The organism is Streptomyces sp. NPDC007025 (assembly GCF_042869455.1).
In the GTDB taxonomy this organism is placed as follows: Bacteria; Actinomycetota; Actinomycetes; order Streptomycetales; family Streptomycetaceae; genus Streptomyces.
On sequence record NZ_JBIAFT010000020.1, the window covers coordinates 1 to 56186 of the forward strand.

55 protein-coding genes (1 of these 55 running past the window's edge) are annotated in these 56186 nt (G+C 72.1%); 39 read left to right on the plus strand and 16 right to left on the minus strand.

The window, feature by feature from the left end; genetic code table 11:
* Positions 1-115 precede the first annotated feature (115 nt).
* From ACFYMO_RS30195 to ACFYMO_RS30215, 5 genes are all read left to right on the plus strand, one after another.
* Positions 116-1294 (plus strand): acetoin utilization protein AcuC, encoded by a 1179-nt coding sequence (locus ACFYMO_RS30195; protein ID WP_388550389.1) that lies wholly within the window; start codon positions 116-118, stop codon positions 1292-1294.
* Positions 1295-2276: 982 nt separating this feature from the next.
* Positions 2277-2486 carry a helix-turn-helix domain-containing protein gene (locus tag ACFYMO_RS30200; RefSeq protein WP_158687519.1) on the plus strand — a complete coding sequence of 70 codons (210 nt, stop codon included), beginning with the start codon at positions 2277-2279 and terminating at the stop codon, positions 2484-2486.
* A 184-nt stretch (positions 2487-2670) separates the two neighbouring features.
* Entirely contained in the window at positions 2671-2769 is a 99-nt protein-coding gene (locus ACFYMO_RS30205; protein ID WP_003948845.1) for a 30S ribosomal protein bS22, read from the plus strand.
* Between the two features lie 132 nt (positions 2770-2901).
* The gene (locus tag ACFYMO_RS30210) at positions 2902-3999 is read left to right on the plus strand and encodes an NAD-dependent epimerase/dehydratase family protein (protein ID WP_360302357.1); all 1098 of its coding nucleotides are present in this window, start codon (positions 2902-2904) and stop codon (positions 3997-3999) included.
* On the plus strand, positions 3992-5227 hold the full coding sequence (locus ACFYMO_RS30215; RefSeq protein WP_366771663.1) for a lysophospholipid acyltransferase family protein: 1236 nt from the start codon (positions 3992-3994) through the stop codon (positions 5225-5227). Before ACFYMO_RS30210 ends, ACFYMO_RS30215 begins: the two co-directional genes overlap by 8 nt.
* A gap of 128 nt (positions 5228-5355) precedes the next feature.
* On the opposite strand, the gene ACFYMO_RS30220 is transcribed toward ACFYMO_RS30215, so the two are convergent.
* The 3 genes from ACFYMO_RS30220 to ACFYMO_RS30230 form a co-directional block, all read right to left on the minus strand.
* The gene (locus ACFYMO_RS30220) at positions 5356-6681 is read right to left on the minus strand and encodes a DUF5667 domain-containing protein (protein ID WP_366771664.1); all 1326 of its coding nucleotides are present in this window, start codon (positions 6679-6681) and stop codon (positions 5356-5358) included.
* A 331-nt stretch (positions 6682-7012) separates the two neighbouring features.
* Positions 7013-7915, minus strand: coding sequence for an ECF subfamily RNA polymerase sigma factor, BldN family (locus tag ACFYMO_RS30225; RefSeq protein WP_366771665.1), 903 nt, complete (start codon positions 7913-7915; stop codon positions 7013-7015).
* 380 nt (positions 7916-8295) lie between these two features.
* Positions 8296-9225 carry an HAD family hydrolase gene (locus tag ACFYMO_RS30230; RefSeq protein WP_388550395.1) on the minus strand — a complete coding sequence of 310 codons (930 nt, stop codon included), beginning with the start codon at positions 9223-9225 and terminating at the stop codon, positions 8296-8298.
* Positions 9226-9454: 229 nt separating this feature from the next.
* Here ACFYMO_RS30230 and ACFYMO_RS30235 point away from each other — a divergent pair, with 229 nt between their 5' ends.
* The 12 genes from ACFYMO_RS30235 to ACFYMO_RS30290 all read left to right on the plus strand — a co-directional run bounded on the left by ACFYMO_RS30235 (position 9455) and on the right by ACFYMO_RS30290 (position 20402).
* The gene (locus tag ACFYMO_RS30235) at positions 9455-9691 is read left to right on the plus strand and encodes a glutaredoxin family protein (RefSeq protein ID WP_366771667.1); all 237 of its coding nucleotides are present in this window, start codon (positions 9455-9457) and stop codon (positions 9689-9691) included.
* Positions 9692-10057: 366 nt separating this feature from the next.
* Positions 10058-10858 (plus strand): redox-sensing transcriptional repressor Rex, encoded by an 801-nt coding sequence (locus ACFYMO_RS30240; protein WP_276478433.1) that lies wholly within the window; start codon positions 10058-10060, stop codon positions 10856-10858.
* Positions 10855-12180: a glutamyl-tRNA reductase gene (locus tag ACFYMO_RS30245; RefSeq protein WP_366771669.1), complete on the plus strand. Its 1326-nt coding sequence runs from the start codon at positions 10855-10857 to the stop codon at positions 12178-12180. Before ACFYMO_RS30240 ends, ACFYMO_RS30245 begins: the two co-directional genes overlap by 4 nt.
* Positions 12177-13178 (plus strand): hydroxymethylbilane synthase, encoded by a 1002-nt coding sequence (hemC, locus tag ACFYMO_RS30250; RefSeq protein ID WP_366771670.1) that lies wholly within the window; start codon positions 12177-12179, stop codon positions 13176-13178. The genes ACFYMO_RS30245 and hemC overlap by 4 nt, the downstream gene beginning before the upstream one ends.
* Positions 13179-13264: 86 nt before the next feature.
* Positions 13265-14917: a uroporphyrinogen-III synthase gene (locus ACFYMO_RS30255; protein ID WP_366771671.1), complete on the plus strand. Its 1653-nt coding sequence runs from the start codon at positions 13265-13267 to the stop codon at positions 14915-14917.
* Entirely contained in the window at positions 14914-15933 is a 1020-nt protein-coding gene (hemB, locus tag ACFYMO_RS30260) for a porphobilinogen synthase (protein ID WP_366771673.1), read from the plus strand. The genes ACFYMO_RS30255 and hemB overlap by 4 nt, the downstream gene beginning before the upstream one ends.
* Before the next feature lie 314 nt (positions 15934-16247).
* A complete protein-coding gene (locus ACFYMO_RS30265) occupies positions 16248-16604 on the plus strand; it encodes a cupin domain-containing protein (protein WP_366771674.1) in 357 nt (118 codons plus the stop codon).
* Between the two features lie 192 nt (positions 16605-16796).
* Positions 16797-18407, plus strand: a complete 1611-nt coding sequence (locus tag ACFYMO_RS30270) for an ATP-binding protein (protein WP_366771676.1) — start codon at positions 16797-16799, stop codon at positions 18405-18407.
* Positions 18404-18823, plus strand: coding sequence for a roadblock/LC7 domain-containing protein (locus ACFYMO_RS30275; protein WP_366771677.1), 420 nt, complete (start codon positions 18404-18406; stop codon positions 18821-18823). Before ACFYMO_RS30270 ends, ACFYMO_RS30275 begins: the two co-directional genes overlap by 4 nt.
* Positions 18820-19257, plus strand: coding sequence for a DUF742 domain-containing protein (locus ACFYMO_RS30280; RefSeq protein ID WP_366771678.1), 438 nt, complete (start codon positions 18820-18822; stop codon positions 19255-19257). Before ACFYMO_RS30275 ends, ACFYMO_RS30280 begins: the two co-directional genes overlap by 4 nt.
* Complete coding sequence (locus tag ACFYMO_RS30285) at positions 19235-19846, plus strand: ATP/GTP-binding protein (protein WP_360290828.1); 612 nt, start codon at positions 19235-19237, stop codon at positions 19844-19846. The genes ACFYMO_RS30280 and ACFYMO_RS30285 overlap by 23 nt, the downstream gene beginning before the upstream one ends.
* Positions 19827-20402 (plus strand): GAF domain-containing protein, encoded by a 576-nt coding sequence (locus ACFYMO_RS30290; protein ID WP_366771679.1) that lies wholly within the window; start codon positions 19827-19829, stop codon positions 20400-20402. The genes ACFYMO_RS30285 and ACFYMO_RS30290 overlap by 20 nt, the downstream gene beginning before the upstream one ends.
* A 54-nt stretch (positions 20403-20456) precedes the next feature.
* Here the strand turns inward: ACFYMO_RS30290 and argS are convergent, their stop codons facing one another.
* Positions 20457-22226: an arginine--tRNA ligase gene (gene argS, locus ACFYMO_RS30295; protein ID WP_366771680.1), complete on the minus strand. Its 1770-nt coding sequence runs from the start codon at positions 22224-22226 to the stop codon at positions 20457-20459.
* A 137-nt stretch (positions 22227-22363) separates the two neighbouring features.
* Between argS and lysS the strand changes: the two genes are divergently transcribed.
* Entirely contained in the window at positions 22364-24121 is a 1758-nt protein-coding gene (gene lysS / locus ACFYMO_RS30300; protein ID WP_388550405.1) for a lysine--tRNA ligase, read from the plus strand.
* 41 nt (positions 24122-24162) lie between these two features.
* Here the strand turns inward: lysS and ACFYMO_RS30305 are convergent, their stop codons facing one another.
* The 3 genes from ACFYMO_RS30305 to ACFYMO_RS30315 all read right to left on the minus strand — a co-directional run bounded on the left by ACFYMO_RS30305 (position 24163) and on the right by ACFYMO_RS30315 (position 27709).
* On the minus strand, positions 24163-25611 hold the full coding sequence (locus ACFYMO_RS30305) for a DUF2637 domain-containing protein (RefSeq protein ID WP_388550478.1): 1449 nt from the start codon (positions 25609-25611) through the stop codon (positions 24163-24165).
* A gap of 268 nt (positions 25612-25879) precedes the next feature.
* Entirely contained in the window at positions 25880-26551 is a 672-nt protein-coding gene (locus ACFYMO_RS30310; protein WP_366771682.1) for a DUF3558 domain-containing protein, read from the minus strand.
* A gap of 240 nt (positions 26552-26791) precedes the next feature.
* Positions 26792-27709 (minus strand): hypothetical protein, encoded by a 918-nt coding sequence (locus tag ACFYMO_RS30315; protein WP_366771683.1) that lies wholly within the window; start codon positions 27707-27709, stop codon positions 26792-26794.
* 417 nt (positions 27710-28126) lie between these two features.
* Here ACFYMO_RS30315 and ACFYMO_RS30320 point away from each other — a divergent pair, with 417 nt between their 5' ends.
* Positions 28127-29962, plus strand: a complete 1836-nt coding sequence (locus ACFYMO_RS30320; RefSeq protein ID WP_366771684.1) for a BCCT family transporter — start codon at positions 28127-28129, stop codon at positions 29960-29962.
* A 157-nt stretch (positions 29963-30119) separates the two neighbouring features.
* On the opposite strand, the gene ACFYMO_RS30325 is transcribed toward ACFYMO_RS30320, so the two are convergent.
* The gene (locus ACFYMO_RS30325) at positions 30120-30845 is read right to left on the minus strand and encodes a hypothetical protein (RefSeq protein WP_366771685.1); all 726 of its coding nucleotides are present in this window, start codon (positions 30843-30845) and stop codon (positions 30120-30122) included.
* Positions 30846-30972: 127 nt separating this feature from the next.
* On the opposite strand from ACFYMO_RS30325, the gene hemL reads away from it, so the two are divergent.
* The 7 genes from hemL to ACFYMO_RS30360 all read left to right on the plus strand — a co-directional run bounded on the left by hemL (position 30973) and on the right by ACFYMO_RS30360 (position 38145).
* Entirely contained in the window at positions 30973-32328 is a 1356-nt protein-coding gene (gene hemL / locus ACFYMO_RS30330) for a glutamate-1-semialdehyde 2,1-aminomutase (RefSeq protein ID WP_366771686.1), read from the plus strand.
* Positions 32325-33059, plus strand: a complete 735-nt coding sequence (locus tag ACFYMO_RS30335) for a histidine phosphatase family protein (RefSeq protein ID WP_366771687.1) — start codon at positions 32325-32327, stop codon at positions 33057-33059. The genes hemL and ACFYMO_RS30335 overlap by 4 nt, the downstream gene beginning before the upstream one ends.
* A gap of 117 nt (positions 33060-33176) precedes the next feature.
* Complete coding sequence (locus ACFYMO_RS30340) at positions 33177-33779, plus strand: TlpA disulfide reductase family protein (protein ID WP_366771688.1); 603 nt, start codon at positions 33177-33179, stop codon at positions 33777-33779.
* 7 nt (positions 33780-33786) lie between these two features.
* The gene (locus tag ACFYMO_RS30345) at positions 33787-34557 is read left to right on the plus strand and encodes a cytochrome c biogenesis protein CcdA (protein WP_366771689.1); all 771 of its coding nucleotides are present in this window, start codon (positions 33787-33789) and stop codon (positions 34555-34557) included.
* 3 nt (positions 34558-34560) lie between these two features.
* The gene (locus ACFYMO_RS30350) at positions 34561-36429 is read left to right on the plus strand and encodes a cytochrome c biogenesis protein ResB (RefSeq protein WP_388550413.1); all 1869 of its coding nucleotides are present in this window, start codon (positions 34561-34563) and stop codon (positions 36427-36429) included.
* On the plus strand, positions 36426-37544 hold the full coding sequence (gene ccsB, locus ACFYMO_RS30355; protein ID WP_366771691.1) for a c-type cytochrome biogenesis protein CcsB: 1119 nt from the start codon (positions 36426-36428) through the stop codon (positions 37542-37544). Before ACFYMO_RS30350 ends, ccsB begins: the two co-directional genes overlap by 4 nt.
* A 37-nt stretch (positions 37545-37581) precedes the next feature.
* Complete coding sequence (locus ACFYMO_RS30360) at positions 37582-38145, plus strand: SRPBCC domain-containing protein (RefSeq protein ID WP_366771692.1); 564 nt, start codon at positions 37582-37584, stop codon at positions 38143-38145.
* A 107-nt stretch (positions 38146-38252) separates the two neighbouring features.
* Here ACFYMO_RS30360 and ACFYMO_RS30365 read toward each other — a convergent pair whose 3' ends face one another.
* Positions 38253-38666 carry a PLD nuclease N-terminal domain-containing protein gene (locus ACFYMO_RS30365; protein WP_366771693.1) on the minus strand — a complete coding sequence of 138 codons (414 nt, stop codon included), beginning with the start codon at positions 38664-38666 and terminating at the stop codon, positions 38253-38255.
* Between the two features lie 145 nt (positions 38667-38811).
* Here ACFYMO_RS30365 and ACFYMO_RS30370 point away from each other — a divergent pair, with 145 nt between their 5' ends.
* From ACFYMO_RS30370 to ACFYMO_RS30380, 3 genes are all read left to right on the plus strand, one after another.
* Positions 38812-40263: a menaquinone biosynthesis decarboxylase gene (locus ACFYMO_RS30370; RefSeq protein ID WP_366771694.1), complete on the plus strand. Its 1452-nt coding sequence runs from the start codon at positions 38812-38814 to the stop codon at positions 40261-40263.
* 109 nt (positions 40264-40372) lie between these two features.
* Positions 40373-41293, plus strand: coding sequence for a menaquinone biosynthesis prenyltransferase MqnP (gene mqnP / locus ACFYMO_RS30375; RefSeq protein WP_366771695.1), 921 nt, complete (start codon positions 40373-40375; stop codon positions 41291-41293).
* Positions 41294-41337: 44 nt separating this feature from the next.
* Entirely contained in the window at positions 41338-41916 is a 579-nt protein-coding gene (locus tag ACFYMO_RS30380) for a Uma2 family endonuclease (RefSeq protein WP_366771696.1), read from the plus strand.
* Positions 41917-41941: 25 nt separating this feature from the next.
* Here the strand turns inward: ACFYMO_RS30380 and ACFYMO_RS30385 are convergent, their stop codons facing one another.
* On the minus strand, positions 41942-42547 hold the full coding sequence (locus tag ACFYMO_RS30385; protein WP_388550420.1) for a rhomboid family intramembrane serine protease: 606 nt from the start codon (positions 42545-42547) through the stop codon (positions 41942-41944).
* A gap of 169 nt (positions 42548-42716) precedes the next feature.
* Entirely contained in the window at positions 42717-43880 is a 1164-nt protein-coding gene (locus ACFYMO_RS30390) for a hypothetical protein (RefSeq protein ID WP_366771698.1), read from the minus strand.
* A gap of 75 nt (positions 43881-43955) precedes the next feature.
* Here ACFYMO_RS30390 and ACFYMO_RS30395 point away from each other — a divergent pair, with 75 nt between their 5' ends.
* The 6 genes from ACFYMO_RS30395 to ACFYMO_RS30420 all read left to right on the plus strand — a co-directional run bounded on the left by ACFYMO_RS30395 (position 43956) and on the right by ACFYMO_RS30420 (position 49393).
* A complete protein-coding gene (locus ACFYMO_RS30395) occupies positions 43956-44663 on the plus strand; it encodes a UbiX family flavin prenyltransferase (protein WP_366771778.1) in 708 nt (235 codons plus the stop codon).
* 42 nt (positions 44664-44705) lie between these two features.
* A complete protein-coding gene (locus tag ACFYMO_RS30400; RefSeq protein ID WP_019354131.1) occupies positions 44706-45158 on the plus strand; it encodes an Lrp/AsnC family transcriptional regulator in 453 nt (150 codons plus the stop codon).
* An 80-nt stretch (positions 45159-45238) separates the two neighbouring features.
* Positions 45239-46258, plus strand: coding sequence for a hypothetical protein (locus tag ACFYMO_RS30405; protein ID WP_366771700.1), 1020 nt, complete (start codon positions 45239-45241; stop codon positions 46256-46258).
* 134 nt (positions 46259-46392) lie between these two features.
* The gene (locus ACFYMO_RS30410; RefSeq protein ID WP_366771701.1) at positions 46393-46737 is read left to right on the plus strand and encodes a DUF4229 domain-containing protein; all 345 of its coding nucleotides are present in this window, start codon (positions 46393-46395) and stop codon (positions 46735-46737) included.
* A gap of 380 nt (positions 46738-47117) precedes the next feature.
* Positions 47118-48512, plus strand: coding sequence for a dicarboxylate/amino acid:cation symporter (locus tag ACFYMO_RS30415; protein ID WP_388550425.1), 1395 nt, complete (start codon positions 47118-47120; stop codon positions 48510-48512).
* A gap of 173 nt (positions 48513-48685) precedes the next feature.
* Complete coding sequence (locus ACFYMO_RS30420; protein ID WP_366771702.1) at positions 48686-49393, plus strand: TetR/AcrR family transcriptional regulator; 708 nt, start codon at positions 48686-48688, stop codon at positions 49391-49393.
* Between the two features lie 129 nt (positions 49394-49522).
* Here the strand turns inward: ACFYMO_RS30420 and ACFYMO_RS30425 are convergent, their stop codons facing one another.
* The 5 genes from ACFYMO_RS30425 to ACFYMO_RS30445 form a co-directional block, all read right to left on the minus strand.
* Positions 49523-50665, minus strand: a complete 1143-nt coding sequence (locus ACFYMO_RS30425) for a methyltransferase domain-containing protein (RefSeq protein WP_366771703.1) — start codon at positions 50663-50665, stop codon at positions 49523-49525.
* Positions 50662-51546, minus strand: a complete 885-nt coding sequence (locus ACFYMO_RS30430) for a radical SAM protein (RefSeq protein ID WP_388550429.1) — start codon at positions 51544-51546, stop codon at positions 50662-50664. The genes ACFYMO_RS30425 and ACFYMO_RS30430 overlap by 4 nt, the downstream gene beginning before the upstream one ends.
* Positions 51547-51641: 95 nt before the next feature.
* Entirely contained in the window at positions 51642-51815 is a 174-nt protein-coding gene (locus ACFYMO_RS30435; protein ID WP_388550432.1) for a hypothetical protein, read from the minus strand.
* 23 nt (positions 51816-51838) lie between these two features.
* Positions 51839-52066: a hypothetical protein gene (locus ACFYMO_RS30440; protein ID WP_388550435.1), complete on the minus strand. Its 228-nt coding sequence runs from the start codon at positions 52064-52066 to the stop codon at positions 51839-51841.
* A complete protein-coding gene (locus tag ACFYMO_RS30445) occupies positions 52063-52287 on the minus strand; it encodes a hypothetical protein (protein WP_078534593.1) in 225 nt (74 codons plus the stop codon). The genes ACFYMO_RS30440 and ACFYMO_RS30445 overlap by 4 nt, the downstream gene beginning before the upstream one ends.
* A gap of 271 nt (positions 52288-52558) precedes the next feature.
* Here ACFYMO_RS30445 and ACFYMO_RS30450 point away from each other — a divergent pair, with 271 nt between their 5' ends.
* From ACFYMO_RS30450 to ACFYMO_RS30465, 4 genes are all read left to right on the plus strand, one after another.
* Entirely contained in the window at positions 52559-53446 is an 888-nt protein-coding gene (locus ACFYMO_RS30450) for a helix-turn-helix domain-containing protein (RefSeq protein ID WP_388550438.1), read from the plus strand.
* Entirely contained in the window at positions 53433-53636 is a 204-nt protein-coding gene (locus ACFYMO_RS30455; protein WP_388550441.1) for a DUF397 domain-containing protein, read from the plus strand. Before ACFYMO_RS30450 ends, ACFYMO_RS30455 begins: the two co-directional genes overlap by 14 nt.
* A gap of 324 nt (positions 53637-53960) precedes the next feature.
* Positions 53961-55844 carry an AMP-dependent synthetase/ligase gene (locus ACFYMO_RS30460; protein ID WP_388550444.1) on the plus strand — a complete coding sequence of 628 codons (1884 nt, stop codon included), beginning with the start codon at positions 53961-53963 and terminating at the stop codon, positions 55842-55844.
* Positions 55845-55957: 113 nt separating this feature from the next.
* Positions 55958-56186, plus strand: the 5' end (the start) of a protein-coding gene (locus ACFYMO_RS30465) for a hypothetical protein (protein ID WP_366771709.1). It continues 827 nt past the right edge of the window; the window shows 229 of its 1056 coding nt (coding positions 1-229); it begins with the start codon at positions 55958-55960; the stop codon falls past the right edge of the window.

The window sequence follows — 56186 nt, forward strand, 5'->3', positions numbered from 1 at the left end:
ATGCGGGAGCGTGTGGGAGAGTAGGACGCCGCCGAACTCATTGTGGGGAGAGCCCCGTCGGAGACATCCGACGGGGCTCTCTCACGTTCAGGGCCCGCCCGATACGGTGGCGGGCATGAGCGGCGGCGCACAGTTGATGTGGGACGAGGGTGTCACCGGCTACGACTTCGGCCGTGGTCATCCGATGGACCCGGTACGGCTTGCCCTGACGAAGCGTCTGATCGAGGCGCTGGGGGTGGAGCGCGGTCCGGAGCTCGGCGTCGCCGCGGCGAAGCCCCTCGGGGAGTCCACCCTGCGACTGGTGCACCGGCCCGACTACATCGACGCCGTCCGCCGGGCCTCGCTCGATCCCGGCTCCGCCGAGGAACGGTACGGCCTGGGGACCGTGGACGACCCCGCGTTCGCCGGGATGCACGAGGTCTCCGCGCTCATCGCCGGACAGTCGGTCGGCGGCGCCGAGGCCGTGTGGCAGGGCAGGTCGCTGCACGCGGTGAATTTCGCCGGCGGGCTGCACCACGCCATGCCGGACCGCGCGTCCGGCTTCTGTGTCTACAACGATCCCGCGCTCGCCATCGCCCGGCTGCTGGAGCTCGGGGCTGAGCGCGTCGCCTACGTCGATCTGGACGTGCACCACGGGGACGGCGTCCAGGCGGCGTTCTGGGACGATCCGCGAGTGCTGACGATCTCCCTGCACGAGCATCCGGGCACCCTCTTCCCCGGCACCGGCTGGCCGGAGGAGTGCGGTGGCCCCGGTGCCGAGGGCAGCGCGGTGAACGTGGCGCTGCCGCTCGGTACGGCGGACGCCGGCTGGCTGCGTGCCGTGCACGCGGTGGTTCCCGAGCTGCTGGAGGTGTTCCAACCGCAGGTGCTGGTCTCCCAGCACGGTGCGGACACCCACGTCGAGGACCCGCTGGCGCACCTGGCGGTCAGCGTGGACGCGCAGCGGCGCGCTGCCGAGGCCGCGCACTCCTGGGCGCACACCTACGCGCAGGGCCGGTGGCTGGCGACCGGGGGCGGTGGCTACGCGGTGGTGGACGTGGTGCCGCGCACCTGGACGCATCTGGTGGCGATCGCGGCCGGTGTTCCGGTGCCGGGGGAGACCGAAGTGCCCGAGGAGTGGCGGCAGGAGGTGTACGCGCTTACCGGCGAGGCCGGTGCCCCGCGGCGGATGACGGACGGGCTGGAGCCGAACTGGCGGGACTGGAGCGAGGGGTACGACCCGGCGGACCGGCTGGACCAGGCGGTGCGTGCCACCCGGCGGGCGGTGTTCCCCGCACACGGGCTGCTGCCCTGAGGGGCTGCGTGCGGGTGTCCTGAGGGGCGAGTGCGGGCGCACCGCGGACCGTGCACGACGGCCGACAACGGGCCGCGTACGGGTCCCGCACCCGCTCGCCCGTCGGCGCGCGGTGCGCGGTGCCGGGCGAGCCCTCTCGGCGCTGTGCCCGCAGTCGGCGGTCGTGGCCCCGCTCGTTCCTGCGGCCTCCGGTGGGGCGGAGCCGTGGGGGAGAGCGAACCGTTTCCGCGGTGGCCCCGGTTGGCGGTCGGGAGGTGCGGGGTATCCGCAGTCGCGGGACGGATTCCCGGGCGTTCGCCGTTGCCGGCTGTCCGAGCTGGCGGCGGGGGAGCTGGCGGGTGCCGGGTGCGCTCCGTGCCGTCTCCTGGCCGACTCTCGGTCAAGTACGTCACATTGGCCCCACGCCTGTCGGCGCCTGAGTGCTTCGGACTAGCACTCCCGGGGGGTGAGCGTGTCGACATAGCGATGCGATTCGGGGTACGTCAGTGCGGCTTCTCCTTCGTGAGAGGGGTCGTGCTGTTCTGCAGAACCGGCGCGTGCACCCGAGGGTGTGCGCGGGGCGCGCATGCGTGCGCTGCCTTCCCGTGCCGGGCGGAGCCGACCGGCGCGACGCAGCCGAAGGGGATGCGGCCAAGGTCCCTGGCGGGGCTGATGGTTCGACGTTCGGTGCAGGTCAGTGGGGTGGCGGGGCGCCCGGGCCGCCAGGTGCGCAGGGGGCGGCGCTCGGCGCGGAGCGGCGGGAGTCAGGGGTGGGACAGAGCGTTCCGTGCGTGCCGACGGATGACGCTGCGCAGTGCGACTACTACCGCGCGCTCACTCGCTATGTACTCAATCGGGCGTGTCTGTCACGGTAGGCGAGCGATCGCTACTCCTCTTCACCACTTGCATCACGCGCCCCTAATCTGGGGAGGAGCGCACATGCGAGCAGGAGGCACCGGAGGGGAAGCCGGCGCCCGACATGTGCGGAAGGTTCAGGTGTGACATGGCTGCTGACGAACGGCCGTTGAACGAGGTCGTGTTCCTGACCGTGGCGGAGGTCGCCGCGGTGATGCGAGTCTCCAAGATGACCGTGTACCGCTTGGTGCACAGCGGTCATCTGCCGGCGATCCGGGTGGGCAGGTCCTTCCGGGTGCCGGAGAAGGCCGTCCACGAGTACCTCGAGGATTCGTACGTGGGGGTGGAGAGCGCCTAGCCGAAGATCGGGTGCGCGCGCTGCACCGCTGCACCGGAGTCCCGGTGCCCCTCGATTCACGCCCATTCCCGGGTGGCGGGTAGGGTGGCCCCATGTAGGTCGTGTGGGCTCGGACGCCCCGCACCGAGTATCGAAATGAGTTCGCCCCGCGCCATGCGGGGATGATCCGTGAGCGAGGGTAGTCGTGGGCTCTGTCATCAAAAAGCGGCGTAAGCGGATGGCGAAGAAGAAGCACCGCAAGCTGCTGAAGCGGACGCGTGTGCAGCGTCGCAACAAGAAGTGAGCGAGCGCACCGCACGCCACTGACCGCCGCCTTTCTCTCCGTGCCGGAGAGAAAGGCGGCGGTTCTGCTTTGGTGGCGTGGTGCGGCGCGTACGGAGGCGCCGGCCGTATCGGGGGGTGTGAGGGAGGGATCGTGGGCAAGGTCGTGCTCGTCACCGGGGTCGCCAGACCGCTCGGTGGCCGTTTCGTACGCCGTATCCGGCACGAGCCAGAGGTGAGCCGGGTGATCGGCGTGGATGCCCGTCCGCCCGCGCACCCGTTGGACGGTGCGGAGTTCGTGCAGGCCGACATCCGGCAGCCCGCCATCGGCAAGGTGCTGGCCGAGCACGCTGTCGACACCGTCGTCCACATGGATGTGCACGGTGCCCCGCCGTCGCTGGGCGGCGCCGGGCGGGGCGCGGTCAAGGAGACCAATGTCATCGGCGCCATGCAGTTGCTGGGCGCGTGCCAGAAGGCGCCCAGCGTCAGTCGGCTGGTGATCAAGTCGACGACGAGCGTCTACGGTTCGGCGCCGCGCGATCCGGCGGTCTTCGACGAGGCGACACCTGTCAGGGACCTGCCCAGCGGAGGGTTCGCCAAGGACGCGGTCGAGGTCGAGGGATACGTACGCGGATTCGCGCGGCGCCGGCCGGACGTCGCGGTGACCGTGCTGCGGTTCGCCCACATCCTCGGCCCCGCCGCCGAGTCGCCGCTCGCCGCCTACTTCTCGCTGCCCGTCCTGCCCACCGTGCTGGGCTACGACCCCAGGCTGCAGTTCGTGCACGACGACGACGTGATCGAGGTGCTGCGGCTGGCGGCCGGCGAGCCGCGCCCGGGCGCGCTCACCGCCGGAACGTTCAACATCGCCGGGGACGGCGTGCTGCTGTTGTCGCAGTGTGCCCGGCGGCTGGGGCGGCCGACGGCGCCGATGCTGCTGCCGGCGATCCGCTGGAGCCGGAGCGTGCTGCGCTCGGTGGGCGCGACGGACTTCTCGCCCGAACAGATACGGCTGCTCACCCACGGGCGGGTGGTGCGGACCGCACACGCCCGTGATGTGCTCGGTTTCGCCCCGGGCCGGACGACAGCGGAGACGCTGGACGCCTTCCTTCGCGAGCAGGGCCCGGGGCTGCTGCCGCCGGAGGGCGTCGCCGGTGCGCTCGACCGGTTCGCGGCACTGCTGCCGGGCAGGTCCGGCCCGCAAGCGTGCACCGCCCCCGCGGCGGGGCAGGAGGAGGTGCGCCAGGATGGCTGACGCAAAGGTCATACCCTTCGACGACGACAGGGACCGCTCGCGGGGCCCGGGGTCCCCCGCCGGACGCGTCCCCGGGGACGGTGCCCGCGCGTCCCGTGCGGGACGCTCCGGAACGCCACCCTCCGGCGGCGGTGCCGGATCCGGCGGGGAAACCGGTCCGGGCGGCACTCGACGCGGCGGCACCGGGCGGCGCTCCCGTCTGACGGCGGTGTCCGGACAGCCCCCGGAGCCGGCGGAGGGCGCCGGGGAACCGTCCGGGCAGCCCGGTGCCGCGGCCGCGGGCGGCGGACCGGAGGAACCCGCTGGAGAGGGCTCCGCGGGGCGCTCCGGCCCCGCGGACCCCACGGCGGCGGAGGAACCGGCTGGGCTGCTGGAGCGGGTGCTCGGCACGGAGTGGGAGGCGCGGGCCGCCGAGGGCCTCGCGTTCCTGCGGCGCAGGCTCACCGGGGAGTACGAGGTCGACGACTTCGGCTTCGACGAGGAGCTGACCGACCAGGTGCTGATGACGCTGCTCCGCCCGCTCTTCGAGAAGTACTTCCGGGTGGAGGTGCGCGGGGTGGAGAACATACCCGCGGACGGTGCGGCGCTGGTGGTGGCCAACCACTCGGGCACCCTCCCGCTGGACGGGCTGATGCTCCAGGTCGCCGTGCACGACGAGCACCCGGCCGACCGGCATCTGCGGCTGCTGGGCGCGGACCTGGTGTTCGTGCTGCCGCTCGTCAACGAGCTCGCGCGCAAGGCGGGGCACACGCTGGCCTGCGCGGAGGACGCGCAGACGCTGCTGGAGCGCGGCGAGGTCGTCGGGGTGATGCCGGAGGGCTTCAAGGGGCTGGGCAAGCCGTTCGCCGACCGTTACAAGCTCCAGCGGTTCGGGCGGGGCGGCTTCGTCTCGACGGCGTTGCGTGCGGGGGCGCCGATCGTGCCGTGCTCCATCGTCGGTGCCGAGGAGATCTACCCGATGGTCGGCAACTCCCGCACCCTCGCCCGGCTGTTCGGCTTCCCGTACTTCCCGATCACGCCCACCTTCCCGTGGCTGGGTCCGCTGGGCGCGGTGCCGCTGCCGACGAAGTGGACGATCCAGTTCGGCGAGCCGGTGCCCACCGACGGCTATCCGCCGGAGGCAGCGGAGGATCCGATGCTGATGTTCAATCTCACCGACCAGGTGCGGGAGACCATTCAGCACACGCTCTACAAGCTGCTGGTGCGGCGGCGGTCGGTCTTCTTCTGAGTGCCCGGGGGCGTCGTGTGACCGTGTGCCGCCGCACCAGCGTGTGCTGCTCCTGATCCGCGGGCCGGGGACCGGCCGCGGCGACCGGCCGACGGCCGCCGCGACGTCCCGCTTGCCCGGCCCGGCGGCTATCCGCCGTCGCCGCCGAGGTCGAGGCGGGGCAGGACGTCCGGGACGAGCGGAGGCAGGGTGACCTTGGGCTCACTGCCCGGCGAGGAAGGGCTTCCGGAGCCGGGGTCGGAGTGGGACGGACTGCCGCCCTTCCGGTCGGAGTCCTCCGGCGGTTCGAGCAGATCGCCACCGAGCAGCCCTTTGCCGCGCTGCTGGGAGTCGGAGGGCGAGGGTTCCTCGCCGCCGCCGTCCCGCCGCCCGTCCATGCCGTCGGCCGACGGGGAGCTGGGCTCGGCGGAGGGCTGCTCCTCGCCTGTCCGGTCACCGGTGCCCGGTTCGCGGTCACGCGGGGCCTCGGCGCGCTCCTGGGGGAGGAGCGAGCGCAGCGGGCCCACTTCCTGGTCTATGGCGTCGAAGACCGAGCTGACCTCGTCGCTCACGTCGTGGAGCTGCACCGGCAGCCGGTCGCGCAGCTGCGTCCAGCCGGCCCGGTGGTTCTCCGCGAACGCGGACAGGGAACGGATCGGGGCCAGGTCGCCGTTCCGCTGGTAGGCGGAGCTGAGCAGCCGGTGCCCCTCGGAGGCGTCGTGCCGCATACCGGAGAGCGTCTTGCGAACCTCGGCGAGTGCCTCGTGGTCCAGAGCTCCGGAGCGGTCCCGCTCCATGAGGCGGCGGGCCTCGTGCAGCCGTGTGGAGGCGTGGTCCAGGAAGAGGCCGCCGCGGTCGGCGTCGTCCCCTGCCAGGTCGAGCTGGATGTCCTCCATCCCGCGCTTGAGGCCGTAGAGCGAGTCGCCCGGCAGCGCGTCGGTGCTGGCGGCGGTGGCCGCGCCGAAGGCGCTGGCCGCGACGCCGACGCTCAGGCCGCCGACGGCGAGTCCGCGGCCGAGCCGGGACTTGGGGCGCAGCTTTCCGAGCGGTCCGAGACCGGGTGCGCGGTGTGCGCCGCTCCGGCTGCGGGAGTCGGCGCGGGCGTCGCGCTGCTCGGGGAAGTGCGCGCCGTGCGCCGCCGTCTCACCCTCTCCGAAGGCGGCCTCCATGGCGGCGATCAGTTGTGCGCGCTGGACCGTCTTGACCTCGGGGTCCAGCGTCGGCCTCGGTACCCCGCCCAGCGCGTTCGCGAGGGAGAGCAGCGACGGGTCGGAGCCGTCGGCCCGGTGGCTGTGCGGTGCGCCCGGCGGTGGTGCCGCCGTGTCACTCCCTCCTCCGGGGCCCGGCCCGGAGCGTTCTCGGGGCGGGGGGCCCTCGGGTTCCGTATCGGCCGCCGCGCCCGTGTCACGTCCCTGTTCGTCCAGGGCCTGGGCGAAGGCGATGGCCCGTCGGCTCGTCGGCACGGATCCGATCACCGGCGGCACCTCCTCATCGTCTGCACGGTCGGCTCCCCACCACACCGGCACGAGTGTGGCCGACCGCGTCCGCTCAGGGTCGAGCGAGTCCCGGGCAGCCACGGCTACGGGGAGTCTGCAACCCCGACAACGAGCGCAAGCCACTCGGGTTACGGAGTCGGATGTCACGATGATGTGACCGGTAGGTCCGCGCGAGGGCGCCCGCGTGGCCGGCCCCCGCACCGCCCCCCGGCGACGCGGCGGTCGCAGCCTTCGGAGGCGTCTCGGAGGCGCCTTTCCAGGTGCCTCCGAGACGCCTCCGAGCGGTCCCGCCCGGGGGTCGGAGCGGGGGTCAGCGCGCGTCGTCGGGGAGCAGCCGGGCGAGTGTGCGCACGGCGCGGTACTGCAGGGTTTTGATGGCGCCCTCGTTCTTGCCCATCACCCGGGCCGTCTCGGCGACGGAGAGCCCTTGCAGAAATCGGAGCGTTACGCATTCCTGCTGTTGGGGGTTGAGCTTACGTACGGCCTCCAGCAGGGCGGCGTTGGAGAGCGTTTCGAGGACCGACTCCTCGGGGGACCGCTCGACCTCGTTCGCGTCGAGCATCTCGCCGGTGGTCACCTCGAGGCGGAAGCGGCTCGACTTGAAGTGGTCGGCGACCAGATTGCGGGCGATGGTCACCAGCCAGGCTCCGAAGTCGCGGCCCTGCCAGGTGAAGGTGCCGATACGACGGAGGGCGCGCAGAAAGGTCTCGCTGGTCAGGTCCTCGGCGGTGGCCCGGCCGCCGACCCGGTAGTAGATGTAGCGGTAGACGGTGTCGCTGTACTGGTCGTACAACCTGCCGAACGCCTCGGCTTCGCCGTCCTGGGCGCGTTCGACCAGGTCCATCATCCGGCGGCTGTCGGTGTCGGAGGCGGCGGGCCGGCGGGCGGCCGTGCCGGAGCCGCGGGCGCGCCGGCCGGCCGCGGTGGAGGTGCGGGACGTGGTCGCCGCGTTCGAGCGGGCGACCGAGGGGGATGCCGGGGACGCGGCGGAGGCGGCCGGACCGGCCGCGGTGGTCAGGGCGCGGGTGGCGCGGTGGGCGGGGGCAGGGCAGGGACCTGTGGGGACAGTTGAGGCTCCTGCGGGGACAGGTGCGGTTGGTGCGGCCAGGGCAGGGATGGCGTACGCGGTGGGGACGAACGCACGCAGTTGGTCGATGACTGTCGTGCGCAGCGTAGCCAGGCCCGAGGCGTCAACCCCGACGTGTGGGTACACGGGACTCCCAGAGGCAGAGCTTCCATCACGTGCAGTGCGGAACCGTTCACCCGGCGTAGGGACAGGTGGGTACCGAATTGCGTCTGAGGAGAATAACGCTTCGTACAGGCCGCGCTACACCTAGTTGCTGAAAACGTCGCTTCGGTTCGTTCTAGTGCGGATTGGAGCCGCTTTCAGGTGCGAGTCGAGGACTGTTTCTGATCGCTTCCGTGGCTGAATTTGACGCCTGGGTGATGTGTTCCGGCCGACCGGCCGGATCGGGACTGCCTGCCCGGAGCGCCGGGTAACACTGCTGGATTGCCCGGCGGACGGCCGCGCGGAACGGACCGGCCGCGGTCGCGGTACGCCCCGGGCGCGTCGGTGATTCCCTCGTGAGGGGCCTAGCGGCGGCGCCGCTGCACCGCGGCGGCGGCCACCGCGCCGCCTGCCAGCGCGCCGACCCCGGCGGCCGCCGGGATGCCCACCTTGGCCGCCTTGCGGCCCTTCCGGTAGTCGCGCAGCCGCCAGCCCATTTCACGCGCGTGCGTCCGAAGCCGGCTGTCAGGATTGATCGCATACGGATAACCGACGAGCGACAGCATCGGAATGTCGTTCGCCGAATCGCTGTACGCAGCGCACCTGTCCAGATCGAGTCCCTCGGCCGCGGACAGCGCGCGGACCGCCTCCGCCTTCGCCGGCCCGTGCAGCGGTTCGCCGACCAGCCGTCCGGTGTAGACCCCGCCCACCGACTCGGCCACCGTGCCCAGCGCTCCGGTCAGCCCCAGCCGCCGCGCGATGATCGTGGCCGTCTCCACCGGTGCCGCCGTCACCAGCCACACCTTCTGGCCCGCGTCCAGGTGTGCCTGGGCCAGAGCCCGGGTGCCGGGCCAGATCCGGCCCGCCATGTACTCGTCGTAGATCTCCTCGCCGATCGCCATCAGCTCGGAGACCCGGTGCCCCTTGACGATGGACAGCGCGCTCTCCCGGGCGTCGTGCATGTGGTCGGCGTTCTCGGAGCCGGCGAGCCGGAAGTAGGTCTGCTGCCAGGCGAACCGGGTCAGTTCGCGCTTCCGGAAGAACTTGCGCTTGTAGAGGCCGCGGCCGAAGTGGAAGAGGGCGGCGCCCTGCATGACGGTGTTGTCCAGGTCGAAGAAGGCGGCGGCGTGCACGTCCCCCGTGACCGGGAACTCCGGCTCCGGGGCGCCCTCGGGTTCGGCCGTCGCCTGCTCCTGCTCCTGCTTGCGCGCCGCCTCGGCAGCCGCCTCCCCGGCGAGCACGCTGCGTGCGGTCGCGTTGCGCCTGCGGGGGGTGAGCCATGCGGGAAGGGCCATGCGGCGAGCATAGCCAGTCTGTTCGGAGAGCCGGTTGCGCCGGGATTGCCGGGGGTGTGGTCCCGGTGAACGGCCGGTCGCCGTGCGGGGCGTCGCCGGCCGGCGCGTGCGGTCCCCGCCGACCGTGCCGAGGCGCCCCCGCGGGGCGTGCGACGAGGCATCCCGCGGGGCGTCCGGCGGGGCGTGCGACGGGTTCGGCGAGGCGTCGGGCGGGCTGGAGAATGGGGGTATGAAGACTGTGACGCTGATCGGGAAGCCCGGCTGCCACCTGTGCGACGTGGCGCGGGACGTGGTGGTCCGGGTGTGTGAGGAAGTGGACGCCGCCTGGGAGGAGAAGGACATCAACCAGGATCCCGAGCTCTACCGGCTGTACTGGGAGCAGATCCCGGTGGTGCTGGTGGACGGGGCCCAGCACGACTTCTGGCGGGTGGACCCGGAGCGGCTGCGCGGCGCGCTCACCGCGTGACGCGGGGCCGGCGCCGTGCCCGTGCCGCGCGCCGACGGGGTGGGGCGGTGCGGGTGGAGCGGGGCCGGGCCGCTCCGGTGCCGCCCTCAAGAACCGGCGGGGGGCCGCTTGTCCAGTGGGAATGTGGTCAGGGTTCGAGTGGGTTTCGATTAGTATCGAGGGCGTTTTGCGATCCGGGGGCGTATAGGTGAGGAGTGTGGCCGGGTGTCCCGGTCGGTGCCTGTGGCGCCGGTCACGTTGACCGGACAAACCGGACACAATCTTTGTGCACGCGTTCACAAAGGCATAGCCTGGACGCGACGGAGCGGTCCGGGAGAGTGCCTCGCAGACGACCGCTCACCGCTTCGCGCAACCGGCAGGAGCACCGTGGCAACTGGCCGAAACCACCGTCCGGCGACGAGTCGGAGCCGAGGGATCCCCGAGGCGACCGTCGCCCGCCTTCCGCTGTACCTGCGGGCCCTCACCGCGCTGTCCGAGCGCTCGGTGCCCACGGTGTCCTCGGAGGAGCTGGCCTCGGCGGCGGGCGTCAATTCGGCCAAGCTCCGCAAGGACTTCTCCTACCTGGGCTCGTACGGCACCCGCGGGGTCGGCTACGACGTGGAGTACCTCGTCTATCAGATCTCCCGTGAGCTGGGTCTCACCCAGGACTGGCCGGTTGTCATCGTCGGTATCGGAAACCTGGGCGCCGCGCTCGCCAACTACGGCGGGTTCGCCTCGCGCGGCTTCCGGGTCGCGGCGCTGATCGACGCCGACCCGGGGCTGTCCGGCAAGCCCGTGGCAGGCATCCCGGTCCAGCACACCGACGAGCTGGAGAAGATCATCTCGGACAACGGGGTGTCCATCGGCGTGATCGCCACCCCGGCCGGAGCGGCCCAGCAGGTGTGCGACCGGCTCGTCGCCGCCGGGATCACCTCCATCCTCAACTTCGCGCCGACCGTGCTGTCCGTCCCCGAGGGTGTCGACGTGCGCAAGGTCGACCTCTCGATAGAACTGCAGATCCTCGCCTTCCACGAGCAGCGCAAGGCGGGCGAGGAGCCGGGGGCGCCGCCCGGGCAGAGCCCGGAGACGGACACCGCGCCGCCCGCGGCGCCGCCGGCCGTGTCCGTCGCCAAGCGGCCCCCCGAGTCCGGAACTGACGGGGATCTGCCCGCCGTGATGCCGGCATGAGTCTGCTCGTCGTGGGCCTCAGCCACCGCAGTGCGCCGGTCAGCGTGCTGGAGCGGGCCGCCCTGGCCCCCCAGGCGCGGGGCAAGCTGTTGCAGGACACCGTGGGGGCCGAGCCCGCCGCCGAGGCGGCCGTCCTCTCCACCTGCAACCGGATCGAACTCTATGCGGACGTCGACCGGTTCCACGCCGGTGTCGCCGAACTGTCCACCCTGCTGGCCCAGCACAGCGGAGTGGACCTGGAAGAGCTCACCCCTTATCTGTACGTCCACTACGAGGACCGGGCGGTGCACCACCTGTTCTCGGTGGCCTGCGGGCTGGACTCGATGGTCGTGGGCGAGGGGCAGATCCTCGGCCAGATCAAGGACGCGCTGGCCGTCGCGCAGGAGCAGCACACCGCTGGACGGCTGCTGAACGACCTGTTCCAGCAGGCGCTGCGGGTGGGGAAGCGGGCGCACTCCGAGACCGGTATCGACAAGGCCGGGCAGTCGCTGGTGACCTTCGGGCTCCAGCAACTGGCCGCGGGCCGGGACGTCGAGACGTGGGTGCGGGGGCGCCGGGCGCTGGTGATCGGCGCAGGATCGATGTCCTCGCTCGCCGCGGTGACGCTGGCGCGCGCCGGTGTGGGCGAACTGGTGATCGTCAACCGTACGTTGGAGAGGGCCGAGCGCCTGGCGGAGAGCCTGGGCGCGCGGGCCCTGCCCATGGACGCGGTGGCGGCCGAACTGGCCGCGGCCGATGTGGTGGTCTCCTGCACCGGAGCTGCCGGGCTGGTGCTGGGCGCCGAGGAGATCGGACGGGCCGCCCGCGGGCGTGAGCCCCGCGCGGAGGGCGGTCCGGTCCTCTCGGTGCTCGACCTGGCCATGCCCCGGGACGTCGAAGCCGCCGTGCACCGTGTCGAGGGCGTGCGGCTCGTGGACATCGAGTCGCTCGCGGACGCCGAGGCGAACGCGCCGATGGCCGGGGACGTGGAAGCCGTCCGGGGCATCGTGGCCGAGGAGGTCGCCGCCTTCGGCGCCGCGCAGCGCGCCGCGACGATCACCCCGACCGTGGTGGCGCTGCGCACCATGGCCGCCGATGTCGTCGCCGGTGAGATGGCGCGGCTGGAGGGGCGGCTGCACGGGATGGACGACAAACAGCGCGCGGAGATCACGCAGACCGTGCGCCGGGTCGTGGACAAGCTGCTGCACGCGCCGACCGTGCGCGTCAAACAACTCGCGGGCGAACCCGGCGGCGCCGGGTACGCGGACGCGCTGCGTGAACTCTTCGACCTCGACCCGCAGGCGGTCGCCGCTGTCAGCAACCCGGAACAGGAGCGGCAATGAACACCGACGCCACAGCCACCACCCCACTGAGGCTGGGCACCCGCCGCAGCAAGCTCGCGATGGCGCAGTCCGGGCTGGTCGCCGAGGAGGTCCGCAGGGTGACGGGGCGCCCCGTGGAGCTGGTGGAGATCACCACGTACGGCGACGTCAGCAAGGAGCAGCTCGCGCAGATCGGCGGCACCGGGGTGTTCGTCAACGCGCTGCGGGACGCGCTGGCCCGCGGGGACATCGACTTCGCCGTGCACTCGCTGAAGGACCTGCCCACCACCCAGCCCGAGGAGTTCGCGCTGGCGGCCGTGCCCGCGCGGGCGGATGCCCGGGACGTGCTGGTCGGCCGGGACGGGCTCGGCTTCGAGGCGCTCCTGCGGGCCGCCGCGCCCGGCACGGCGCGGATCGGCACGGGCTCGCCCCGCCGGATGGCGCAGATCCACGCCTGGGCGCGTACCCTCGGATGCGAGATCGAGACCGTTCCGATCCGGGGGAATATCGACACCCGGATCGGGTACGTGCGCTCCGGTGAGCTCGACGGCGTCGTGCTCGCGGCCGCCGGTCTCGAACGTATCGGCCGCCTCGACGAGGAGGCCGCCGAGCTGATCGAACCCGACCAGGTTCTGCCCGCCCCCGGACAGGGGGCGCTGGCGGTCGAGTGCGTGGCGTCCGACACGCACCTGACCGCACAGCTCGGGGAGCTGGACGACCCGCGTACGCGGGCGGCCGTCACCGCTGAGCGAACCCTGCTCGCCGCCTTGGAGGCCGGCTGCAGCGCACCTGTGGGTGCGCTTGCCGACCTGCTTGTCGAGGGGCAGGTTGTCACCGAAATGCGCCTGCGCGGCGTCGTCGGCACCACCGACGGCCGGACGCTGGTGCAGTTGTCCACCACCGGTCCCGCACCGGCATCCGACGGCGACCTCACGGCCTGTGCACGCATGGGCCGGGAACTCGCCGACGAGATGCTCGCCAAGGGTGCGGCCGGTCTGATGGGGGAGCGAGCACTTTGAGCCCCACCGCCGCCGACAGGTCGCGCGCCGAGACGTCGAACACCGCGCGCGCCGGCAAGTCGAGCACAGCACAGAAGCCGGCAGCCGTGAACAGACAGCACCTGCACGGTGCACACGGGCACGTCACCTTCCTGGGTGCCGGGCCCGGGGACCCGGGGCTGCTGACGTTGCGCGCCGTCGAGGCGCTGGGGCAGGCCGACGTCCTCGTCGCCGGTCCGCGCGTGTACGACGTCGTACGTGCCCATACCCGGCCGGGTGTGGACACACCACTCCAGCCCGCCGCTGACGAGACGTCAACTGCCGCTGCGGCGGCCGACGATGCAGCCCTCGACGCGGGCGAGTCTGCCATAGCCGCCGCGCGCGCCGGCAAGCGGGTCGTGCGTGCGGTCGCGGGTGATCCGGGGCTGGACTCGGACGCGGCCCGCGAGATGCTCGTGCTGGCGGCCGAGGGGATTCCCTTCGAGGTCGTCCCGGGGGTCGCGGCGGCCGTGGGGGTGCCCGCCTACGCCGGGGTCCCGCTGCGGGACGCGCAGGGCACCGACGTGCGGTTCGTGGACGCGAGCACCGCCGACGACCGGTGCTGGACCGAGCTGGGGGTGAGCGACGCGACCGTCGTCGTCTCCACCACCCTGGACCAGGTCACCTCGGCCGCGGGCGAGCTGGTGGCGGCCGGACGCAAGCCGGACACCCCGCTGACCCTCACGCTGGCCGGGACGACCACCCGGCAGCGCACCTTCACCGCGACGCTCGGCGGTATCACCCAGACCCTCAAGCAGGCCAAGGTGCTGCCGTCGCCGGACGGCGGGCAGCCCGTCATAGCCGTGGTCGGCGAGCGCAGTGCCGCGCCGCAGCGCGAGCAGCTGGCCTGGTTCGAGTCCAAGCCGCTGTTCGGCTGGCAGGTCCTGGTGCCGCGCACCAAGGAGCAGGCGGCCTCCCTCTCCGACCAGCTCCGCTCCTACGGCGCCGTGCCCGCCGAGGTGCCGACCATCGCCGTGGAGCCGCCGCGCACCCCGCAGCAGATGGAGCGCGCCGTCAAAGGCCTGGTCACCGGCCGGTACGAGTGGATCGCCTTCACTTCCGTGAACGCGGTCAAGGCGGTCCGCGAGAAGTTCGAGGAGTACGGGCTGGACGCCCGCGCCTTCGCCGGGATCAAGGTGGCGGCGGTCGGCGAGCAGACCGCGGCCGCGCTGGTCGAGTTCGGCGTCAAGCCCGACCTGGTGCCCAGCGGCGAGCAGTCGGCGGCGGGGCTGCTGGAGGACTGGCCGCCCTACGACCCGGTCTTCGACCCGATCGACCGGGTGTTCCTGCCGCGCGCGGACATCGCCACCGAGACGCTGGTGGCCGGGCTGATCGAGCTGGGCTGGGAGGTGGACGACGTGACCGCCTACCGCACGGTACGCGCCTCGCCGCCGCCCGCCGAGACCCGGGAGGCCATCAAGGGCGGCGGGTTCGACGCGGTGCTGTTCACCTCGTCTTCCACGGTGCGGAACCTGGTGGGCATCGCGGGCAAGCCGCACAACGTCACGGTCATCGCCTGCATCGGTCCGGCCACCGCGAAGACCGCGGAGGAGCACGGGCTGCGGGTGGACGTCATGTCTCCCGAGCCCTCGGTGCACAAGCTGGCCGAGGCGCTGGCCGACTTCGGGGCCCAGCGCCGTGCCGCGGCCGTGGAGGCGGGTGAGCAGGTGAAGCGGCCGAGCGAGAAGCGCCCGGCCAGGAGGAGGGCACGCACATCATGAGCACCCACGGCAGCCCCGGTACGTACGGCAGCCATCCGGCCGCCCGTCCGCGGCGGCTGCGCACCACGCCTGCCATGCGCCGCATGGTCGCCGAGCACGCCACCCGGCCCGCCGATCTGATCCTGCCCGCCTTCGTGCGGGAGGGCGCGAGTGAGCCGGTCCCGGTGGGCGCCATGCCGGGCGTCGTGCAGCACACCCGGGACACGCTGCGGAAGGCCGCCGTGGAGGCGGTCGAGGCGGGGGTCGGCGGGCTGATGCTCTTCGGCGTGCCGGACGAGGCGAAGAAGGACGCGGTGGGCACGGCGGGCACCGACCCGGAGGGCATCCTCCAGGTCGCGCTGCGGGACGTGCGCTCCGAGGTCGGCGACGAACTGGTGCTGATGTCCGATCTGTGCCTGGACGAGTACACCGACCACGGCCACTGCGGGGTGCTGACCGCCGAGGGCCTGGTGGACAACGACGCGACGCTGGAGCGGTACGCCGAGATGGCCCGCGTCCAGGCCGACGCCGGAGCCCATGTGCTGGGCCCCAGCGGCATGATGGACGGCCAGATCGGCTACGTCCACGCGGCGCTGGAGGAGGCGGGCCACACCGATGTGGCCCTCTTCGCCTACACCGCCAAGTACTCCTCGGCGTTCTACGGGCCGTTCCGGGAGGCCGTCGGCTCCTCGCTGCAGGGGGACCGCAAGACCTACCAGCAGGACCCGGCCAACGCCCGGGAGGCGCTGCGCGAGCTCTCGCTGGACCTCGCCGAGGGCGCGGACATGGTGATGGTCAAGCCCGGGCTGCCGTACCTGGACATCCTGCGGGACTTCGCCGAGCGTGCCGAGGTGCCCGTCGGCGTCTACCAGATCTCCGGCGAGTACGCGATGGTCGAGGCCGCCGCCGAGAAGGGCTGGATCGACCGGGAGGCGGCCATCCTGGAGATGCTGACGAGCTTCACCCGGGCCGGCGCGAACATGATCCTCACCTATTGGGCGACGGAGGCCGCGGGGCTGCTGCGCGCACGGTACTGACGCGAGCCCGCCCCCGGTCCGGCCCGCGCCGCGAGAGCCGCAGAACAGGCGCCATCCGCATGCCGGATGGCGCCTTTCCGTGTTGCGGGTGAGGTGAACGAGCGTTTTCGTTGTGGCTGGGGCGAGGGATCACTTACGCTCGTCCCGCTTCACTCGAACCGGTACCGGAGCATCTGGCCCCGGTGCCGACGCAGTTGACGTCACGTCATTGCACTGTGCTGGGCGGCTGACCCCGCGCGACTTCGACGGCGTACCTCTTCCGTCTCGCGAGTCCCCTGCATCGCAGCGCCATCGCAGAGAAAGAGGAGCACACCATGACGACCCTCGAACGCCCCGACTTCCACGTGGCCGGCACCGAGGCACTCGCGCGCATCCACCCCGTCGAGCTGTACCCGGGCGTGACGGCCCACGTGCTCGACTGGACCAGCCCCGCCGACGGCTCGGACCCGCTGCCGCGCGAGGCGTATGTACGGTTCGCGCCCGGCTCCGGCTACACCGAGCCGGACCACCACGGGGACACCAGCGAGATCGTGGTCGTCGTCGACGGCGAACTGCAGGACGAAGCGGGCAGCTACCCCGTCGGCAGCCGGATCCGCGGGGCGCAGGGCTCCACCCACACACCGCGCAGCGAGCAGGGCTGCCTGCTGTACGTGTACTTCCCGCAGCGCTGACCCCGTCGCGCGCGGCGACGCCCGGGGCGGGTGTGTACGACCCGGCCTCCCGGCCGGCTGGGGTGACCGTACGCCCCCGACCCCGCCGTCGCGCCGCGGTGTTCGCCAGTGCCGTGCCGCGGCGGAGAGCAGCACCGCTCTCCGCCGCGGCACGGCTCCCTGTCCTCCCATCAGAACCGTTCGAGGGAACCGATGTCCGGACCTCCTAGTTCCTCGATACCCCCGCCGCGGGAGGCGCCCGCCGCCGCGGTGGACACGGCGCTGCGCCGCCGGCTGGTGCGGCTGACGTGCGCACCCGCACTCGTCGTGGCTCTCGCCGCCACCGCGGCAGTGGCGTTCCTGTGGTCCGCCGGGCAACCGGACGGTGCCGCCGCGGGCGCCGTCCCCGGTGCCGCGGCCGCGCCGGTCGCGCTCGCCGCGGTGCTGCTGGTCGCCGCCGCCGCGCTCGTGGGCGGCCTGCGCGCCGCCGCGGCCCAGGCGGCAGCGCTGAACCGGCGCGCGCGTTCCACGCCTCCCGCACCTCCCGCACCGGCTCCCGCTCCTGCCGCCAGGACCGGAACCGGCGTCGCGCACGGGAGCGGGCCCGGGCAGCGGCTCCGGCCCGCCGACCAGGTCGCGGTCTTCGTCAACCTCGCCCGGCGCCTCCAGTCGCTGAACCACCGCGAGATCCATGTGCTGGACGAACTGGAGAACCAGGTCGAGGACCCGGACATCCTCAAGGGCGTCTTCCAGGTCGACCATCTGGCCACCCGCATCCGCCGCTACGCCGAGAACCTCGCGGTACTCGGCGGCGCCGTCCCCCGCCGCCAGTGGACCCGGCCTGTCCAGCTCACCGAGATCCTGCGCTCCTCCGCCGCCGAGGTGGAGCACTACCAGCGGGTCCGCCTGGTGCCCCCGATCGAGGGCACGGTGAGCGGACAGGCCGTCGCCGACGTCATCCACCTGCTGTCCGAACTGGTGGAGAACGCCACCTTCTGCTCCCCGCCGCAGACCCGGGTGCTGCTGCGCGCCAGCCGGGTCACCGCCGGACTCGCCATCGAGGTCGAGGACCGCGGCCTGGGCATCACCGAGAGGACGCAGCAGCGGATGAACGCCCTGCTGGCCGACCCCGAGGGCGTCGACGTCGGGGCGCTGCTGGCGGACGGCCGGATCGGCCTGTACGTGGTCGGCATGCTGGCCCGGCGGCACGGTATCGCCGTGCAACTCCGCGGCAACATCTACGGCGGCGTCCAGGCCGTCCTCGTCCTTCCGCACGCCCTGCTCGGCGACGAGCAGCCCGCCGCCGGGACCTCCGGATCCGCGGCCGAGCACGCCCCGACGGCTGAGCCCCGGGCACCACAGGCGCCGCCCCCCGGTGCCGCTCCGCCGGGTCCGGCCCACCTCGGCACGGCACCGCACCCCCGGTCCGCCCACCCCGCTGCCGCGCCACACCCCGGATCCGCGCCCCCGGCCGGGCCCGGCACCCCCGCGCCGACGGCACCCGCACCCGTTCCCGGCGGGCCGCTCCCGGCCGCCGCCGGGCAGGGCTCCCCGCCGCCCCCGGGCGGCGGGGAGCGCCCCCGGCTGCCGCGGCGGTCGCGGCAGCAGCACCTCGTGCCCGAACTGCGGGACGCCCCGGCGGCCGGCACGCCGGCCGGGCGTGCCGGGCACGCAGAAGGCGCAGAAGGCGCAGAGGACGCCGTGCACGATCCCGGGCTGATGGCCGCCTTCCGGCGCGGGGTCGGCCGGGCGGATGTCGAAGCGCGCGGGCGGCCGTCCCCCGACGGCCACGGCCCGCCCCACCAGGAGGAAGGACGATCATGATGAGCGAAGCACCCACCCCGCGTACGGCGGCGGACCTGTCCTGGCTGCTGACCGGACTCGTCGACCGGGTGCCGCACGCGCGCAGCGCCCTCCTGCTGTCCTCGGACGGTCTGGTGAAGGCCGCGCACGGGCTGGAGACCGACGCCGCCGACCAGTTGGCGGCGCTCGCCTCCGGGCTGTACTCGCTGGGCCGCAGCGCGGGGGTGCGGTTCGCCGACGGGGACGGGGTCCGGCAGGTCGTGGTGGAGCTGGACACCTCGCTGCTGTTCGTCACCACAGCGGGCCGGGGCGCCTGCCTGGCGGTGTTCGCGGGCAGCGAGGCGGACGCGGGCGTGCTGGGCTACGAGATGGCCATGCTGGTCAAGAGCGTCCGCCCGTATCTGGGCACCCCCGCGCGGCAGCCCAGCGCCACATGACGGCACCCCCGGGAGCAGTCGGCGGCCCCGGTCCCGGCCCCAGTCCCGGCTCCGGTTCCGGTTCCGGCGACGAACCATGGCTCGACGAGGAGGCGGGCCGGCTCGTGCGCCCGTACACCGTCAGCGAGGGCCGCACCCGCCCCTCGGCGCCGCTGGACCTGCTGACCATGGTGCGGGCCACCGGGGTGCACCCGGACGGCTATCTGGGCCCCGAGCACGCCCAGGTGCTCCGGCTCTGCGGAGGGCCGGTGTCCGTCGCCGAGATCGCGGCGAGCATCCGGCAGCCGGCCGCTGTGGCCAAGGTGGTGCTGTCCGACCTGGTGGACTGGGGCGCCGTCGCCACCCGCGGGCCCGTCCATCTGCAATCGGGACCTGATCCGAACAACCGAGAAGTGCTGGAGGCGGTGCTGGATGGACTGCGCAGAAGACTCTGACCCGGCACCGGCGGCTGCCGCGCCCTTCCCGACCGCGCTCAAGATCATCGTGGCCGGGGGCTTCGGGGTGGGCAAGACGACCTACGTGGGAGCCGTCAGCGAGATCGAGCCGCTCAGCACCGAGGAACTGCTGACGCAGGTGAGCGAGGCCACCGACAGTCTGGAGGGGGTCGAGGGGAAGGCGACCACGACGGTCGCGATGGACTTCGGCCGGCTCACCTTCGAGACCGGCTATGTGCTCTACCTGTTCGGCACGCCCGGTCAGGACCGGTTCTGGTTCATGTGGGACGAGCTGGCCGCCGGGGCGCTGGGCGCCGTGGTGCTGGCCGACACCCGGCGGCTGGAGCACTGCTTCCCCGCCGTGGACTACTTCGAGCGGCGCGGTATCCGCTTCGTCCTGGCCGTCAACGAGTTCGACGGCTCCTACCGCTACACCCCCGACGAGGTCCGGGCCGCGATCGACCTCGACCCTGGCGTCCCCGTGCTGCTGTGCGACGCGCGGCGGCGCGACTCGGCGACCGGGGTCCTCGTCTCTCTCATCCAGCATCTGCTCGACCCGAGGAGCGCGCATGCCCTTCACCCAGCTTGATCTGACGGACCGGCTCCTGCTGACCCCGCGGGACGACGAGGGACCGGCGCGCGCTGCCCGGCTCCGGGAGCTGGGCATGGGCGACCAGCCCGTGCCCGAACTCGACACGTTCGCTCGGGAGTTGGCCCGCGTCACCGACGCGCCGGTCGCAGCCGTCAACTTCGTCGACGAACGCCGCCAGTACTTCGCCGGGCTCTACGACGCGGCCGTGGACCCCGCCAAGGGGCCGGTCGACCCCGACGGCGGCTTCGGCCGGGTGATGCCGCGTGACCTCGGGTACTGCGTGCACGTGGTCGCGCGGCGCTCGGCGCTGGTGCTGGAGGACGTGCGCGACTTCGCGCGGTTCGCGGTCAACGCCGTGGTGGACGAGGTGGGTGTCGCCTCCTACCTGGGGGCGCCGCTGATCGACCCGGTGTCGGGGATGGCGCTGGGCACGGTCTGCGTCGTCGACCAGCAGCCCCGCGCCTGGGGGCAGCAGGGGCTGCGCACCATCAAGACGATGGCGGCGCAGCTCCAGCAGGAGATCCTGGGCAGCCCGGACCGCGCCGCCGGCTGACCCCCGGCCGGCCCCGGCCGCGCGCGGCGGGCCGGGGCCGTGCGGCTCCGGCCCTCAGAGCCGCTCGGGCGTGCGGATGCCCAGCAGCGCCAGGCCCTGGTGCAGGACCTCGGCCGTCAGATCGCACAGGAACAGGCGGTTCTCCGCCTGTTCGGTGGTGTCCGCCTTCAGCACCGGGCAGTTCTCGAAGAACCGGCTGTAGAGCGTGGCGAGTTCGTACAGGTAGGCCGTCACCTTGTGCGGCTCGTACTCGTCGGCCGCCGTCACCAGGGTGTCCGCGAACGCGTCCAGGTGCAGGGCCAGCGCCCGCTCGGCCGGGGCCAGCTCCAGCTCCGGGTGCGGCACGGGCCGCAGTTCGCCCGCCTTGCGGAAGATCGAGCGGACCCGCGCGTAGGCGTACTGGAGGTAGACGCTGGTGTCGCCCTGGAGCGAGACCATCCGGTCCAGGTCGAAGACGTAGTCCCGGGTCATGGAGTTGGACAGGTCGGCGTACTTGACCGCGCCGATGCCCACCTGCTTGGCGCGGGCCCGGATCTCGTCCTCGGTGACGCCGTCGTCGGCCTTCTCCCGTACGACGGCGGCGGCGCGTTCGACGGCCTCGTCCAGCAGGTCCACCAGCCGCACCGTCTCGCCCTCCCGGGTCTTGAACGGCTTGCCGTCCTTGCCCAGGACCGTCCCGAAGGGCAGCTGCCGGGCCGCGCCCTCGGGCAGCCAGCCCGCGCGGCGCGCCGTCTCGAAGACCATCCGGAAGTGCAGCGACTGCCGCGCGTCCACGACGTACAGCAGGGTGTCGGCCTCGAGTTCGCCGACCCGGTTGCGGATGGCGGCCAGGTCGGTGGCGGCGTAGCCGAAGCCGCCGTTGGACTTCTGCACGATCAGCGGGGTGGGGGTGCCGTCGGGGCCCTTGACGTCCTCGAAGAACACGCACAGCGCGCCCTCGGAGCGCACCGCGACGCCGGTCTCCTCCAGCTCCTTGACGACATCCTGGAGAGCGTCGTTGTAGGCGCTCTCGCCGACGATGTCCGCGTCCCGGATCTCGACGTCGAGCTCGTCGTAGACGCCCTGGAAGTACGTCTTCGACTCGTCGACGATCTTGTGCCAGAGGGCCAGCGTGTCCGGATCGCCGCTCTGCAGCGCCGGAACCCGGTCCCGGGCGCGCGCCTTGAACTCCTCGTCGGAGTCGAAGAGCGCGCGCGAGGACTTGTAGAGCCGGTTGAGCCGGGCCATCGCGGCCTCGCCGGCGTCCTTGGCATCCGCCGTGTCCGACGCGTGGTCCAGCTCGTGCGGGTGCTCGATCAGGTACTGGATGAGCATGCCGAAGTTGGTGCCCCAGTCGCCGATGTGGTGGCGCCGGATCACCTGCTCGCCGCGGTGCTCCAGCAACTGCACGACCGCGTCGCCGATCACCGTCGAACGCAGGTGCCCGACGTGCATCTCCTTGGCCACGTTCGGCTGCGAGTAGTCGATCACCGTCGTGCCCGGGTCGTCCTTGTACGGCACGCCCAGCCGCGGGTCCTGCCGCCGCGCCGCCAGGTTGTCCATGATCGCCCTGTCGGCGACGGTGATGTTGAGGAAGCCGGGTCCCGAGACCTCGATCGCGGCGATCTCCTCGTTGGCCGGCAGCGCCTCGGTGACCTTGGCCGCCAGCTCCCGCGGATTCCCCTTGAGCTGCTTGGCCAGCGCCAGCATCCCGTTGGCCTGGAAGTCCGCCCGGTCGCTGCGTCGCAGCAGCGGGTCAGCGGAGGCGGCCTCCGGCAGCGCAGCCGAGAGGGCGTCCGAGACGCGCTGGTGGACCGTTGCGGCGAGGGAGGGGACCGTAGCCATGGAGTGCTGACCGTTCCGTCGGGGTGGCTGGAATCCGGGCCAGTATCCCACGTGCGCACGGGGGAGCGCCGCCGCATTCCGGGGTGGGACAATGGGCCCGCAGGTTCGAGGAGTGCAACGAGAAGGAAGTGCCGGACGTGGCTCAGACCCCCCATGAGGCCGATTGGGTCTCCCGTATCGCCGATGAGGTCATCGCCGAGGCGGAGCGCCGCGCGTCGGGGAAATCGGGCTCCGGCGGCGGCACCCCGAAGATCGTCTGCGCTTCCGGGCTGAGCCCCTCCGGGCCGATCCACCTGGGCAACCTGCGCGAGGTGATGGTGCCGCACCTGGTCGCCGACGAGATCAAGCGCCGGGGGGTGCCCTGCGAGCACATCCTCTCCTGGGACGACTACGACCGGTTCCGCAAGGTCCCGGCCGGGGTCGAGGGCGTGGACTCCTCGTGGGACGAGCACATCGGCCGCCCGCTGACCGCCGTCCCCGCGCCGTCCGGCAGCCCGTACGCCAGCTGGGCCGAGCATTTCCGGGCCGCCATGGAGGCGGCCCTGCTGGAGCTGGGCGTGGAGTACCGCGGCATCAGCCAGACCGCGCAGTACACCTCGGGCGCCTACCGCGAGCAGATCCTCTTCGCGATGCGTGAGCGCGCCCGCATCGACGCGGTGCTCGACCGCTACCGGACGCTGGAGAAGGGCGCGAAGGGCGGCAGGAAGCAGCAGAAGCCCGCGGACGCCGCCGAGGTGGAGGCCGCCGAGGGGTCGGGAGCGGCCGCCGAGGACGACGGTTCGGGCGCCGGGGCCGGCGCCTACTACCCGTACAAGCCCTACTGCACCGTCTGCGGCCGCGATCTGACCACCGTCACCGGCTATGACGACGAGACGACCGCGCTGTCCTACACCTGCCGGTGCGGGCACGCCGAGACGGTCGAGCTGCGCACCTTCGACCACGGCAAGCTGGTCTGGAAAGTCGACTGGCCGATGCGCTGGGCGTACGAGGGCGTCGTCTTCGAGCCATCCGGCGTCGACCACCAGTCGCCCGGCTCGTCGTTCGTCGTCGGCGGGCAGCTCGTGCGGGAGATCTTCGACGCTGAGCAGCCCATCGGCCCGATGTACGCGTTCGTGGGCATCAGCGGCATGGCGAAGATGTCGTCCTCGAAGGGCGGTGTGCCCACTCCCGCCGACGCGCTCCAGATCATGGAGGCGCCGCTGCTGCGCTGGCTGTACGCGCGGCGCAAGCCGAACCAGTCCTTCAAGGTCGCCTTCGACCAGGAGATCCAGCGCACCTACGACGAGTGGGACGCGCTCGGCCGCAAGATCGCCGACGGCTCGGCGCAGCCCGCCGACCTGGCGGCGCACACCCGCGCCTCGTCCACCGCGCTGGGCCCGCTGACCCTCACACCGCGCCCGCTGCCGTACCGCACGCTGGCCTCCGTCACCGACATCACCGGCGGCCACGAGGAGCAGACGCTGCGCATCCTCAGCGAGCTCGACCCGCAGCACCCGGTCCACGCGCTGGAGGAGGTGCGTCCGCGGCTGGACCGCGCGCACCGCTGGATCACCACCCAGGTTCCGGCCGACCAGCGAACCCGCGTCCGCGAGGAGCCCGATGCGGCGCTGCTGGCGGAGCTGGACGAGGAGCAGCGCGAGTCGCTGCGGCTGCTGCTGGACGGACTGGACGAGCACTGGTCGCTGGAGGGCCTGACGTCGCTGGTGTACGGCGTGCCCAAGGTGCGCGCCGGATTCGCGCCGGACGCGAAGCCCACCCCGGAGATGAAGGTGGCCCAGCGCGGTTTCTTCGCGCTGCTCTACCGGCTGCTGGTCGGCCGCGAGACCGGTCCGCGGCTGCCCACCCTGCTGCTGGCCGTGGGCGCCGACCGGGTGCGCAAGCTGCTGGGGGCCTGAAGGCCGCCGCTGGCCCGAAGCGGGCCGGGGGCCGGCCCGCTTCAGCCGGCGAGGCCCATCTCGGTGTTGTAGCGCTCCTTGAACTCCCGCAGGTAGCCGCCGAGGTAGGTCTCGCCCAGCAGGTTGCCCTCGGCCGTGGTGACCCCGTGTCCCTCGTAGAGGGCACGGGAGAGCTGCCGCGCGGTGGGGCGGTTGCTGTGCACGGCGACGTACTGGCGGTAGACCGCGAAGTAGAACTCGTCGCGCGGCACCCCGTCGGGGATGCCGACGGGCTCGTCCCCGGCGTCCGCGTCCTCCTCGTCGGGTTCCGCCGGGAGTGCTTCTTCGGGGGCGGACGGCTCCGGCGGGGCCGGGGCGGGCGCGGGTGCGGGCTCCGGCGGGGCGGGTGCGGGCTCGACGAAGAGCTCCTGCTGGGCGCGGACGGGCTGCGGGGTGGCGAGGGTGCGGTAGCGGCCCGGTGCCACCGGGACGGGGAACTCCTGTGCCTGCGGCGCGGGTTCGGCCGGGGGCGCGGGCTCCGGCTCGGGGACGGCGGCGGGCCGCGGTTGCTGGGCGGAGCCCGGCGCGGGAAGACGTTCCGCCTCCGCCGGGGTCCCGGCGCCCGGCGCGGGTTCCGCACCCGACGGGGGTTCGGGCTGCGCCGGGGGCGCGGGCTCGGGACCGGCCGCCGGGGAGGGCGCCGGAGTGTACTCGTGGGCCGGTTCGGTGTCCGCTCCGGGCGCGGCCGGAGGGGCGGTCTGGTGGCCGGTGCCGTCGGCCGTGCCCCGGCCGACTCGGGTGTCCAGCTGCGCGGACGGTATCGGCTCCGGCTCCGGGAGCGCGCTGGCCTGGGGTGCCGTGCGGTGCAGCGGGATGCCGTAGCGGGTGAGTTTGAGGGGCATGAGTGCTTCCACGGGTGCCTTGCGGCGCCAGGAGCGGCCGTAGCGGGCTCGCAGCCGGGTCTCGTAGATGAGCCGGTCCTGTTCCATGCGGATGACTTCGTCGTAGTGGCGCAGTTCCCACAGCTTCATCCGGCGCCAGAGGAGGAAGGTGGAGGGGAAGGCGAGCAGCCAGCGGGAGAGGCGGACGCCTTCCATGTGTTTGTCGGCGGTGAGGGCGGCGACGCGGCCGGCGGCGTGCCGGGCGGCTTCGACGGTGACCACGAAGAGGACGGGGATGACCGCGTGCATGCCCACGCCGAGCGGGTCGGGCCAGGCGGCGGCGCCGTTGAAGGCGATGGTGGCGGCCGTCAGCAGCCAGGCGGTCTGGCGCAGCAGCGGGAAGGGGATGCGGATCCAGGTCAGCAGCAGGTCCAGCGCGAGCAGGACGACGATGCCCGCGTCCACCCCGATGGGGAAGAACGGCGCGAACGCGCCGAAACCTTTCCGCTCGGCCAGCTCGCGGACCGCCGCGTAGGAGCCGGCGAAGCCGATCGCCGCGATCACCATGGCTCCCGCGACCACGACGGCGATCAGTATGCGGTGTATTCGGGTCAGTTGTACGCCCTGCACTGGAATTGTCCCCACCCTCGGAAACTGGCGGGCCCAGCCTGGCACATGCGGCGGGCCGGAACGCGCGCGGAGCCCGGCCCTCGGGCGGAGGGCCGGGCTCCGGCGCGGTGCGGACGGGTCCGGTGCGGGCGGCGCGGGCCCGCGCGGCGGGAGCGGACGGCTCCGAGGCGGCGGCAACGGTGCGGCGGCTGCGGTGCGGCGGCTGCGGTGCGCGGTTCGGGGCCGGGTCCGGGGCGGTCACACCCGAGGGCGGGTCACCCCAGGGCGGTCACCCGATGTGCTCGACCGCCGCCTTGGCGGCCTTCTCCGCGCGCTTCTTCACCTCGTCGGCGCCGGGCTTCTTGGCGTCCTCGAACCCGGCGCCCTCGTAGTCGACGGTGACCACGACATTGGCGGTGCGGGTCACCAGGCGCTCGGCGCGGTAGTCGGCCGACTTGCCCTTGGCGTCCTTCTTCTCCGTCTCGTAGACGACCGAGACCGCCTGGTCGCCGATGCCGGAGGTGTCGGACTTCTTGAGGTCCTTGTTGTCCTTGCTGCCGGTCTTCTCCTCGACCTGCTGCTTGAGATAGTCCGCGGCGCGCTTGTCGCCGGAGCCGATCGACGGGTCGGAGTCGAAGCGCTTGAAGGAGAGCGTGAGCTGGCTGTAGTCGTACTTGTCCAGGCCGCTCCACAGGCAGCTGTTGGAGTCGTCGGCGTCTCCGGAGCCGACGCTCTTGCCCGAGGTGTCCTTGGTGCCGGGCACCAGGTCCTTCGCGGCCTTCTTGTCGAGGGTCTTGCAGGAGTCGGGCAGCTTCTTGTACTTCGCGGGCGCCACGGTGGGGGACTTGCTCGCGGAGGCAGAGGGGGTGTCGGACCCGTTGTCCTTGTCGGAGTCCGAGGAGCAGCCGACCACCAGCAGGACGGGGAGCGCCGCCGCGGCGCAGGCGACTGCGTTCCGCACGGTCCTGCTCCGTCGAGGGGCGTTGCGCGGGGCGTTTCGGTGCATGGTTCCTTCGCTTCCGGGGTCTTCACCAGTTGTGCCGAGCCGGGAGTGGCCGCGGTGCTGTCGGAACGGTACGCGGCGCCCGGCGCGGTGCGGGCGTTTCACGGCACTTCCGCAGCGTGTGACTGCCCACAGGTGGCACGGGCCACAGTGCGGTCGCCCGCCGCCGGGTGCGCGGTGCCGCACGGGCCCGGCGGATCAGTCCTCCTCGAACCGCCCGGCGAGCTGCTCGGCGAGTTCACGCGTCTTCTGCTGGAGCTCGTGGCTGTCGGGGATCCGGTGCTTGTCGGTCACCCACTGGTCGTACTCGACGGTGGCGATCACGTTGGCCGTCCGGAAGACCAGGGTGATGTCCCGGTGCAGTCCGGAGTCGGCGGTGTGCAGCGCGTCGTCGAGATAGGCGGCGTCGCCGATGTCCTGCAGGGTGCGGGGCGCCACGTCCTCCTCCGCGGTGGGGGAGTGGGACTCCTCGGGTGTCGTGTCCGGGTCGGCCGAGCTGTCCGGATCGTCGTCCCCGGCGCCCTTCCCGCCGTCCTCCGCGGTGGGGGAGGCGTGCCCGTCCGGCGTCTTGCCGGCCGGGCTGCCGGAGGTGGGGCCCGGGGCGCCGCTGATCCCGGCCTTGCGTGCCCTCTCGCCGTAGAGCCGCTCGGCCTGCTCGTCGTCGCTGACCGACGGGTCGTAGGAGACCACCCGCTCGAACTGGACGGACAGGTGGCGGGTGCCGAGTGTGGTGGCGCTCTTCCAGCGGCAGCCCACGCTGCGGTCGGTGTCGTAGGTGGTGCTGGCCTCGCCCTCCAGGGGGTCGGGGCCGGTGCTGGGTGCGGCCGTGTTCTCCTCGCCGCCCTCGCCGTCGGCCGCCGCGGCGCCCGGGAGCATGTCCCGCAGCCGGCTCACGCCGACGGTGCCGCACGGTTCGGGGAGGCTGTCGTACTTGCCGGGGGCCGCGGCCGAGGGGGAGGCGGAGGCGCTGCCGGACTTGCCGTCCCTGTCGTCCTCGCCTCCGGAGGAGCCGGTGCAGCCCGTGACCGTGCCGGCGAGCGCGAGGACCAGCGCGGCACTGGTCGCGGACGACGCGAGTCCCGCGCGCGTCGCATACCTCTTTGCTCTCCGCGGCACGGCTGGCCTCCTCGTTCGGGTTGTCGTCCGGGTCCGGGGATCTCTTCCGGGCCGGGGGTGTCATCCGGGTCGACCGGGTCGTCCGTTGCGTCCGGGTCGTCCGGTTCGGCGTGCGCCTGCGAGGGGCGTTCCGCCGACGGGGTGACGGCACATGTCTACCGCACCTGCCGCTCGGACGTCCGGTTGCCCGGCCTCTATGGCGCGTGAAGTCAGTCTTTTCCCTTTCGCCGGTTTTCCGGTACGCGCTGGCGCGTGCTCCCCCGGCCGGGTGCGGCGTCCGGTCAACATCCCCCGAACGTTGTGGAGTTGACCGGTACATCGGGCCCGTTGCGGGCATCTGATCGGACTACTTCGGGGCGAGTCGGGTAGCGGCCCTGCGAATCCATCGGAGGTTCGGCGGAAGGGCAACGGGCAGTCGTGAAGCAGCAGACGCAGGAGGCGACCGCCTCCCACGGGGGACCGACCGGGCGGCCGCGTACCGACCGGCTCGTGTTCGGTGTCACAGCGGTACTCACGCTCGCCTTCGTCGTCTGGGGAGCGTTCGGCACCGATTCACTCGCCGACGTTTCGCAGAAGATGCTGAGCGGCACGATGCACAACGGCGGCTGGGCCTTCGTGCTCGCCGCCACCGGTTTCGTGATCTTCTCGCTGTGGCTGGCGTTCAGCCGCTACGGCCGGATCACCCTGGGCAAAGAGGGGGAGGAGCCCGAGTTCAGAACGGTCTCCTGGGTCGCGATGATGTTCAGCGCGGGCATGGGCATCGGGCTGATGTTCTACGGGGTGAGCGAGCCGCTGAGCCACTTCAGCACCGCGCCGCCCGGCACGCACCCGGCCAACGACGCCGAGCGCATGGAGACCTCGCTGGCCACCACGCTCTTCCACTGGACGCTGCACCCCTGGGCGATCTACGCGGTCGTGGGCCTGGCCATCGCCTACAGCTGCTTCCGCCGGGGCAGGCGGCAGACGATCAGCGCGGTCTTCACCCCGCTGATCGGTGAGAAGGCGGCCAACGGCGGCTTCGGCAAGGTCATCGACATTCTGGCGATCTTCGCCACGCTCTTCGGCTCGGCCGCCTCGCTGGGGCTGGGCGCCCTGCAGATCGGCAGCGGGATGGAGGAGGTCGGCTGGGCTGAGAAGGTCGGCACCGGTGTGCTGGTCTCCATCATCGCCGTGCTGACGGTGGCCTTCGTGGCCTCCGCCGTCTCCGGCGTGGAGAAGGGCATCCAGTGGCTCTCCAACATCAACATGGTGCTGGCGGGGCTGCTCGTGCTCTTCCTCTTCGTGGCCGGCCCCACCATCCTGATGCTCAACCTGGTACCGACCTCGCTCGGTGGTTTCGTCGGCGACCTGCCGCAGTTGGTCGGCCGCACCGACGCCAGCAGCGGCGAGGGCGTCGCGGACTGGCTCTCCAGCTGGACGGTCTTCTACTGGGCCTGGTGGATCTCCTGGACGCCGTTCGTCGGCATGTTCATCGCCCGGATCAGCCGGGGCCGCACCATCCGGCAGTTCGTCGGTGGGGTGATCCTGGTGCCCAGCGTCGTGAGCCTGGTCTGGTTCGCGATCTTCGGCGGCACGGCCATGAAGCTCCAGTCCGGCGGCGTGGACCTGGCCGGTGCCGACTCCCAGGAGGCGCAGCTCTTCGGGGTGCTGCGGGAGTACCCGATCGCCGGTGTCACCAGCCTCGTCGTGATGATCCTGGTCGGCATCTTCTTCGTCTCCGGCGCCGACGCCGCCTCGATCGTGATGGGCACCCTCTCGCAGAAGGGGACGATGGAGCCCAGCCGGACCGTGGTCATCGTCTGGGGCGTGCTGACCGGCGCCGTCGGCGCGGTCATGCTGATGATCGGCGGCGGCGGTGACGAGGCGCTGGAAGGGCTGAAGAACCTGACCATCCTGGTCGCGGTCCCCTTCACGCTGGTGATGGTCGGCCTGTGCGTGGCGCTGACCAAGGACCTGCGCCGGGACCCGGTCATCATCCGCAGCGAGCGGGGCGAGGAGGCCGTCGGCAGCGCCGTCGTCGCGGGACACGAGCAGTACGGCGGCGACTTCGAGTTCCGCATCGGCCCGGTCGACCCCGGGGCGCCCAAGCCGGCGGCCGAGACCCTGGACGCGGAGGTCGCCCGGGCCGTGAGCGAGGCGGAACCGGCCGACTCCGGAGAGCGGGGCGACTCCGGAGAGCGGAGCGGCGCCGGTCGCGACCGCGCCGGCGCCGATCGCGAGCAGGCCGGGAGAGGCGCGGGAAACCGGGACTGACCCCGGCCGGCGCCGCGCGGCCCGCCCGCGCCCTGCCCTGTGCGCCGCCGTTCCGCCACCGGCCGCCGGTGGCGGGAGACGGTGGCCTGTGCGGTGCCGGCGGGCTACGGGGCTCCGGTGTCCTGCGGGGCAGGTGTCCCGTGGGGCGCCCGGGCGGTCAGGGCCACACCAGGCAGTACGCCTGGTGCCCCGCCTCGTGCAGCCGGTCGGAGAAGTCCTGCCAGCGGTGCAGCAGCTGGTAGACGTTGAAGGCGTCCTGCGGGCCCGCCCGGTCGGGGACCGTGGACCAGATGAAGGCGGCCGCGCCCACCGTCTCCTCACCGATGCCGCGGAGCGGGTCGACGACCGTCATCGGGAGCTTGACGACCGCGTAGTCCGGGTGCAGGACGACGAGTTCCAGTGGGGGGACCCGGTGCAGCGGTATCCCCTCGATCCCCGTCAGCACCATGGCCGCCATCGTCTCGGGCTTGATCTTGGTGAACATGCCCTGGCCCAGCTCGTCCCCGCCCAGTTCCTCGGGTCGCATCGAGATGGGTACGCGTGCGGCCGTGGCACCGTCCGGTGCCCCGAAGTACTTGTAGGTCACCCCCACTCGGCCGCCACCCCTGCTGCTCCTGGTCTTCGCCGTGCTCCCGATACCCGCGAGGCCGCCGCCGTGCACCGTGCCGCTGCCGCTGGTGGTGCTTCCGGTGGCGCCGCCCGCCGTTCCGCTCTCGGACGGCGGGCCGCCGCCCGCCGTTCCCCCGTCCACCGCACCGCTGTTCGCGCCGCCGCCCGCCGCGGTTCCGTCCTCGGCCGTGGCGCGCCTGTGGCGCCCCTGGGCCCGCTCCGGGCCGGTCTCCGAGTGGCCGGGCTCCTCTCCCAGTCCGCCACCGCGATGCATGTCACCACCCGACTGCTCATCCGGGCCGCACAGCCGTCCCCATGCGGCCCGATCATCGTGTCAGAGACCTCCCCGCCCCGTGGAGCGTGAAACGCCCCCGGCCCCCGGCACAGGGGGCTCTGACACCATGGCTTTCGTGACTTACTCCTACAGCGCCCCAGTATCGCAGTCGCTCTTCGACCGCGCCGCCGCCGTGACACCGGGAGGCGTGAACTCTCCGGTCCGCGCCTTCCGCGGCGTGGGCGGAACGCCCCGGTTCATGGTGTCCGGTTCCGGTCCCTACCTGACGGACGCGGACGGCCGGGAGTACGTCGACCTGGTCTGCTCCTGGGGGCCGATGATCCTCGGCCACGCGCACCCCCAGGTGACGGAGGCGGTGCGCAAGGCCGTGGAGCGCGGCACCTCCTTCGGCACGCCCGTCGAGGACGAGGTGGCGCTCGCCGAGGAGATCGTGCACCGGATCGACCCCGTCGAGCAGGTGCGGCTGGTCTCCTCGGGCACCGAGGCGACCATGTCCGCGATCCGGCTGGCGCGCGGTTTCACCGGCCGCTCCAAGGTCGTCAAGTTCGCCGGGTGCTACCACGGGCACGTCGACTCGCTGCTCGCCGCGGCCGGGTCCGGGGTCGCCACCCTGGGCCTGCCGGACACCCCGGGCGTCACCGGGGCGCAGGCCGGCGACACGATCGTGCTGCCGTACAACGACCTCGACGCGGTCCGTGAGGCGTTCGCCGCGCACCCCCGGGAGATCGCCTGCGTGATCACCGAGGCGTCGCCCGGCAACATGGGTATCGTCCCGCCGCTGCCGGCGGCCGACGGGCGGCCCTCCTTCAACCAGGGGCTCGCCGACCTGTGCCGCGCCGACGGCGCGCTGTTCGTCTCCGACGAGGTGATGACCGGCTTCCGCGCCTCGCCGCACGGCTGGTACGGCCTCGACGGCGTCACACCCGATCTGATGACGTTCGGCAAGGTGATGGGCGGCGGCTTCCCGACGGCCGCGTTCGGCGGGCGCAAGGACGTGATGGACCACCTGGCACCGGCGGGCCCCGTCTACCAGGCGGGCACGCTGTCCGGGAACCCGGTCGCCACCGCGGCCGGACTGGCGCAGCTGCGGCTGCTGGCCGCCGACGGCTTCGCCGCGCACGGCGTGCTGGACGCCGCGGCCCGGCAGGTGCGGCAGCTCGCCACCGAGGCGCTGGCCAAGGAGGGCGTGGCGCACACCGTGCAGACGGCGGGCAGCATGTTCTCCGTCTTCTTCGGCGACTTCGGCGACACCGGCGTCACCGACTACGCGGCCGCCAGGCGGCAGGAGTCCTTCCGCTTCACCGCGTTCTTCCACTCGATGCTCGCCCAGGGCGTCTACCTGCCACCCTCCGGATTCGAGGCGTGGTTCCTCTCCGCTGCGCACGACGAGCGCGCGCTGGAGCGGGTGGCCGACGCGCTGCCCGCCGCCGCCCGCGCCGCCTCCGAGGCGGTGCCCGCATGAGCGAGCGCCTGGACGGCGCGGCCCCCGCGGCCGGCGCCGACGACAAGACCGTCACCGTCGTGCACGTGATGCGGCACGGCGAGGTCGACAACCCCGAGGGCATCCTCTACGGGCGACTGGCCGGATACCACCTCTCCGACCTGGGCCGCCGGATGGCCGACCGGGTCGCCGAACACCTGGAGGGGCGCGACATCACCCAGGTGCTCGCCTCTCCGCTGGAGCGAGCCCAGGAGACCGCGGCGCCGATCGCCAAGGCCCACGGTCTCGACGTCGGCACCGACGAGCGGCTGATCGAGGCGGGGAACGTCTTCCAGGGCAAGACCTTCGGCGTCGGTGACGGCGCACTGCGCAAGCCGGAGAACTGGCGCCATCTGCGCAACCCCTTCCGGCCCTCCTGGGGCGAGCCGTATCTGGACCAGGTCGTCCGGATGCGGAGCGCGATCGAGCACGCCAAGGACGCGGCCCGCGGCCACGAAGCCGTCTGCGTCAGCCACCAGCTGCCGATCTGGATCCTGCGCAGCTTCGTCGAACGCCGCAGGCTCTGGCACGACCCGCGGCGCCGCCAGTGCACGCTGGCCTCGCTGACCAGCTTCACCTTCCTCGGGGACCGCATCGTCTCGGTCGGCTACTCCGAACCGGCCCGCGATCTGGTGCCCGCGCATCTGCGGGCGGGAGCCAAGCGGCCCAAGGGCGCGGCGAAAGGTGCGCAGGGCCGGGGCGCGGGCGCCTGAGCCCGACGCGGGTAAGCGGCGGGCCGGGCCGGCGGCCCGACCTGCGCGGGAGCCGGTTCCGCCGGGTCAGCAGGGGGGCGCGGAAGATCCCCCATACGCGCATGCGAAACTTTTCACATGAGCCAGATCCGCGCCTCCCGTCGCCGCACCGTCCTGCTGGCCGCCGGGATCGCCGCCGGTGCGCTGCTGCTGTCCGCCTGCGGCGAGGAGCAGACGGGTTCGTCCTCGGGCGACACCAAGTTCGTCCAGGGGACGGGGGAGATCACCAAGGTCCCGAAGTCCCGGCGCGCCGCGGTTCCCGACCTGGCGGGTCCCTCCGTCGACGGGAAGAAGCTGAAGCTCTCCGACTTCAAGGGCAAGGTCATCGTGCTGAACGTGTGGGGCTCCTGGTGCAGCCCCTGCCGCGCCGAGGCACCGAACCTCGCCAAGGTCGCCCGGGACACCGAGGACGAGGGTGTCCAGTTCGTCGGCATCAACACCCGCGACCTGGACAAGGCCAACGCCAAGGCGTTCGAGCGGAACTACGACATCGACTACCCGAGCTTCTACGACCCCAGCGGCAAGCTCATCCTCAAATTCCCCAAGAACACCCTTTCCCCGCAGGCCATCCCCTCCACTCTGATCCTCGACAAGGACGGCAAGGTCGCGGTGCGGGCCCTGAAGGAACTGAGCGAGAAGGAGCTGCGCTCCGCGCTCGACCCCCTGATCGACGCGAAGTGACCGCCCGATGATCTCCCTCGCGGCCACCGGAATGAACGGCACCGTCTACGGCGGCGCCCTGCTGCTGGCCCTGCCCGTCGCACTGCTGGGCGGACTGGTCTCGTTCTTCTCCCCCTGCGTACTGCCGCTGGTGCCCGGCTACCTCTCCTACGTCACCGGGGTCAGCGGCACCGACCTGGCCGAAGCCCGGCGCGGCCGGATGTTCCTGGGCGCGGGCCTGTTCGTGCTCGGCTTCACGGCCGTCTTCGTCTCCGGCGGTGCCCTCTTCGGTGGTTTCGGCGCCACGCTCCAGGAGCACCGCACCCTCATCTCGCGGGTGCTGGGCGGTCTGACGATCGTGCTCGGCCTCGCCTTCATGGGTGCCCTGGGCCCGCTGACCCGCTTCACCCAGCGGGAGGTGCGGATCCACAAGCGGCCCGCGATCGGGCTGGCGGGGGCGCCGATGCTGGGGGTGCTCTTCGGTATCGGCTGGACGCCGTGCATCGGGCCCACGCTCGCCGCCGTCCTCACGCTCTCCTCGAACCAGGCCAGTGCCGGGCGCGGTGCCCTGCTGACGGTGGCCTACTGCCTGGGCCTGGGGGTGCCGTTCGTCGTCGCCGCGCTGGCCTTCCGCCGTGCGCTGGGTGCGTTCGGCTGGGTGAAGCAGCACTATGCGTGGGTGATGCGGATCGGCGGCGGGATGCTCGTCGCCGTCGGCGTGCTGCTCGTCACAGGCATCTGGGACCGGATCGTCTACGAGATCACGGTCTGGTCGTCCGACTTCACGGTGGGGATCTGATCCATGAGCACGACCGGTACCGGCAAGGGGGCCGCCGACGCGGCGGCCGACGAGGCCGGTGAGGCGACGGAGTCGGCCGGGGCCCGCGGCAGCGCGGGCGCGGCGGCCGAGTCCGGGGCCGACTCCGGGAGCGAGCGCGCGGCCGCGGCCCAGCTCTCGACCGCCCCCGGCGAGGAGAAGCTGAACGTTCCCTCGCTCGGCCCGCTGGGCTGGCTGCGCTGGTTCTGGCGGCAGCTCACCTCGATGCGGGTGGCGCTGATCCTGCTCTTCCTGCTGTCGCTGGGCGCCATACCGGGCTCGATCGTCCCGCAGACGCCGGTGGACGCGCTCAAGGTCGAGCAGTTCCGGGCCGACCACACCACCCTCGCGCCGCTCTACGACAAGCTCCAGCTCTTCGACGTCTACACGTCGGTCTGGTTCTCGGCGATCTACATCCTGCTTTTCGTCTCGCTGATCGGCTGCATCGTGCCGCGCACCTGGCAGTTCGGCGGCCAGTTGCGTGCCCGGCCGCCGCGCGCCCCGCGCCGGCTGGACCGGATGCCGGTCTACACGACCTGGCGCACCGCGGCGGAGCCGGAGGAGACGCTGGCGGCGGCCCGCTCGCTGCTGCGGCGCAGGCGGTTCCGCACCCACCGGGACGGCTCGGGCGGGGGCGCGGTCGCCTCCGAGAAGGGCTATCTGCGCGAGGTGGGCAACCTCCTGTTCCACATCGCGCTCATCGTGCTGCTGCTGGCCTTCGCCTCGGGGCAGCTGTTCAAGTCCGAGGGGCGCAAGCTGATCGTGGAGGGCGACGGGTTCTCCAACGTCCTCACCCAGTACGACGACTTCCAGTCCGGCTCGCTCTTCGGCGCCGACATGCTCGACCCCTTCACCTTCCGGCTGAAGGAGTTCCACGCCACCTACGAGGAGAGCGGCCCCAACAAGGGCACGCCGCGCGACTACCGCGCCGACATCGCTCTCGCCAAGGGCGCCGACGGCACGGAGCGGGACGCCACCATCAAGGTGAACCATCCGCTGAAGGTCGGCTCGTCCAAGATCTACCTGATCGCCAACGGCTACGCGCCCGTGGTCACCGTCAAGGACGGCAAGGGCAACATCGCCTACCGCGGCCCGGTGCCCTTCCTCCAGCAGGACAACAACCAGACCTCCAGCGGAGTGGTGAAGGTCATCGACTACCTGGACGCGAAGGGCCGCAAGGACCAGCTCGGTTTCCAGGGCTTCTTCGTCCCCGACTTCGAGCCGAGCAGCGGCACCATGTTCTCCCAGTCGCCGAGCCTGAAGAACCCGGCGATGTTCCTGACCGCCTACCACGGCAACCTGGGCGTGGACGGCGGACCGGCGCAGAACGTGTACCAGCTGGACACGGACAACATGACGAAGTTCAAGGACAAGGACGGCGGTCCGTTCGCCGAGAAGCTCGTCCCCGGCTCCACCATGAAGCTCCCGAACGGTGCCGGGAGCCTCACCTTCGACGGCGTCAAGAAGTGGGCGAACTTCCAGGTCTCCCACCAGGTGGGCAACGGCTGGGCGCTGGGCGGGGCGCTCGCCGCCATCGTGGGACTCGCGGGGTCCCTGTTCATCCAGCGCCGCCGGGTCTGGGTGCGGGCGTACACCGCCGACGACGGGCACACGGTCGTCGAGATGGCCGCGCTCGGCCGCAGCGAGTCGGCCCGGCTGCCGGACGAACTCGCCTCGCTGGCCACCGATATGCAGGCCGCGGCCCCCGTCGCGGCCGCGTCCCCCGCCGCGGACGCCGCGGGCGAGGGCGCTCCGAGCGCGGACGCCGCGTCCGGGGATGCCGCCGCCGCGGACGGCGCCGCCGCGCCGGACTCCGCCGATCCTGCTGAAGCCCCCGAAGGAGCAGGCAAGTGAACCTCCTCGCAGCCGAGCCGAACGAGCAGCTCGCGCACGTCAGCAACTATCTGATCTATTCGGCGATGGCCGTCTACGTACTGGCCTTCTGCGCCTACATCGCCGAATGGACCTTCGGCTCCCGCAGCAAGGTGGGCCGCACGGCCGCCGCGCTGACGTCGAAGGCCCCCGCGGCGGCGGCCGTTCCCGGTCAGCAGCCCGCTGCCGGAGCGCGGAGCGCCGAGCAGGGCGGCGGTACGGCGGTGCTGGAGAAGCCCGCACCGCCGAAGATCGTGACCCGCTCCAGCAGCGGCCGGCGCGGCGACCTGCCGGACGGTCCCGGGGCCGCGGCGGGCGACGAACAGGGCGACACCTACGGGCGGATCGCCGTCTCGCTGACGGTGCTCTCCTTCGTGCTGCATGTCGCCGGGGTGCTGACCCGCTCCCTGTCGGTGCAGCGGGCCCCCTGGGGCAACATGTACGAGTTCTCGACCGCCTTCTCGATGGTGGCCGTCGGCGCGTACCTGGCGCTGCTGCTGGCGAAGAAGAACGTCCGCTGGATCGGGCTGCCGCTGGTCACCACCGTCCTGCTGGACCTGGGGCTGGCCGTCACCGTCCTGTACACGGACAGCGACCAGCTGGTGCCCGCGCTCCACTCGTACTGGCTGTGGATCCACGTCTCGCTCGCCATCACCTGCGGCGCGCTGCTCTACCTCGGGTTCGTCGGCTCCCTGCTCTACCTTTTCCGGGACGCCTACGAGACGCAGCTGCTGGCCGGGCGCAAGCCCGGCGCCGTGCGGTCCTCGATCATGGAGCGGCTGCCCTCGGCGGCCTCGCTCGACAAGTTCGCCTACCGGATCAACGCGACGGTCTTCCCCTTCTGGACCTTCACCATCGTGGCGGGCGCCATCTGGGCCGGTGACGCCTGGGGACGCTACTGGGGCTGGGACCCGAAGGAGGTCTGGTCGTTCATCACCTGGGTCGCCTACGCTTGCTATCTGCACGCACGCGCCACTGCGGGTTGGAAGGGACGCAAAGCGGCATATCTCGCACTTCTCGCTTTCGCCTGTTTCCTTTTCAACTATTACGGTGTGAATATCTTCTTCAACGGCAAGCACTCGTACGCGGGTATCTGAGGGGCCCGACCCCCGCGTCCGGGGTGAAGGTGGAGCTATGAGCACCGAAGGCCTGGCAGGGACCACCGCGTACGGCATCCCGTACGGCACGGCGCGGAGCGGTCCCGGCGGCGCCGCCCACACGATCGGCTTCGAGCTGGCGTTCCCGCATCCGCTGGAGAGCGTGTGGGCGGCGGTCGCCACCCCCGCCGGGCTGCGTGGCTGGCTCGCGGCGGCCGACCCCTTCGAACCCGGCCCCGGCGGCGCGGTGACCCTGCACTGGTGGAACGGGGAGCCCGCCGCGGGCGCCGACGGCCCGCAGGAGCTCGCCACCCCCGGACGGATCACCGCCTGGTCGCGCCGCCGGCTGGCCGAGTACACGGTCGACGCGCGCGGCTCCTTCGGCTTCACCCTGCGCGGATCCGTGGACGACGACCACACCCGGGTCCGGTTCCGCAACGACTTCACCGCCGACGCCGGGCGGCTCCACGAGGTCCTCGCCCGGTGGCACGAGCACTTCGAACTGCTCCAGAACGAGCTGCGCGGACAGCCGACGGACTGGTCGGCCCGGACGGCGGAGCGCTTCACCGCCCTCCGCGACGACTACGCGCGGCGCTGCTAGCGCGGCGCGCCGTTCCGCGCGCCGCTCGCGCCGTCCAGACCGTGCGGGTCGTGCGGACCTCCGGAACGGAGCGCCCGGAGTCCGCCGGAAGAGCCGGAGCCGCCCGGTCAGCTGTCGTCGCGGTCCTTGCGGTTGGGCAGTTCGTCCCCGTCGCGGGGGGACTCGCGGCGCTGCTCCGGGGCGGGGTCCGGAGCCGGTTCCGGGGCCGGCGGCGCGTCGGGGGAGGAGTCCGGGCCGGGAGCCGGGGACTCGCCCAGGGACTTCAGGAAGTCCGGGTTGTCGTCCGGGGCGACCCAGCGCCGCTCGTCGGGGCGGGTCGCGCCGTAGGGCGCGTTGCGCCGTGGCCGGCCGACCGCGAACCAGGCCACGGGCCCCAGCAGCACCTGCCCGAACAGCAGGATGATGATGACCCACGCCACCTTCGGCAGCTTGCGGACCTCGTTCTCGGGCGTGTTGAGGCAGTCGATGAACGCGTAGATCCACACGGCCAGGATCAAGAGGAACGGGAGATACCTGAGCACGCGGAACGCCCCCTGGGTGCGAGATGCCGCCGGACGGATGCGGGGTGCGGGGACCCGCTCGGCGGGTCCCCACGGGCCAAGCGTAATGGCCCCGGCGCGGCCCCCGGCGCTCAGGGCGCGGGCATCGGGGAGGATACTTAGACGTATGGCATACGACGATCTCCGCTCGCTCCTGCGAGCACTGGAGCGTGACCGCGACCTGGTGCGGGTCAAGGCCGAGGTCGATCCCCATCTGGAGGTCGGGGAGCTCGTCGACCGGGTGAACAAGGCGGGTGGACCGGCACTTCTGTTCGAGAACGTCAAGGGCTCGGACCTGCCGCTGGCGATGAACGTCTACGGCACCGACCGCCGGCTGCTCAAGGCGCTCGGCCTGGACTCCTACGACGAGATCGGCGCGAAGATCGGCGGCCTGCTCAAGCCCGAGCTGCCGCAGGGCTTCGTCGGGTTCCGGGAGGCGTTCGGGAAGCTCGGCGCGATGGCGCACGTCCCGCCCCGGAAGGTGAAGGACGCGCCCGTCCAGGAAGTCGTCCAGCAGGGCGACGAGGTGGACCTGGAGCGGCTGCCCGCGCTGTTCACCTGGCCCGAGGACGGCGGCTCGTTCTTCAACCTGGGCCTCACCCACACCAAGGACCCCGAGACCGGTGTCCGCAACCTGGGGCTCTACCGGCTCCAGCGGCACGACCGCCGCACCATCGGGATGCACTGGCAGATCCACAAGGACAGCCGCAACCACTACCAGGTCGCGGCGCGGCGCGGCGAGAAGCTGCCCGTCGCCATCGCCTTCGGCTGCCCGCCCGCGGTGACCTACGCCTCCACGGCCCCGCTCCCGGCGGACATCGACGAGTACCTGCTGGCGGGCTTCCTCCAGGGCAAGCGGGTGGAGATGGTGGACTGCAAGACCGTCCCGCTCCAGGTGCCCGCCGCCGCCGAGGTGGTGCTGGAGGGCTGGCTGGAGCCGGGCGAGCTGCGTCCGGAGGGCCCGTTCGGCGACCACACGGGCTTCTACACGCCGCAGGAACTCTTCCCCGCGCTGACCATCGACTGCGTCACCACGCGGAAGCGGCCGCTGCTCCAGTCCATCGTGGTGGGCCGCCCGCCGACCGAGGACGGGCCGCTGGGCCGGGCCACGGAGCGGTTCTTCCTGCCGCTGCTGAAGGTCATCGTGCCCGACATCGTCGACTACCACCTGCCCGAGTCCGGCGGCTTCCACAACTGCGCGATCGTGGCCATCGACAAGCGCTACCCCAAACACGCGCAGAAGGTGATGCACGCCGTCTGGGGCGCGCACATGATGTCGCTGACCAAACTGATCGTCGTGGTCGACAAGGACTGCGACGTGCGGAATCTGCACGAGGTCTCCTGGCGGGCGCTCGGCAACGTGGACTACGCCCGCGACCTCACGGTGGCCGAAGGCCCAGTCGACCACCTCGACCACGCCTCCTACCAGCAGTTCTGGGGCGGCAAGGCGGGCATCGACGCGACCCGCAAGCTGCCCGAGGAGGGGTACACGCGGGACGGCGGCTGGCCCGGGATGATCGAGTCGGACCCGCGGGTGGCCGAGCTGGTCAGCCGCCGCTGGAAGGAGTACGGCCTGTGAGCGGGACCGGTGCCCGGCCGCGGGCCGGGGAAGGACGTGCGGCGGCCCGGCCGCGGACGGTGCGGCCGACCCGGTGGCGGGCGGCCGCGGGAGCGAGCGAGGAGATGCTGTGAGCAGCACGGCTGAGGGCGTACTCGGACCGGGGCCGGGGGCCGATGTCGGCCGCGTACGGGCCTTCCTCCGGCTCGTCGTCATCGAGCACTCGGTCTTCGCGCTGCCGTTCGCCTACATCGCCGCGCTCTCCGCGATGTTCCGCGAGAGCCGCAGCATCCACTGGTGGCAGCTGTTCCTGGTGACCGTCGCCATGGTGGGGATGCGGACGTTCGCGATGGCCGCCAACCGGATCATCGACCGCGAGATCGACGCCCGCAACCCGCGCACCGCCGGCCGGGAACTGGTCACCGGCGCGGTCTCGGTCCGGACGGCCTGGACGGGCGCCGTCGTGGCGCTCGCGGTCTTCCTGGGCGCGGCGGCGCTGCTGAACCCGCTGTGCCTGGCCCTGGCGCCGCTCGCCGTGCTGCCGATGGTGGTCTATCCGTACGGGAAGCGCTTCACCGACTACCCGCACGCCATCCTCGGGATCGCCCAGGCCATCGGGCCCATCGGTGCCTGGATCGCGGTCACCGGCGCCTGGTCGTGGGAGGCCGCGGTGCTCGGGCTGGCCGTGGGCATCTGGATCGGGGGCTTCGACCTGATCTACGCCTGCCAGGACGTGACGGCCGACCGCGCCAACGGAGTGCGGTCCGTGCCGGCGCGCTTCGGCACCGCGGCCGCGCTGCACGCCACCCGCGCCGCACACCTGGTCACGGTCGGCCTGCTGGTCGCCTTCGGGCTGCTCACCCACGCCGGCGTGTTCTTCTGGCTGGGCCTGGTGATCGTCGCGGGTGCCTTCGTCTACGAGCACACCCTCGTGCGCCCCCGCGACCTCTCCCGCCTCAACCGCGCCTTCTTCCAGGTCAACAGTTTCATCGGGATCGCCCTGTTCGGGTGTGCCCTGCTGGATCTGGCGGTGCGCGGGCTGGGTCTCTGACTAGCCTGCCCCTCTACCATCGGGAGCAGGGAAGGGAGAGCGCCGTGCCGATCTCGGAGACCGACCGCCTGCACTCGCAGCTCAGTCGGCTGGAGGACCAGTTCCCTGGCTTCCGGACGGAGATTGTGGGGGGCACCATCATGATGAGTCCGGTCAGGCCGTTCCACGGCGAGACGATTTTTTTGATCCAGACAGCGCTGAGGAAGCTCGGAACGGAGTGGGCCTGCATCTCGGACGTCACCTTCGTCTTCTCCGACGCCGACGAGCTGTGCCCCGACATCGCGCTGGTCCCGCGGGCGGAGGCGGACCGCAACCTCAGCGCGTACCCGCCGGACCTGATCGAGCTGGCCGTGGAGGTCGTCTCGCCCAGCAGCGTCCGGCACGACTACGTGGTCAAGGACAGGCTGTACGCGCAGCGCGGGATCGCCCGGTACCTGATCTTCGATCCGTACCGCGCCGAGTGCACCACCCTGTGGCACCCGGGCCCGGACGGCTACCGGGGCCGGGACGTGATCCCGTACGGCAAGCCCGTCGAGCTGGCTCTGGAGATCGGTGAGGTGCGGATCGAGACGGACGAGCTGCCCGTCGACCGGGAGACCCGCACCCAGCACCCCGGCGACTGACGCGCCCCCGGTCCCGGCCGGGGTCTCAGTGCCAGGCGGGCTTGGCCTCGCCCAGGGCGCGGGGCTCGGCGGTCAGGCGGGCGGCGAGGACACCGCCGATCAGGCCGAAGAGGTGGCCCTGCCAGGAGATGCCGGAGTCGGTGGGCAGCACGCCCCACAGCAGGGAGCCGTAGAAGACGGCGACGACCGTGCCCAGCGCCACGTCGGTGATGCGGCGGTCCACGAAGCCGCGGGCGACCAGATAGCCGAAGAGGCCGAAGATCAGCCCGGAGGCGCCCGCGGTGTTGCTGCCCGCCGGGGCGATCAGCCAGACGCCCAGACCGCTCACCACGACGATGATCGCGGCGACGGCGAGGAAGCGCCCAACCCCGCGCAGCGCCGCCAGGAAGCCCAGCACCAGCAGCGGCAGCGTGTTGGCCATCAGATGCTCGAACCCGAAGTGCATGAAGGCGCTGGGGACGACGTCCACCAGCTCGCCGACGCGCCGCGGCTGGATCCCGAACGCGTCCAGCGCGTTGCCCGACGCCTGATCCACGGCCTCCAGCACCCACAGCAGCGCCACCCAGGCGACGATCAGCTTGCCGGCCGCCATCGCTCTGGCGCCGCCGGAGCCGTCCGAGCCCTTCGCCATGCCCGCCTCCTTCACGAGGAGCGTTCCCCCGCACAACCTCGTCCGTGTCCCGTCACGCTGTACAACGGCCTGCGGCGGGTCGGCGGTTCCCGGCCCGCTCACCGGCCCGGTCCGGGAGGGTGGACCCGTTGCCGGCCCGGCCTCCGGGAGCCCGGCTTCCAGGATGGCCTCAGATGCCGCCCGTGCCCAGGGCGCCGTACATCACGGCGGCCAGCAGGTCCTGCGGCTCCAGCTCGCGCACCCCGTCCGGGGCCCGCACGGTGACGGCGTCGCCGCTGCCGAAGTCCATCCGCAGCGGGAGGTGCACCGTGTGCGCCTGCTTCCCGCCGAGGAACTGCTCCAGGTCGAGCGTGAGCCCGGTGAGCTGGCCGCGCCGGATCTGCAGATCGGCGCTGACGGTGGTGTCCGGGACCTTCTCCGGGTCGAGCCGGGCGCCCAGCGCCGCCAGCGCCCGCGACAGGTCCGGTGCCGCCCGGCGCGCGGGCATGGAGACCGTCACATGCTCGGCACCGCCGTACTCGCCCGCTTTGCGGAAGCGGGCGTGCTCGCCCAGCGTCTTCTCCAGGCCCCGCAGGAACTCGCGCTCGGACTCGCCGTTGAGCGCGCGCCCGGCGGCCGTCGCGCGGCCCAGCCGCTTGCTGGTCTCGTCGGTCTGCCGGGAGTCCGGGGCGCCGTGCCGCTCCGCCTCGCCCCGCTTCGCCGCCCGGCGCTCGTCCCGCTGCTCCGCCGCGGTGATCTCCTGTGCGGCGCGCGCGAAGTCGTCGAAGGACTCCGGGTCGACCTCCACCCACCTGCCCTTGAGCGCGTCCTTGGCCGAACGCAGCGTCACGGGCAGGTCCTTGGCCAGCGAGACGATGCGGCGGGCCCGGTGCCGGTCCTCCTCGGATCCACCGGTCTGCGCCACCAGGGAGCGCAGGTTCATCCGGACGTAGAGCTTCTCCTCCACCGACTTGGCGGCCAGCACGTCCTTGCCGCCGAAGTTGACGGCCGTCGCGAAGCGCAGCCGCTCGGAGCGGCTCAGCTCCTTGAGCGGGGTCTCCTCGCGGTCCGAGCCGACGGCGAAGGTGAGTTCGCCGCGGGTCAGCAGCCGCGCCTGGCGCCGCAGCGAGCCCTTGCCGCCCGCGGCCCGCAGGAACTTCTCGGCGTCGGCGCGGCTGCCGTCCACCGACACCAGCACCGAGGCGGCGGGCTGCTCGCCCAGCTTCTCGAAGGCGTGCTTGACCTTGAGTCCCGTGGTCACCTTCTCGGCCATGGAGCAGCCGGCGACGGCGACGGCCAGTACGGATGCGCAGAGTGCTGCCGCTGCGGTGTGGCTTGGACGGGAGACACGCATGACGCAGAGCGTACGCGTCCTCGCGTCCCCGCCGGAGTCCGCGAGTCGGGACGTAGGGTCGGGGACGTGAGTGACATGGCACGGGTCCCCTGGGTGGTGGGCGTCTCCGGCGCGTCCGGAACGCCCTATGCGGCGGCGGTCGTCCGGGCGCTGCTGGAGGCGGGTGAGGACGTCGACCTCGTCGTCAGCCGCGCCTCCCGGCTGACGATCCTCGACGAGACGGGGCACCCCTTCCGCGACGCCCATGCGCAGGACGACCTGCGCCGCTGGCTGGACCGGGGCGCCGACGGCAGCCCGGACGCGTTCGCGACGGACCCCGCCCGGGTGCGGCACTGGTCCCCGGGCGACCTGGCCGCCGGACCGTCCTCCGGTTCGTACCCGGTGCGGGGCATGCTGGTGGTGCCGGCGAGCACCGCATGCGTCGCGGGGGTGGCGCTCGGGCTCTCCAAGGACCTGCTGCAGCGTGCGGCCAGCGTGACGCTCAAGGAGCGCCGTCCGCTGGTCGTCGCCGTACGGGAGACGCCGCTGAACGGTCAGACGCTGCGCCACCTGGTTGCGCTGGACGAGGCGGGAGCGGTGGTGCTGCCCGCGTCCCCGGCCTTCTACGCGGGGGCCCGGCACATCCAGGACCTGGTCGACTTCGTCGCCGGGCGGGTGCTGGACGCGGCCGGCGTGGAGCACAAGCTCTACCGGCGCTGGGAGGGGCATCTGGGGAGCGGAGCGGGCGGCAGCGACCGGGATGCGGGAGGCACCGGCCCGGGCGGTACCGGCCCGATGCCTTAGATTCGTTCCCCGGACTACTACATACAGGAGGCAGCGGCATCCATGGACGCGGTGGACAGGCAGCTCATCCAGGCGCTGCGGGAGAACGGCAGAGCCTCCTACGCCGAACTGGGGCGGCTGGTGGGTCTGTCGGGGCCCAGTGTCACCGACCGGATCAACCGGCTGGAGGCCGCCGGGGTGATCACCGGGTACCGCGCGACGGTCGACGCCTCCTCGCTCGGGCTGGGGGTGACGGCGCTGATCGGTATCCAGCTCTCCGACGCCACCGACCACGAGGAGGTGGCCACCCGGCTGCGGGACCTCCAGGAGGTGGAGGACTGCTGGTTCATCGCGGGCGACGACTCCTACATGCTCAAGGTGCGGGCCGGTGACGTGGACGGCCTGGAGCGCACCATCCGCCGGCTGTCGGGTACCAAGGGCGTCTCGCGGACGCGGACGACGATCGTGCTGTCGACCAAGTGGGAGAACCGGGTCGGTGAGCTGCCCGAGGAATAGCGGCGGGCGGGCCCTGGCGTAGTGTCGGGCCGGCGCGAATCATGACGGACACGGACCGAGGCGGGCAGGTGGCGCGAGGAATGGACGCGGCGGACATCGAGCGGAAGGTCCGCTCCGGCGAGCGGTTGAGCCGGGCGGACGGCATCGCCCTGTACGACTGCGACGACCTGGCCTGGCTCGGCGGCCTCGCGCACCAGGTGCGGACGCGGCACAGCGCTGACACCGCCCGGTTCGCCGTCCACCGGTCGCTGGAGCTGACGGCGGACACCGGCGAGGCCGTCGCCCGGGCCACCCGGTGGGCCGCCGAGGGCGTCACCGAGCTGCGGCTGACCACCGGCGGGACCGGGTGGAGCGGCCTTCCGGATGCGGTGCGCGCGCTGCGGGACGCGCTGCCCGCCGAGGTGGCGCTCACCGCGTGCACCGTCGCCGACGTCGTCGGCTTCGCGGCCGAGTACGCGGACGGTGTCTCCGGGGTGCTGGACGCGTTGGCGGAGGCCGGTCTGGACGGGCTGTGTGCCGAGGGCCCGGTGGAGACCGCCGCCGAGGCGGAGCTGTCCTGGGAGGAGCGGGCGCGGGTGCTGCGTCTCGCGCACGGCATGGGGCTCGCGGCTGCCTGCACCCTGCGCTACGGGTCGGTTGCGGGTGCCGCCGAGCGCGCGGACTTCGTCGACCGGCTGCTGCGGCTGCGTGAACTGCAGGACGAGACCGGCGGCTGCCAGGTCTTCCTGCCGCTGCGCCGCGACGTGCCGCAGAGCGCGACCGGCGCGGAGATCCTCACGACGTTCGCGGTCTCCCGGCTGCTGCTGGACAACGTGCCGCACCTGGCGGTCGACTGGGCGCTGCACAGCGTGCAGACGGCGCAGCTGGCGCTCCAGCACGGTGCGGACGAGATGGCCGGCCCGGTGGTGGACGGCGAGCAGGCGCAGGGTGCAGGACACAGCGAAGGACAGGGCGACGCGCTCACTCGCGAGGACCTGCTGGACCTGATCACCGACACGGGCTTCCGTCCCGTCCAGCGCGACGCCCGCCACGGGGAGCTGCGCAGCTTCCCCGGCCCCGACCCGCAGCGGCGCGAGACGCCGCAGCCCATGCGGGTGTGAGACGCGGCCGGCCGGCGGGGCCGTGCGTCCGTGGCGGCCGGTGACGCCCGTCTCCGGGGGTGACGAAGATCGCCTCGTGGCCTGTGCTTGACTGGTGAGGTACCGCGAATCGCCCGAAAGCATGGAGAACCCACGTGAGCAGCAGCACTTCGCACGCGACGCTCCGCTACACCACCATGCGGCTCGGCATCTTCGTCGGCTGCCTGGTCGTCGTCGGACTGCTGACGCACTTCGGCGTCATCCCCTCCGGAGTCGGAGACTCGAACCCGATCTGGGTGGTGCTCCTGGCGCTCGTCGTCTCCGCGCCGCTCAGCTATGTGCTGCTGCGCAACCAGCGGGCCGCGATGTCCGAGCAGGTCGTCCACGGCGTGAGCCGGGCCAAGGAGCGGTTGGCGGCCAACCAGAGCCAGGAGGACGAGGCGCAGGCGACGCCGTCGCAGGCGCCGTCGCAGGCCGAGCCGGGGACGGGTTCGGCCTGACGCGCCGACCGACTCTGTAACCCTCCTCACACCGATGTCTGCGCCCCACCGGGAATGACCTTTCCCCGGTGGGGCGTTGAGCTGTTCCGTACTCGCCCCCCAAAGCAATGCTTTGGGTAAGCCAAAGACGGAGTGTTAGCGTGACGGCCATGACGAACGCAGCCACCACTTCCGACGCGCTCCTGGGCCGCCCCGGCCCGGCGCTCGTGGCGCGGCTGCATGTCGATCTCTGCCGCTGCATGTCGGCGACCTGTCGCTGACAGCGCGGCCGGACCATACTCCGGCGCGACCGCACAGTCCCGCGACCGCATCGCCCTGCGCACCTGCGCGCGCGCTGCCCCTTCCAAGAGTCCGCTTCCTGACGCCCCCGGAGTCTGTCCGTGACCTCGTCGTCCCCGTCGTCCCCGTCGCCTTCGTCGTCCTCGTCGTCGGCCGCCTCCGCCGACGCCACCCCGCCCGAACGCAGCGCGCGCATACCCAAGGTGCCGTTCTGGGCCCAGATCCTGCTCGGCCTCGTCCTCGGCGTGGTCCTGGGCTGGGCCGCCCGCAACTGGGACGTGGCCTGGCTCGGCACCACCCTCACCAAGATCGGTGAGATCTTCGTCCAGCTGCTGAAGCTGGCCGTCGCGCCGCTGGTGTTCTTCGCGATCACCATCTCGATCACCAACCTGCGCAACGTGCACAACGCGGCGCGGCTGGCCACCCGCACCCTGCTCTGGTTCATGGCGACCTCACTGATCGCCGTGGCGATCGGGCTGGCCATCGGTCTGGCCACCAACCCCGGCTCCGGCACCGGCCTCTCGGCCGCGGACGCCGCCAAGCCGGACACCCAGGGATCCTGGCTGGACTTCCTCACGGGAATCATCCCGACCGACGTGATCACGCCGTTCACCGAACTGAAGGTGCTCCAGATCGTCTTCATGGCGGTCGTCGTCGGTATCGCCGCGCTCAAGCTGGGCGAGAAGGCCGAACCCATCCTCAGCCTCGGCGAGTCCGTGCTGGCGCTGCTCCAGAAGGCGCTGTGGTGGATCATCCGGCTGGCCCCGATCGGCACCATCGGCCTGATCGGTACCGCCATCAAGGACTACGGCTGGGACCTGATCGGCAGCTACGCGACGTTCACCGCGGACATCTACGTCGGCTGCGCGCTGGTGCTCTTCGGCGTCTACCCGCTGCTGCTCGCCACGGTCGCCAAGGTCAACCCGCTGCAGTTCTTCCGGGGCGCCTGGCCGGCCATCCAGCTGGCGTTCGTCTCCCGCTCCTCGGTCGGCACCATGCCGCTCACCCAGAAGGTGACCGAGCGGCTCGGCGTGCCCAAGGAGTACGCGTCCTTCGCGGTGCCGTTCGGCTCGACGACCAAGATGGACGGCTGCGCCTCCATCTACCCGGCCATCGCGGCGATCTTCGTGGGCGAGTTCTTCCACGTCGACATGGGCATCAAGGAGTACCTGCTGATCGTCTTCGTCTCGGTCATCGGTTCGGCCGCCACCGCGGGCCTCACCGGCGCGACCGTGATGCTGACCCTCACCCTCTCCACCCTGGGCCTCCCGCTGGAGGGCGTCGGACTGCTGCTGGCCATCGACCCGATCCTGGACATGATGCGCACGGCCACGAACGTCGCAGGTCAGGCCGTCATCCCGGTCCTCGTCTCGGCCAAGGAGAAGATCCTGGACCGGGAGGCGTTCGCCGCGGCGCGCAGCTTCTCCGTCGAGGAGGCCGACAGTGGTGCCGAGGCCCGGGTGCCGGGTCAGCGGGAACCGGCCACCGTGAACTGACCTGAACTCTTCCCCGCGTCCGCCCTCCTTCCGCGCGCCCCCGGCTCCGCCGCCGGGGGCGCGTAGGCTTGCCGACAGCCGGAGTTGGCGGGGGAACGTGCGCGCTGTCGGGGTGGCGTCGCCGGACCGGCGAGGGGGGTCACGGGGCATACGGGGTGAAGGGATGGAAGCGCGTGGGGCAGAAGCGCATGCCGCGCGAGGTGAGGGAGAGGCAGATGCTGGACGCCGCGGTCGCGGCGTTCGCGCGGCACGGATACCAGGCCGCCTCCATGGACGACATCGCCGAGGCGGCCGGTGTCTCCAAGCCGCTGGTCTACCTGTACCTCAAGTCCAAGGAAGAGCTGTTCACGGCCTGCATCCGACGTGAGGTCGCCGCGCTCGTGGCGGCCGTACAGGAGGGCACCCGACAGCGCGGGCTCTCCGCCGACCAGCAGCTGTGGAACGGACTCACGGCGTTCTTCGCGCACACCGCGGCGCGCCCGGACGGGGTCGCCGTGCTCTACCGGGCCCGCACCCAGGGCGAGCCCTTCTCCCGCGAGGTCGACGCCATGCGGATCGAGGTCGTCGTGATCGTCACGGCACTGCTGGGACAGGCGGCGCGGGACGCGGGCTGCGCCGGGAAGCTGGCCGAACGGGAGGTCTCCGGGCTGGCCCACGCGCTGGTGGGCGCCGCCGAGTCGCTCGCCGAGTGGGCCGACTCGCGCAGCCGGACGGGCCTGTCCGGCGCCGAACCGCCGCCGGACGCCCCCTCGGCGAACGAGACCGCGGCGACGCTGATGAACTTCTGCTGGGCCGGGCTGGAGAACCTGATGAAGGGCGCCCGGTGGGTGCCCGGCATCGGCTCCGGCTCCGCGGTGGCCGGAGGTCCGCACGGCCGGTGAGGCGCGCCGTGCCGAGGGCCGAGGGCCGGTCGACAACGCGGTCGAGCTGCTGTATCCGGTCCTCCGTGGTGAGCAGTCGGAACCGGCCTCGACCCCGGCAGCTGCCGGTGGCGCTGGGTGCTCACCCTGTCAGGTCAGTTTGACGTGCCACTTCCCGCGGGCGAGGAGCGTCGTCCCGTCCGGCCGGATGAACGCCCGGGCGCCGCGCACGGGCAGTTCGCCGTGTGTGAGCCAGTAGGCGCGGCACTCTTCGAGCGCGTCCCACAGGCGGCGGGGCCCGCCTTGGTGCACGGTGGGCCGGGCGGCGCCGAGGGCGAACGCCCGGGCCCAGGAACCGTCCGCGTGCGCCATCAGGGCGGTTCGCAGTTCGCCCTCCTGATGGAACTCGTGCTGGATTCCGGGAGTGGTGAGGCTGAGCATGGAGTCGAGGTCCCACGCGTTGGCCACGTCGACGACCGGGTACGGTCCGCGGGTCACCTCGTCGCCGTCGTGCTCGGCGGCCTTGTCGAGCAGGGCGCGTACGTCGTCGGGGTAGTGGGCGCCGTGGCGGGCCCGCATGAAGCCAGCGCGGTCCCACTCGACGCGGCCGGTGGCTCCTCCGTCGTCATCCTTCTCCGCGGTGACGATCAGGGAGGTACCGGCGAGAGTGGTGACGAGCCGTCCGCCGGTGCAGAGCGCGCGCAGCCACGATGCGGGGACCGGGCGCACGCTCACCGTGGCGACCAGCCGATCGGCTGAACTGTCCTCGACGGGCAAGGGGCCGGTGGCGTCCGTGTCGAGGACTGTCGGGGCGAGGCCGAGGCGAGCCAGGCGACCCCGTGCAGCCTCCACGAGATACGGGTCGACGTCGACGCTTGTCACCTGGTCGGGGGCCAGACGGCGGGCCAGGAGCGCGGTTCCGTAGCCGCTGCCGGTCCCCACGTCGAGCACGCTGTCGCTGTCGTCGTCGATACGGGCGAGTTCGTACATGCGCACCAGCAGCGAGGGCAGGGTGGCCGAGGAGGTGGGCGCGCCCTGCGGCCGGTCGCCGGGGGCGGCGCGGTCGGCGTGCCGGCCGGCCACGCCGGTCACGAGCGACGCATCCCGGTATGCCTCATTCAGCCAGGCGTCCGGCTCGGCGGGCCCGTCCTGGAGCGTCCACCCCTCGGGGTCGCGTTTCCACCACCGGGGGACGAACTCGTGCCGGGGCAGGTCGGCGATGTGCACGGCCCACGGAGAGGTGCGGTGGGCGGCCCGGTCCGCGAGCGCGGCGGCGTGCTCCTGCCACCTCACGAGGCCCCCTCCAGCACTGGGGCCGGGGCGAGGCCGTAGGCCGGCGGGCACGCCTCGGTGTTGGCCGGGTCGCAGTCGCTGGAATCGTCCGGCGGGCATCCGCCCGTCGGCTGAGGCAGGGGGACTGCGGCGGTCAACTGTGCCCATCGGTCGCTGTGCAGGATGTCGGCGAGCCGCTGCTCGCGGACGTTTCCGGCGACCATGAAGCGGGACAGGATGCAGCCGGATACCGCGCCGTCGGGGGAGACACTGACGCGCTGGCGGAAACATCGTCCGCACAGCTCGTCGGCGGTCGGCTCGGTCGCGGCGTGCTCGGCGGCGCGGCCCACCTTCCGAGCCCGGTCGATGCGAATGCGCTGGATGCCCATGCCGCGGAGTTCGGCGGCGGCCTGGTCGACGCGCTGCCCGTCGATGACCTCGACGATTCCCGCGCGCATCGGGATACCCCCCTGTACGGCCTCGCCGATGTTGGCGCGGACGCGGTCGAGACCGCCGCGGGTCTGCGTGATCCGGTCGTGCTGGGCGCGGTCATCGGTGTAATAGGACGTGGCCAGACACACCCCTTCGCGCTCGAACTGCCGCCACAGGGAGGGGCGGACGTGCGTGAGGTTCGAGTACACCTCGACACCGAGCCCGGCGTCGAGAGCCTGGTCGATGAACTGCGGCAGGTAGGGCGCGAGCGTCGGTTCGCCCCCGATGAACTGCACCATCGGGATACCCAGCTCGGCCACGTCCGAGATGGTGCGCTGCCAGTCCTCGCGGCTCATGGTGCCCTGCGGGGTCTGGGGACTGCTGCCAGTACAGCAGTGCAGGCACGCGGCGTTGCAGGTGCCGGTGATCTCCAGCTCGACGGATTCGAGGCCGGGAAGTGCTGCGGGCATGTGTGCTCCTCCTCGTCGGGATGTGCGGGTGCGACCCTGACCCGTCGGTCGCCATGGGTGGTGCGTGGTGTGCTCCCGGCCGACGGCGGTGTACGTCAGGAACGGCCGTCGGCCGGGAGCGGCCCGCCGGTGCCGGGGTGTGCCGCGGGGCGTCTCTCCGGCGCGGGCGGGAGGCATGAGGTGCTGCTCAGGGCGGCGGCGATGGTGAAGCCGGTGCCGAAGCCGATCGCGAACAGCAGGGCGGGGCCTGCGATCCCGCACGTGGTCATTACGAGGTAGTGCGTTCTGCGGATCATTCGGCCTGTTCCTTCCGTGTGCGCCAGAGGTGCGCCAACTCGTCGGCGAGGTGCGGCGGAGCCTGGCGGGTGACGGCGTACTGACTGGCGTGCGCGAGACACATGCGCAGGCCGTGAGGGGGGCCGGAGCCGCACTCGATGACCGCGACCTGAACCGTCTCGTCCCGGTCGGTCTCGCAGTAGGCGCACCGTCCGGGCTGGACGGTGAGCGTGCCGCGCCTCACGAGCGGGTGCCATGGCGGGGTGTGCGCGGGGTGCCGTTGGCGGTGATACCTGCGTCGTGGCACTCGGCCTGGGTGGCGAGCCGTGCCGCAGCGGGCGGGCAGTTCCATTCGGTGCCGCCGCGCGGGGGCCGCAGTAAGAGGTGGGGCCCGTCCTGCCCCATGACGCGGCCAAGCGAATTCGTACGCCGGTCGATGACGTAAACGCCGATGCGGTAGCTCATGGAGATACCTCTCCGCAGGTTCGTTGCGAGGTCTCGCGGGCAGCCGGAGGACCGACGCCGCACGTAGCCGGAGCCCAAAAACGCCTGAGCGGCGCGGAGTTGCTGCGGCCGAGCCACAAGGGTGCTCCCCTGAACTGTGAATCTGCAAGACTTCACTGCGGGAATTCAGAAACCGACCCTAAATAGGTGACATGCATTGCGAATGGAGCGCGTTGACGCTTTCATTTGTGGTGTCGGAAGTCCTTCATAATGAGCTCAGGGAGGGTGCGGGATGCCGGAGAGGTCGACAGGCAGCACGGTGCCGCGGCGGCAACTGGGGCGATACCTCCGCGATCTGAGGAACCAAGCGAGGTTCACGGTGCGCGCCGCCGCACATGAGCTGGAGTGGTCCGAGGCGAAGATGTGGCGGATCGAGACCGGCCAGACATCACTCCGCAGCCACGACGCGGAGACGATGTGCAAGGTGTACGGCGCCTCGCCCGACATCACCAAGGCTCTGATGGGTCTTGCGAAGGAGACGAAATCGCGCGGGTGGTGGCACTCGTACGGTGACGTGATCCCCGAGGGCTTCGATGTGTACATCGGTCTCGAAGAGGCCGCAACGAGTCTCGACTCCTACGAGAGTGAGCTCGTGCCCGGGCTGCTCCAGACCGATGCGTACGCCCGCGCCGTCATCCGTGAACACCTCCCGCACACCACCGATGAGGAGATCGAACAGCGCGTACAGCTACGAGTCGAGCGACAGGCCCTGCTGACCCGTACCGCGGGTCCGCCGACACTGAGGCTCGTACTCAATGAGGCAATCTTGCATCGCACCGTGGCGGGCCCCACCGTCATGGCGGAACAGCTAAGACACCTGGGAGACGTGGCGGAGTGGCACAACGTCGTGATCCGAGTCGTGCCGTTCTCGGCCGGCCTGCATCGCGGCGCCCTGTCGGGCCCGTTCGTCATCCTGCGGTTCCCTCTTCTCGGAGACGGAACAGACAGCGAGCCCCCCACCGTGTACGCCGACGGGTACACGGGGTGTCTCTACCTCGACAAGCCCAAGGAAGTCGAGGCGTTCGCCGACGCCTTCGACAACATCTGGACAACAGCCCTCGATGAGCACGCTTCGCGGCGTCTCGTCTACGACATGGCGAGGAAACATGACCAACTTTGAGAACCGTGCCCGCACTGACTGGTTCAAGTCGTCCTACAGCAACGGCACACAGAACTGCGTCGAGGTGCGCATTGCCGAGGCTGTCGCCACGCGCGACAGCAAGGTCACGGGGGGCCCAGTGCTGACCTTCGGCGCGCAGCAGTGGGCCACCTTCGTGGCGGGCGTCGCTGACCGCCGGCTCGACCGGTAGGGGCAACAACAGAAGCCCCCCGGCCCCGGCGCAGTGCCGGAGCGGGGGGCGTTTCTGTGCCTACGGGTCGAGCATGCTGCGGGCGCGCACAGCTACCTCGGGATGCCCTTCCGTCGTCGTCCGGGGGGACGAGCGTGCCGGACGGCCGGGCGGCACCCTCGGCGAGGCCGAGGGCCGGTCCTGTGTGTGTCCGATGAAGGTGGCGCGCGGGCATTCCCTGAACTCCTCCCGCTCCCGTAGATTTACTCTTCGGTAAGGTTACTGCCGCGTCAGGCGCTGGGCGAGGACGGAGCTCTCCGCACATGCGAGGAAGGAGCCGTCACCATGCAACCGGTGCAACTGGTCGAGCCGCACAAGAAGGTGGAGGACGGCAGGGTCCGCGAGGTCTCCGTTCCGCCGCTGGCGCCGCGGGTGACCGCCGGCTCGCTGGCCGACATCCCCTTCACCAACGCCGCCGAGGCCCCTGAGGAACCCGTGCTCAGCCGCAAGGCCCGGGACGGCACCTGGCAGGACATGACGGCCCGCGAACTCGCCGCCGAGATACTGGCGATGGCCAAGGGGCTGATCGCGCTGGGCCTGCGGCCGGGCGACCGGCTGGCCATCATGGCCCGCACCACCTACGAGTGGACCCTCACGGACTTCGCCGCCTGGGCGGCCGGCCTGGTCACGGTGCCGGTCTACCCCACCTCCTCGGCGCTCCAGGCACGGCACATCCTGCAGGACTCGCAGGCGCGGGCCTGCTTCGTGGAGGACGTCGAGCAGACCCGGATGCTCAGCGCCGAGCGCGGCAACCTGCCCGGCCTGGAGCATCTGTGGCAGTTCAGTTCCGGCGCCGTGGGCCATGTGGTGGACGCGGGCCGGGAGCTGCCGGACGAACTCGTCGCCGAGCGCCGGGCGCAGTTGGGGCCGCAGAGCATCGCGACGTTCCTCTACACCTCGGGTACGACGGGCCCACCCAAGGGCTGCGTGCTCACGCACGGGAACTTCTTCGCCGAGGTCGACAACGCGGTCGAGCTGCTGTATCCGGTCTTCCGCGGTGAGCAGTCGGAACCGGCCTCGACGCTGCTGTTCCTGCCGCTGTCCCACGTGTTCGGCAGGATGGTGGCGATCGGCTGCCTGCGGGCGCGGGTGCGGCTCGGGCACGCGCCGAGCCTGAAGACCGAGGATCTGCTCCCGGACCTGGCGAGCTTCGCGCCGACGTTCCTGCTTGGCATCCCCTACGTGCTGGAGAAGATCTACAACACCGGCCGGGCGACGGCGGAGCGGATGGGCCGGGCCTCCTCGTTCGACCGCGGGGCGCGGATCGCGCAGCGGTACGGGGAGGCCGTCGAGGCGCAGGAGCACGGCTTCGGCGGCGGCCCCGGGTTTGGGCTGCGGGCCGCGCGCGGACTGTACGACACGTTGATCTACCGCCGGATCCGCTCGGCGCTGGGTGGCCGGTGCCGGTACGTCATCTGCGGCGGCTCCCCGCTCGGGCACCGGCTCGCGGCGTTCTTCGAGGGCGCGGGCGTCACCGTCTACGAGGGGTACGGGCTGACCGAGACGGCCGCGGCGACGACCGCCACACCGCCGCTCAAACCCCGGCTGGGCACGGTGGGCTGGCCGCTGCCGGGCACGGCGCTGCGGATCGCGGACGACGGGGAGGTGCTGATCAAGGGCGACCACGTGTTCGGCGGCTACTGGGAAGCCCGTACCGGGAGTGTGCTTCCGCACCGGGACGCGGAGGGGTGGCTGCCCACCGGCGACCTGGGCGCGCTCGACTCGGAGGGGTATCTGAGCATCACCGGGCGCAAGAAGGACCTCATCATCACCTCGGCGGGCAAGAATCTGGCCCCGGCCCCGCTGGAGGACTGGCTGCGCGCGCATCCGCTGGTCAGCCAGTGCCTGGTGATCGGCGACAACCGGCCGTATGTGACGGCGCTGCTGACACTGGAGCCGGACGGGCTCGCGCACTGGTGCCGGATGCACCGCAAGGAGCGGTCGAGCATGGCTGAGCTGGCCGTGGACGGGGACCTGCTGCGCAATCTCCAGCAGGCCGTGGACGAGGCCAACTCGCTGGTCTCGCGGGCCGAGTCGATCCGCAGGTTCGTCGTGCTGCCGCACGACTTCACCGAGGAGGAGGGGCATCTGACCCCGTCCATGAAGCTGCGCCGGGCGGCGATCGTGCGGGACTTCGCCACCGAGATCGACACGCTCTACCCGCGCTGAACGGGTATCCCCGAAGTCATGCTTTGGCCAAGACGGCGGTACCGTGAACCGAGCGTCGGGCACGAGCACGGTCGGGGGACGGGGTACGCCTCCCTCGCAGGGAGGGACACGGGATGACGACACCCCCGCAGCCGCCGAACCAGCCCCAGGACGGCGGTGGCTTCGGCCCCCCTTCCGCGGGAGGCTACGGACAGCCGCAGGACGGCGGTCCTGCACAGCCGCAGGGCGGTGCCTACGGGCAGCCGCAGGACAGCGGCCCAGGGCAGCCCCAGGGCGGTGCCCATGGTCAGCCGCCGCAGACCGGGGGCTACGGGCAGCCACAGGCAGGGGCCTACGGGCAGC

Coding starts and splice junctions, on each gene's coding strand:
- ACFYMO_RS30275 (WP_366771677.1), top strand. CDS start 18,404: ATGATGAGCGAAGCACCCACCCCGCGTACGGCGGCGGACCTGTCCTGG.
- ACFYMO_RS30230 (WP_388550395.1), bottom strand. CDS start 9,225: ATGGCCCTTCCCGCATGGCTCACCCCCCGCAGGCGCAACGCGACCGCA.
- ACFYMO_RS30400 (WP_019354131.1), top strand. CDS start 44,706: ATGGACGCGGTGGACAGGCAGCTCATCCAGGCGCTGCGGGAGAACGGC.
- ACFYMO_RS30430 (WP_388550429.1), bottom strand. CDS start 51,546: ATGCCCGCAGCACTTCCCGGCCTCGAATCCGTCGAGCTGGAGATCACC.
- ACFYMO_RS30195 (WP_388550389.1), top strand. CDS start 116: ATGAGCGGCGGCGCACAGTTGATGTGGGACGAGGGTGTCACCGGCTAC.
- ACFYMO_RS30325 (WP_366771685.1), bottom strand. CDS start 30,845: ATGCATCGCGGTGGCGGACTGGGAGAGGAGCCCGGCCACTCGGAGACC.
- ACFYMO_RS30245 (WP_366771669.1), top strand. CDS start 10,855: ATGAGTCTGCTCGTCGTGGGCCTCAGCCACCGCAGTGCGCCGGTCAGC.
- ACFYMO_RS30200 (WP_158687519.1), top strand. CDS start 2,277: ATGGCTGCTGACGAACGGCCGTTGAACGAGGTCGTGTTCCTGACCGTG.
- ACFYMO_RS30285 (WP_360290828.1), top strand. CDS start 19,235: ATGGACTGCGCAGAAGACTCTGACCCGGCACCGGCGGCTGCCGCGCCC.
- hemC (WP_366771670.1), top strand. CDS start 12,177: ATGAACACCGACGCCACAGCCACCACCCCACTGAGGCTGGGCACCCGC.
- ACFYMO_RS30390 (WP_366771698.1), bottom strand. CDS start 43,880: ATGCGTGTCTCCCGTCCAAGCCACACCGCAGCGGCAGCACTCTGCGCA.
- ACFYMO_RS30455 (WP_388550441.1), top strand. CDS start 53,433: ATGACCAACTTTGAGAACCGTGCCCGCACTGACTGGTTCAAGTCGTCC.
- ACFYMO_RS30450 (WP_388550438.1), top strand. CDS start 52,559: ATGCCGGAGAGGTCGACAGGCAGCACGGTGCCGCGGCGGCAACTGGGG.
- ACFYMO_RS30345 (WP_366771689.1), top strand. CDS start 33,787: ATGATCTCCCTCGCGGCCACCGGAATGAACGGCACCGTCTACGGCGGC.
- ACFYMO_RS30460 (WP_388550444.1), top strand. CDS start 53,961: ATGCAACCGGTGCAACTGGTCGAGCCGCACAAGAAGGTGGAGGACGGC.
- ACFYMO_RS30405 (WP_366771700.1), top strand. CDS start 45,239: ATGGACGCGGCGGACATCGAGCGGAAGGTCCGCTCCGGCGAGCGGTTG.
- ACFYMO_RS30270 (WP_366771676.1), top strand. CDS start 16,797: ATGTCCGGACCTCCTAGTTCCTCGATACCCCCGCCGCGGGAGGCGCCC.
- ACFYMO_RS30385 (WP_388550420.1), bottom strand. CDS start 42,547: ATGGCGAAGGGCTCGGACGGCTCCGGCGGCGCCAGAGCGATGGCGGCC.
- ACFYMO_RS30350 (WP_388550413.1), top strand. CDS start 34,561: ATGAGCACGACCGGTACCGGCAAGGGGGCCGCCGACGCGGCGGCCGAC.
- ACFYMO_RS30215 (WP_366771663.1), top strand. CDS start 3,992: ATGGCTGACGCAAAGGTCATACCCTTCGACGACGACAGGGACCGCTCG.
- ACFYMO_RS30370 (WP_366771694.1), top strand. CDS start 38,812: ATGGCATACGACGATCTCCGCTCGCTCCTGCGAGCACTGGAGCGTGAC.
- ACFYMO_RS30435 (WP_388550432.1), bottom strand. CDS start 51,815: ATGACCACGTGCGGGATCGCAGGCCCCGCCCTGCTGTTCGCGATCGGC.
- ACFYMO_RS30290 (WP_366771679.1), top strand. CDS start 19,827: ATGCCCTTCACCCAGCTTGATCTGACGGACCGGCTCCTGCTGACCCCG.
- ACFYMO_RS30335 (WP_366771687.1), top strand. CDS start 32,325: ATGAGCGAGCGCCTGGACGGCGCGGCCCCCGCGGCCGGCGCCGACGAC.
- hemL (WP_366771686.1), top strand. CDS start 30,973: ATGGCTTTCGTGACTTACTCCTACAGCGCCCCAGTATCGCAGTCGCTC.
- argS (WP_366771680.1), bottom strand. CDS start 22,226: ATGGCTACGGTCCCCTCCCTCGCCGCAACGGTCCACCAGCGCGTCTCG.
- ACFYMO_RS30360 (WP_366771692.1), top strand. CDS start 37,582: ATGAGCACCGAAGGCCTGGCAGGGACCACCGCGTACGGCATCCCGTAC.
- ACFYMO_RS30235 (WP_366771667.1), top strand. CDS start 9,455: ATGAAGACTGTGACGCTGATCGGGAAGCCCGGCTGCCACCTGTGCGAC.
- ACFYMO_RS30445 (WP_078534593.1), bottom strand. CDS start 52,287: ATGAGCTACCGCATCGGCGTTTACGTCATCGACCGGCGTACGAATTCG.
- ACFYMO_RS30280 (WP_366771678.1), top strand. CDS start 18,820: ATGACGGCACCCCCGGGAGCAGTCGGCGGCCCCGGTCCCGGCCCCAGT.
- ACFYMO_RS30395 (WP_366771778.1), top strand. CDS start 43,956: ATGGCACGGGTCCCCTGGGTGGTGGGCGTCTCCGGCGCGTCCGGAACG.
- ACFYMO_RS30265 (WP_366771674.1), top strand. CDS start 16,248: ATGACGACCCTCGAACGCCCCGACTTCCACGTGGCCGGCACCGAGGCA.
- hemB (WP_366771673.1), top strand. CDS start 14,914: ATGAGCACCCACGGCAGCCCCGGTACGTACGGCAGCCATCCGGCCGCC.
- ACFYMO_RS30340 (WP_366771688.1), top strand. CDS start 33,177: ATGAGCCAGATCCGCGCCTCCCGTCGCCGCACCGTCCTGCTGGCCGCC.